Source organism: Vibrio sp. M260112 (assembly GCF_036533775.1).
In the GTDB taxonomy this organism is placed as follows: Bacteria; Pseudomonadota; Gammaproteobacteria; order Enterobacterales; family Vibrionaceae; genus Vibrio.
The window spans coordinates 1-57,671 of sequence record NZ_JATABH010000012.1; the positions used below are offsets into that span (position 1 = coordinate 1).

The window sequence follows — 57,671 nt, forward strand, 5'->3', positions numbered from 1 at the left end:
AGTAAAATCCTTAGAGGTTGTGTGTAATAACACTTACTCTTAGTCAAAAAGCGTGCCAAAATGAAAATGTATATATTTCAACAATTTAAGCATTTGTTAATATACAAGCTGAGCAACTTTTTGCTCGAATCGAGCAAGATCTTGCTCAGATCGAGCAAAAAGTTGCCCGGAAGCAAAAAATGCACCGAGGAGACTGTGAACAATCACAAATGATGAAAAATCAGAAAATACCCCACTGCTACAGAGGGGTCGATGGAAGGCTCGATACCTCTGTACTTTAACCTCAACCGCCGTCCGATACATCAATGAGCGGGTATTGGCTGTAACACGATAGAACGAAAAACGGCCCCAATTGAGGGCCGTTTGTAAGCGTATGGTTCGCTATCCAGTGCGTTCAAACCACTGTAAGTGATAGGAGTTGTGTTTTAAAATCTCAACGTTCAATTAACGCTGTTTATTACGAACACCTTGCTGACCTGAGCTTTTCTTCGGTTTACGACGTGATGGGTTGTTGCTACGCCCACCAGTACTGTTCACGCGCTCTTCGTGACGTTTAACCGCACGACGGATTTTTTGGCTGCGTGAACGCTCACGTTTACGTGATGAGTTTGATTTGCTCTCATCAAGAAGCGTTTGACGTTCAGGACGAAGTTCTACCAATTCACGTAGGTAGTTTACTTCTTTAAGATCCAGTTCCATCCAGCCGCCACGAGGCAATTTCTTATCTAGGTAGATATCACCGTAGCGTACACGTTTAAGGCGGCTAACCGTGGTATCTTGAGATTCCCACAAACGACGAACCTCACGGTTACGACCTTCGTTGATGGCTACGTAGAAAGTGTAATTCATACCATCACCACCCGCGTAAACAACGTCTTCGAAACGCGCCATACCATCTTCTAGTTCAACACCGCGAACTAGATTCTTCACTTTTTGTTCCGTTACTTCGCCGAAGACACGTACTAAGTATTCACGCTCTACTTGACGACTTGGGTGCATCAAGCGGTTTGCCAATTCACCATCTGTTGTGAAAAGCAGAAGTCCTGATGTGTTGGCATCCAAACGGCCAACTGAAATCCAGCGAGAGCCACGGATTTTAGGCAAACGGTCAAATACAGTACGACGACCTTCTGGGTCATGACGAGTACACAGTTCACCTTCTGGCTTGTAATATGCGAGTACTCGACAGATCACTTCTTCCTGCGCTTTAGCAGAAACAGTATGACCATCGATACGCACAACTGCGTTTTCATCTTCTAGTCGTTCACCAAGCTTAGCAACGACACCGTTCACACTCACGCGACCTGCTTTAATCAAAGCTTCTAGTTCGCGACGAGAGCCATGACCAGCTCGGGCTAATACTTTCTGTAGTTTTTCGTTCATTTATCTACCTATGTGTCGTCTTCTCAGACGTCGAATAAACAAGTGCGACCAAAAATCGCGGTCGCACATTATCGCAAAAAGTGTGCTAAAAATCACGTACTTTTGATTACTCGAACGGTGCAGGATCTCCAGCACCCACACGGGCAATCACAGGTTCGTCTTCACTAAAATCAACCACAGTGGTTGGTTGTTCACCCAAATAACCACCATTAAGGATGCAGTCAACCGCATGTTCCAACTTATCGCGGATATCTTCTGGATCAGATTCCGTCACTTCGTTACCCGGTAGGATAAGAGAAGTCGACATCAATGGTTCACCTAACGCTTCAAGTAGATCAAGCGCAATGCGGTTGTCTGGAATACGAATACCGATCGTCTTACGCTTTGCATTCATTAGGCGACGTGGTACTTCCTTAGTCCCTTTAAAAATAAAAGTATAAGGCCCCGGTGTATTATTCTTGAGTAGACGAAATGCCGTGTTGTCTACTCGAGCGTATAAAGAGATCTCTGACAGGTCACGACATAATAGAGTAAAGTTGTGCTTGTCGTTCAAGCGACGTATCTGACAGATACGCTCCAATGCTTGTTTATTTTCAAGCTGACAACCAAGTGCGTAGCCTGAATCGGTCGGGTAAACCACTACCCCACCGTTACGAATGATTGCTACAGCCTGATTGATCAAGCGAGCCTGTGGGTTTTCTGGATGAACGTAAAAAAACTGGCTCATTGTAATTCCTCATTATCGAGTCTCTCGACTCTATAGTTATTCAATATGGGCTGAATCTGTTGCCGAAGGTTCAATGCCCCAATCCTTCCATACGGGTTCAACACCCGATGGCAACCATAAATTTCGACCTAGCTCCATCCAAGGAGATGGATAATGGAAGTCGCTACCTTGCGAAGCTAATAGTTTGTATTGTATAGCATAATCTGCCAAGTTGCGCCTTTCTTGTTGAGCTTGTTGCGGCTGTGCGACTTCCATCGCGTCACCACCGGCTTCAGTAAAGGCTGTTAACAGACGCTTGATCCATTTTGCCGTTAGATCATAGCGCCCCGGATGCGCGAGTACCGCATGCCCTCCAGCTTGATGAATCGCGTCAATCGCGTCTTTCATCGAGCACCATGTTGGGGGCACGTACCCTGGATTGTTACGAGTTAGGTACTTTTTAAAGACCTGCTGCATGGTCTTCGCATATTGGTTATCCACCAGCCATTTGGCAAAGTGCGCTCGGGTAATTGGTGCGTCGCCTGCAATAACCTTCACCTCTTCCAACACGCCCTCTCGAGTGGCTTTAGCCAACCTGCTGGCGATCAGTTCCGCACGACCTTCTCGATGCTTTTTTTGCTGCTCAATCAAGTCAGTGAGCGCTTGAGAGTGGGGATCGATGTTTAATCCAACAATATGGATATCTTTGTTTTGCCACACAGTGGAAATTTCAATCCCGTTGATCAGTGTCAGCGGTAAATTATTTTGCTTTATGTACTGATGCGCTGGCTCCAGTGCATCGACCGTGTCATGGTCAGTGATCGCTAAAACTTCAAGCTGAAAGCTCAATGCTCTATCGATTAATTCATTGGGAGGTAATCGTCCGTCTGAGGCTGTAGTGTGACTATGTAAATCAATTCGCATAATTTTAGTTTTTTTGGTTGACTTTTTACCTCTGCACTAGTTAACTAGTACACAAATACGAAGTACCTGATTTAAGGCTCACTATGTTACAAGACATCCAACAAAAGCAAAAAGCAAAAGTTACTGCTCACTCTATTAATAATAGAGCAGCAGATCTTGCTTGGTGGCGCACTTGGACAAGTTCTTGGTGGGCTAACGTGTACTTTTAATAAGTGAAAAGCATGTTCAAAAGCCCGCTGCCGAAGCGGGCTTTTTTGTTTTGTAATCTGTCTCACATCTAACTGCTCAAACAATGGACAAATTTAACCGAAACTTGATTGGGCGACTGTGCGCTTTATGCGACTATGTAGGCAGGAAACTATTTTTAGAGATAAGGAGGTCTGGTGAACAAGGCCATTGAAATCAAAAAGCTAGGCGCTATCGAACTGCTTCGAACCACCGCACCTTATGCCGAAGATCCAACACAGTTGTTTCACACCTTATGTGAACACAAAAGTGATAGCTTACTGTTAGAGTCGGCGGAAATTGATTCGAAACAGGATCTGCAAAGTCTGCTTATCGTAGATTCAGCTGTTCGCATTGTCTGTTTTGGCCATACCGTGACCATGACAGCCTTAACGGAGAACGGTAAAAACCTACTTACTCACCTCACCAACAATATCCAAGCGAATATCGAACACTCGTTTGATGGCAATCAGTTGGTCCTCCATTTTACAACGCCTTGTGACACGATTGACGAGGATTCTCGTCTGCGTGAGGCCTCATCATTTGATGCCTTACGTTTGATTCAACATAGCTTTGATATCGACTCGCTACACAAACACGCCATTTTTATCGGCGGTCTGTTTGCCTATGATCTTGTGGCGAATTTCGAACCCTTAGGCGATGCAGAAGCGACAAACCAATGCCCAGATTATGTGTTCTATGTGGCCGAAACCCTGCTCGTGGTCGATCATCAGAAGCAATCTTGTGAACTGCAAGCGACACTATTTGCGGACACTTCAAATCCAACTCAACTAGAGCAACGCCTTGACTCTATCCGCCAACAGTGTGCAGAGCTCAAGCCATTACCAAAAGCGACATTGGTCAGCGATACCACAGCGACACCAAGTATATCTGATCAAGACTTCTGCCAGATTGTTCGCGACCTCAAAGAATATGTCGTCAAGGGAGATGTGTTTCAGGTTGTACCTTCTCGCCGCTTCACATTACCTTGCCCGTCGCCTCTTGCCGCTTACAAAGCACTGAAGCAAAGCAACCCAAGTCCTTACATGTTCTACATGCAAGATGAGTTGTTTACTCTGTTCGGCGCGTCACCAGAAAGCGCACTTAAATACGAAACTCATACCAATCAAATCGAGATATACCCTATTGCCGGTACTCGTCGCCGTGGCAAACGCGAAAACGGAGAGATTGATTTCGATCTCGATAGTCGAATTGAACTTGAGCTGCGTACCGATAAAAAAGAGAACGCTGAGCATATGATGCTAGTCGACTTAGCACGAAACGACGTAGCACGTATCTCTCAACCAGGTACACGTCACGTTGCCGATCTGTTGAAAGTTGATCGCTATAGCCATGTCATGCACTTAGTGTCTCGCGTGGTTGGGCAACTTCGCGATGACTTGGATGCCCTACACGCTTACCAGGCTTGCATGAATATGGGAACACTAACCGGCGCTCCTAAAATTCGCGCAATGCAGTTAATCCGCGATGTCGAACAAGCCCGACGTGGCAGTTACGGTGGTGCGGTGGGCTATCTAACGGGCGAAGGTACGCTGGATACTTGTATCGTTATTCGTTCTGCGTATGTTGAAAATGGCATTGCACAGGTTCAGGCTGGCGCAGGGGTGGTATTTGATTCTGACCCACAAAGCGAAGCCGATGAAACGCGCGGCAAGGCACAAGCAGTAATCTCTGCTATTCAAGCAGCACACAAGGAGTAGCATCGAGATGGCAAATATTATATTCATCGACAACTTTGATTCGTTCACTTACAACTTGGTTGACCAATTTCGCTCTCTTGGTCATCAGGTCACGGTATACCGCAATAGCATTTCTGCCCAAGCGATTGAAAGCGCCGTTGCCGAACTCGAGAATCCCGTCGTACTCTTATCTCCCGGGCCGGGCGCACCCTCTGAAGCTGGCTCGATGCCTGAGATTCTTCAGCGCTTAAAAGGTAAGGTGCCAATGATTGGCATCTGTCTCGGGCACCAAGCCATTGTGGAAGCCTACGGCGGCATTGTCGCGGGCGCTGGCGAAATCATCCACGGTAAAGTTTCGATGATGGAGCACGAAAACCATGCGACTTACCAAGGACTGCCATCACCGTTGGCGATTGCACGCTACCATTCACTTGTCGCAACCAAGGTGCCTGAAACGCTGACTATTACCGCAGAGGTTGATGGTTTGGTTATGTCTGTAGTACAAGAACAAGACAAGGTATGTGGATTCCAGTTCCACCCTGAGTCAATCATGACAACATATGGCGCAACATTGCTTGCGAATGCCATTGAATGGGCTCTAGAAAAGAACAATAAATAAGGAAGAGAATCATGGAACAGATTATTAATAAGCTCTACGAACAGCAGTCGTTAACTCAGCAAGAGAGCCAGCAGTTATTTGACGTGATTATTCGCGGCGAATTAGACCCTATTTTAATGGCGGCAGCATTGACCGCTCTGAAAATCAAAGGTGAAACACCCGACGAGATCGCTGGCGCTGCTAAGGCTTTGCTCGCTAACGCCAATCCATTTCCACGCCCAGACTACGACTTTGCTGACATCGTCGGCACAGGGGGAGACGGTCACGACACAATCAACATTTCTACCACAGCGGCATTTGTGGCAGCGGCATGTGGATTAAAAGTGGCAAAGCACGGCAACCGCAGTGTCTCTAGTAAATCAGGCAGTTCAGATCTGCTTGATTCATTCGGTATCAACTTAGCAATGAGCGCCGAAGACACGCGAGCTGCGGTCGATACTCTAGGCGTAGCATTTTTATTTGCGCCGCAATACCACCTTGGTGTTCGCCACGCAATGCCTGTTCGCCAAACCATGAAAACTCGAACCATCTTTAACATTTTGGGCCCGTTGATTAACCCTGCTCGCCCTAACATTGAGCTGATGGGCGTCTATAGTGAGGAGCTGGTTCGCCCTATCGCAGAAACCATGTTGCAGATGGGGATGAAACGCGCCGCGGTTGTCCACGGTAGCGGCTTAGATGAAGTGGCGATTCATGGCAAAACCACCGTCGCTGAGATTAAAGATGGTCAGATCCATGAGTACAGCCTGACACCAGCTGACTTTGGTCTTGAGGCGCACCCTCTTGAAGCGATCAAGGGGGGATCTCCTGAAGAAAACCGTGCGATCATTACCAATATGCTGACTGGTAAAGGAACCGACGCTCAGTTAGGTGCTGTAGCCGTCAACGTGGCGCTTTTGATGCGTTTATTTGGTCATGAAGATCTCAAAACAAACACACAACAAGCCATCGAAGCGATGAACTCCGGTAAGGCGTATCAGTTAGTTCAGCAACTCGCAGCACATGCATAACAACGGCAGTACAAGGTAAGCACAATGACTCAGGTGAAAGATAAATTATCCGAGCACGTTTCAGTGAAAGAAGCTGAGATGGCAGAAGTATTGGCAAAAATTGTTAGAGACAAGCATCAATGGGTCGCTGAACGTAAGCAAGCCCAACCCTTAGCCTCCTTCAAAGATACACTGGTTGCATCTGATCGCAGTTTCTATCAGGCGCTCAATCAACAAAAAACCGTCTTTATTACGGAATGTAAGAAGGCATCTCCGTCTAAAGGCTTAATCCGTGCAGAGTTCGACCTAGATTACATTGCTAATGTTTATAACAACCATGCGAATGCAATCTCAGTACTGACTGATGAGAAGTACTTCCAAGGTAACTTTGAGTTTTTGCCTCAGGTGAGGAAGCAAGCCAAGCAGCCTATTCTGTGCAAAGACTTCATGATTGATCGCTATCAGGTTTACCTTGCACGCCACTACTTCGCTGATGCCATCCTGCTGATGTTATCGGTATTGGATGACAACGAATATGTTGAGTTAGCTGAAGTCGCTCACTCTCTTGATATGGGTGTCCTGACCGAAGTTAGCAATGAGGAAGAGTTGCAACGTGCTGTCGCATTAGGCGCAAAAGTGATTGGCATTAACAACCGTAACCTACGCGACCTTACAACGGATTTGAACCGTACCAAACAACTTGCTCCAACCATCCGTGAGCTCGCACCTGATGCCGTTATTATCTCTGAATCAGGAATTTATACTCATCAACAAGTTCGTGACCTTAGCCAATATGCCGATGGTTTCTTGATTGGCAGTTCATTAATGGCTGAAGATGACTTAGAACTTGCAGTTCGTAAAGTGACCATGGGCGAGAACAAAGTCTGTGGGCTCACCCACCCTAACGATGCCGCGAAAGCCTATCAATCTGGTGCCGTTTTTGGCGGACTAATTTTTGTTGAACAGTCTCCACGCTACGTCGATCAGGAAAGCGCACGTCTGACAATGAGCGGAGCCCCGCTCAATTATGTCGGCGTGTTCCAAAATCATCGTCTAGAAACCATAGTCGACACCGTGTGTGAACTGGGTTTAGCCGCTGTTCAATTGCATGGTAGTGAAGACCAAGCATTTGTAAATCAACTGAAGTCCGCACTGCCACCACAAGTAGAAATTTGGAAAGCGTATGGTGTGAGTCAATCCGTTCCTGTCCTACTGAGTGAAAACATCGACCGCCATTTACTCGATACCAAAGTCGGTGCGCAAGTTGGCGGGACTGGCCTAGTGTTCGACTGGTCGTTAATTGGCGACCCATCCAAAGTCATGCTCGCGGGCGGTATCACTCCTTTCAACGCTCAAAAAGCGGCCGAGCAAGGATGCCTTGGACTCGACCTTAACTCAGGCGTGGAACACTCTCCGGGCAAAAAAGACGCAGACAAACTCGAACAAGCTTTTATTGCGATTAGAAACTACTAAATTATCAGCGACGTGAGTTGCTTCACGTTGGACAAAATTAAAGGAATTAAACACCATGGCAAAACTTGATGCCTACTTTGGCGAATATGGTGGTCAGTATGTACCACAAATTCTCGTTCCAGCTCTGGATCAGCTTGAACAAGCATTTATCGACGCACAACAAGACCCTGAGTTCCAAAGCGAATTCATGTCTCTGCTCCAAGAGTATGCAGGCCGTCCGACTGCCTTGACCTTGACGCGTAACTTAACCAAAGGCACCAAAACCAAACTTTACTTAAAACGTGAAGATCTACTGCACGGTGGTGCACACAAAACTAACCAAGTGTTAGGACAAGCCCTGCTGGCAAAACGCATGGGTAAGCACGAAATCATCGCGGAAACCGGTGCAGGTCAACACGGTGTTGCTACCGCTCTTGCATGTGCATTGCTTGGTCTCAAGTGCCGTGTTTACATGGGTGCGAAAGACGTCGAACGTCAAAGCCCTAACGTATTCCGCATGAAACTTATGGGTGCAGAAGTCATTCCAGTTCACTCTGGCTCAGCGACGCTCAAAGACGCTTGTAACGAAGCATTGCGTGACTGGTCTGCCAGTTATGAAGAAGCACACTACCTCCTTGGCACTGCGGCAGGCCCTCACCCATTCCCAACCATAGTTCGCGAGTTCCAACATATGATCGGTGAAGAGACCAAAAACCAGATTTTGGCTCGTGAAGGACGTCTCCCAGATGCGGTCATCGCCTGTGTCGGAGGCGGTTCAAACGCTATTGGGATGTTTGCCGATTTCATTGAAGAAGAGAGTGTTCGCCTGATCGGTGTTGAACCTGCTGGTAAGGGTATCGATACTGACCAACATGGCGCACCACTGAAACATGGTAAAACAGGTATCTTCTTTGGTATGAAAGCCCCCTTGATGCAGGATGAGCATGGCCAAGTTGAAGAGTCGTACTCTGTCTCTGCCGGCCTAGACTTCCCTTCTGTAGGTCCACAGCATGCTTACTTGAACGCTATTGGTCGAGCTGAATACGATAACGTAACGGATGATGAAGCGCTGGAAGCATTTCAAGAGCTAGCACGTAACGAAGGGATTATTCCGGCGTTAGAATCATCTCACGCATTAGCTCACGCGTTACGAATGGCACATGAAAACCCTGAAAAAGAACAATTACTTGTGGTAAACCTTTCTGGTCGTGGCGATAAAGATATTTTCACTGTCCATGACATTCTGCAACAAAAAGGAGCGATCTAATGAACCGTTATGAAAAGCTATTCACGCGCTTAAACGATGCCAATCAAGGTGCTTTCGTTCCGTTCGTAACGGTTTGCGATCCTAATCCTGAGCAGTCATTCAAAATCATGGAAACCTTGATTGAGTCTGGTGCAGATGCCCTTGAGTTAGGTATTCCATTCTCAGATCCTCTGGCAGACGGCCCTACCATTCAAGGGGCGAACATTCGTGCTCTTGAGGCGAGTGCAACACCTGATATCTGCTTTGATATGATCGCGAAGATTCGTAGCAAATATCCAGATCTACCAATTGGTCTGCTTATGTACGCGAACCTAGTTTACTCACGTGGAATAGATAACTTTTACCAACGCTGCGCGAATGCAGGTATTGACTCTGTGCTTATCGCAGACGTTCCGACCAACGAAAGTAGCGAGTTTGTCGCTGCGGCTGAAAAGTTTGGCATTCATCCAATTTTTATCGCACCGCCAACAGCGAGTGACGAGACGCTTAAGCAAGTTTCTCAATTGGGTGGTGGCTATACCTATCTACTTTCTCGAGCTGGTGTTACTGGTGCAGAAACCAAAGCCAACATGCCCGTTGGTGACATGCTAGAGAAACTAAAACGCTTTGATGCGCCACCCGCGTTGCTAGGATTTGGTATTTCAGAACCCGCTCAGGTAAAGCAGGCGATTGAATCTGGTGCTGCGGGGGCAATTTCGGGCTCTGCGGTGGTCAAAATCATCGAAAATAACCTTGATGATCCACAACAAATGTTAAATCAACTGGCAAACTTTGTTTCTTCAATGAAGTCAGCAACACATAAGTAACGTGGCAGCTATCTAAACTTCTATGAGATCAGCTTTTTATCAAGCATAAAAAGCTGATCTTTTTTTAACAAATCCCCCCCTTTCTTGCCACTGCTAAACAGCCGAAATAAGCAATCATTTCACCCTAAACCATCACTGTATCAAATAGCAAACGGTTGCCATTGAGCAAAAAATTAGCACTCGTCAATAAATCATCGAGTAATCCGTTGAACATGCCCTGTTCGATATTGCTAAATGTAAAATTTAAGTGTACAACTCAAGACGAAATTATTATCCAATTACAAGTTTTCTCTTGGTGGGTAATTCTAGGAATTTAAATTTTCTTAGCACAGAGGTTATGGAAGTGTTAAAACAAAAGAATTTACTAAGCAACATTGGCGTACAAGTCGTTATTGCCATGATCCTGGGTACTGCCGTTGGTGCCTTCATGGGTGACAGCGCTACCATGTTCGCTCCACTTGGTGCGATTTTTATTAACCTAATCAAAATGCTGGTTATTCCTTTAGTTGCGGTTGCCCTGATCTCAGGTGCGGCAGGCCTAGGTAACAGCCAGTCTGCTGGTAAAGTGGGTCTAGTAACTTTAGGTTACTTCGGTCTAACTTCAGCATTAGCCGTTGCACTTGCGCTGTTTATGGGTGAAGTATTCAAACCTGGACTTGGCATCGACGTATCAGGCGTTGAAGGCATGTTCTCAGCAGAATACGCTTCTAAAGGTGAGCTACCTACTTTCTGGGCAACCATTACTGGTATGATCCCAACTAACGTTTTCCAATCACTTAACGAAGCAAACATCCTTCAGATTCTGGTTTTCTGTATGTTCTTTGGTATTGCAATTTCTAAGCAGTCAAAAGAGCGTCGCGAACCAATCATGAATGGCGTGAACTGTATTGTTGATGCAATGGTATGGATGATCAACAAAGTCATGATCATTGCTCCAATTGGTGTATTCGGTCTGATGGCTGAAGCGGTCGGTACGTTTGGTTTTGGCGCGCTAATGGTCGTCTTCAAACTATTCGTTGTTTACGTTGCCGCTATCATGATCTTCGGCTTCATCGCTTACCCATTAATGGTGCATATCTTCACTAAGACTTCAGCGAAAAAATTCCTTGTTGCTATGAAGAAACCACAAGCGGTTGCACTATCAACAGCGTCATCTATGGCAACGCTTCCTGTAACAATGGATACCGTTGAAAATGAACTAGGCGTAAGAAACTCTACCGCGTCGTTTGTTCTGCCTCTAGGTGCAACCATCAACATGTCTGGTAACGCAATTTACTACGGTCTAGTGGCAATCTTCTTTGCTCAGCTATTCAATATCGACCTAGGTATCGGCGCTTACATCGCGATCATTGTGACCTCTACACTGGGTGCGGTTGGCCAAGCGGGTGTTCCAGGTCCTTCTTTCCTTGTTGTCGCTGTTCTTCTGGCTGCTGGTATTCCAATTGAAGGTCTACCGCTACTGTTCGCTCTAGACCGTATCTTCGATATGATTCGTACAGCACTTAACATCACTGGTGATGCAGCGTGTGCGGTTATCGTCGACGCGCTTATTGAAGAAGAAGCACAACAAGAGTTGAAACAACAACAAGCTTAATGCTTCTCGATATTCAGTTAATAGAAAGCCACTCAAAAAGAGTGGCTTTTTTGTATCGGTAATACTTTGAGAACCTGCGAAGCTATGACCAGAACACTATGATTTCATGCTCACTTAGAGTGTCAGATATGGCGTGACAAGACGATGAATATTCACTTTGGCTTCAAGGCGAGCGGCTAGCAGATACATCCCCGCTATTTTCCGGTGCAAGAAAATTGCGTCAGCAGGCGGTGTATGCCAATAGTCTTGCTCCATGCTCAATATCGTGCCCGCTTCTCGTAACCTCTGCGCTAAACCACTCGCTTTAAAGTCATACTCTTGGTCGACCAACATAGGCTCACACGCGAGAGTAACTAACTGCCAAATGGCCGTTCGCTGACTCGGTAATATGTCTTGGCTAAAAAAGCCGATTTGCTCCAATGCGTTGTTTAGACCTTGCTCGTCACCTTGCAACACAGCAGCTAATGCGTTTCGGTAACCATCGCTAAACCTAGGTTGATACTCTCGCGTGGCGCCAAAATCGAGCAATCCAATCTGTTTGCTGTCTGGTAAATAGATATAGTTGGCGAAATTGGGATCTGTCTGAACCATTTTGAACTCGAATAGTTCTCTAAACATTAGCTCTAATAACCGATGCATCACTAAGCTGCGTTCTGGCTGCGCAAAACTGGCGACCTCTTCAATGGCAATGCCATCAATAAAGTCCATCGTCAGGACAGACTGAGAAGTGATGGTCGAATGAATGTTTGGCACAACAAAGTGCGCAACATCCTGCAAAGCTAGCGCATAACGCTCGGCAAACAACGCCTCTCGCTGGTAGTCAGCCTCATCATGAAGTTGTTTTTTGGCTTCATCCAGCAGTCCCTTGTAATCCACCGATTTCGGGATTAGACCGATGATATTGAGCAAGGTGCCGACATTGTCGACGTCGCTATCAATACTCTTTTTTATCCCTGGGTACTGAACTTTGACAGCGACCTTTTCTCCACTGTCACTATAGGCGAGATGCACCTGACCGATAGAAGCACTCGCGATGGGCTTAAAATTAAAAGCGGTGAACTTTTCTTTCCAATCGCGACCCAGCGATTGCTCTAGTACAGTATTGAGTTGCTTTGCCGGCAATGGTTCTGCGTTGGAACGTAATCTTGCCATAATATCTGCCAACTCGGGTTCAAGAACATCCCCTGCATCCATCGACAACATTTGGCCAAGCTTCATTGCAGCTCCCCGTAAATGGGCGAGTTGCTCAGTGACCTTGGTGATATTAGCGGGCGTAAGAATGAGATCTTTCGCTTTAGGTCGATGCCCTTTTGCAAGTTGTTTGGTGCCTTCGCTCAGCACGTTGCCGGCGACACGCGTGGCTAAAGAGGCAAGCTTGCCAAAGCGCGATATTCTGTGTGTAGGTATGTTTCTCTGTTTTGTCGCCATAATACTTCTCTGCGGGTTTTACCCTTGTATACGTGCAAACTCAATCAACAGGCTTAAACCAAGCATAACTATTGTCAGTGAAGGTGTTTGAATTGCAGCTCAACCAAACGCTGGTAAAGCTCACAACTCTTCATCAGTGAGTCGTGGTTGCCAACATCAACCAATTTGCCTTGATCAAGTACCGCAATCTTATCTGCGTGTTTGATTGTCGAGAGACGGTGAGCAATGATGATGGTTGTGCGCCCTTGCATTAGTTCTTCCAATGCGCGTTGAACGTGATGTTCACTCTCGCTATCTAGTGCACTGGTCGCTTCATCTAACAGCAAAATGTTGGGATCTTTTAGAATCGCTCGCGCGATTGCAATTCGTTGTCGTTGCCCGCCCGAAAGGCGTACGCCCCGCTCGCCCAAAAAGCTGTTATAGCCCTGTGGCAAATCGACAATAAATTCATGAGCGTGCGCCTGTTTAGCGGCAGCGATGACTTGCTCATCCGTCGCTTGAGGATTGCCGTAGCGGATATTGTGAAAAACATCATGACTAAAAAGGGCTGGCTGCTGCGGTACCAACGCCATTCTTTGGCGCAAATCGCTCGGCGTGAAATCACGCACATCGACTCCCCCTAACGTTACTCGTCCACTCTGAGGGTCATAGAATCGCTGGAGAAGTTCGAACAGCGTCGTTTTGCCAGCGCCAGAAGGCCCGACCAAAGCGAGTACTTTCCCTTCTTCTACGGCTAAATTGAGCTGGCTCAGTGCCGCTTGATCCGGTCTTGAAGGGTAATGAAAGTTAACTGCCTCGAAGGTCACATCGGCGCTGAGTTTGACGGGGATCAGCTTAGTTTCAGCAGGCGCGGTAATGTGGCTTTCTACCTGAAGAATCTCTATCAAACGTTCCGTTGCACCTGCGGCGCGTTGTAGCTCCCCCATCACTTCTGAAATCGTGGCAAGTGAAGATGCCACCATGATGGCATAGAAGACAAATGCAGCGAGATCGCCAGCACTCATTGCCCCGTTAATCACATCGCTACCGCCAACCCACAACATGCCCGATATCGCGCTGAAAACGATGACGATAACGCCAGAAATGAGTATCGCTCGCTGCTTTACCCGTTTACGACCAATGGAGTAAGCACGTTCAACTTGATTGGCAAAAAATGCTGTCTCTTGGGATTCTCGGCTGTAGCTTTGTACGGTTTTTATTTGTTCAATCGCTTCTCCAGCGTAGCTGCCTACGTCGGCCATCGAGTCCTGACTCTGACGAGATAATGTACGAACTTTGCGCCCATAAAATAGGATTGGCACCAGTATAAAAGGCACGCTGGCAAGCACGATCAAAGTCAGTTTGATGTTGGTGGCAAACAGCATGATGATTGCCCCCACACACATTAACGCACTGCGCATTGCCATAGAGAAGGAGGATCCGATGATACTTTGCAGCAAGGTAGTATCGGTGGTGATACGAGACATGATGTCACCACTGCCATTGGTCTCGAAATAGCTCGGGTGTAGCGTGATAACATGATTAAACACCGCGAGGCGGATGTCGGCGCTGACGCGCTCACCCACTGATGACACAAGATAAAAACGGAAAAATGTCCCCACGGAAATGAGCAGTGTGATAAGTAAGATAAAAACGATCGCGCTATTGAGCTCTTCAATCGACTGCTGAGCAAATCCTTGGTCGATTAATACTCTTACCCCTTGGCCGACTGCCAGTGTCAACGAGGCGGTAAAAACGAGAGCAATCAGCGCCGCCACCACTTTGAGCTTATATGGTCTGATAAAGGTCATTAACTCTAGCAATATGCTGAGATTCTTGTTGTCAGGTTTTGAAAACGTCGCTGTCGATGCTGAATCGTTACGAGCTGGGATTTGCGATTGCATAACACGGCCTTGTGATTATCAAATTGCAGCGGGGTTCGCTTAACAATGCCTCACTAGACTATCGCTAGTTGGTAAAGATAGAAACCGTTTCCCTATCGAGTTGGCAAAAAAAAGCCTGACCGGAGTCAGGCTTTAAGTCATTCTATCCTATTGATTATAGGAAGTGGAAAGTCGCGTTAAGAGAGAAGTTCTTAACGTCTTCTTCTTTCATTGAGAATACGTTGTAGCTTGCGCCTAGTGAAATTGGCCCCATTACAAAGTACTCAGCGCCAACACCGTACATCATGTCAATTTCGTCTTCTTTGAAATCGCTATTGCGGCCAGTCAGTTCGTAAGAGTGAATACCCGCTTTTGCGTAAATGTGAAGCGGACCAAAATCGATGCTTGGTTTTGCTGCGAAGTAAACAGCTGAACCTTCTAGGTTTAGTGTTCTGTTACCGTAAGTAACATTGTCGAAATCACCAAAGTTTTGGTAACCCGCTTCCAAGCCGATGAATGGAAGAATGCCTGTACCAACGTGAACGTTGTACGAGGTTGATGATTCATTGCCCAGATCCGCTTGACCCACACTTGCGCTGCCGTAAATCCAAGAGTCCGCAGAAGCTGTAGCTGATGCGCCAATCAGAGCTAGCGCGAGTAGTGTCTTTTTCATAATAAACCTTCTCTAGTTATAAGTTGCAGAAGCTTAGGCTGGCAAGCTTCTGCCGTATTTGTCAAAATTCCGAACTGTATATTTACTGATGCAATTTGCATACCTAACAGGCATCAATTGCCATTTTAACTCGTTTGTCCGATACCGGATATGGCGTACCAAGTTGTTGAGCAAAGAAACTCACCCTCAATTCCTCTAACATCCAACGCACTTCTTTGACGTTATCAGGCACGGCAACACCCTTAGGTATCTTGTTAAGCAGCTCTTTGTAATCATTGCTGACCGACTCAATCTTGAGCATGTGCAAACGATCTTTGTTAGGGTCGATCGGCAGTTTTTCCATCCGACGCTCAATGGCCTTCATATAGCGAAGAATATCAGGTAGACGTTTCCAACCACACTCTGTCGCAAAACCTTTGAAAATCAACCCTTCAATTTGCGCTTTAATGTCAGACAGGGCAAAAGCCATCGTAAAGTCAATCTTGCCTTTCAGCTTCTTATTGATATTAAAAGCCGTTGTTAAAATTGTCTCAACTTGTTGAGCAATTTCTACCACAGTGTCACCTAATTCAGCGCGTACGTGCTCTTTAAGCTGTTCGAACTGTTCTGGCTCCCACACCAAACCACCTTTCTCTTCTATCAATTTATCAACACCACAAGCGATACAGTCATCGATGAGATCGAGAACTTTACCGTAAGGGTTGAAGTACAAACCGAGCTTCGATTTGTTTGGCAAGTTGGTGTGCAGATACTTAATCGGTGACGGTACGTTTAACAATATCAAACGGCGCTGACCGGCTTTCATTGCTGAAATTTGCTCATACTCGGTTTCGTATAGCTTGATTTCGACGCTGTCTTTGCTGTCAACGATCGCTGGATACGCTTTAACGTCATAACCACCGCGTTTCTGCTGATAAACTTTCGGTAGCTCGCCAAAGCTCCAAGTGTGCAAACCCTGCTGCTCAATATCATCGTCAGCAACTTTTGACAGGGTTTCCTGCACCTTATCTTTTAAGCTCTCTTTGAGTTCATGAAGGTTACGATGCTCTCTGAGCTTGCGGTTGCGATGATCAACGGCACGGAAAGTCACCTTCAAGTGGTCGGGAACTTGCTCTAGATTCCAATCTTCGCGAAGTACTTCTACCCCCGTCATTCGACGTAGCTCTTTCTCCAATGAATCCAGCAATGGCGACTCAAAAGGCGTCGAGCGTGCTAAAAATGCATCAGCGTAGTTAGGGGCTGGCACAAAATTCTTACGGATAGTCTTTGGTAACGACTTGATAAGGCTGACCACCAACTCATGACGTAAACCAGGAATTTGCCAATCAAAACCAGCGGGTTCTACTTGGTTTAATATTGGCAGCGGCAGATGAACCGTTACACCGTCGTTATCTTCACCAGGCTCAAACTGATAACTTAGTTTGAGTTTTAACCCATTCTGGTGCCAGAAGTTAGGGTAATCCAGATCGGTGACATGACTGGCATCGCCTTTAAATAGCATCTCTTTTTCAAAATTCAGTAGCTCTGAGTTTTGTTTTGATGCGTTCTTCCACCAAGTATCAAAATGTTTGCCAGACACAACTTCGGTGCCCACGCGCTGATCGTAGAAATCAAACAGTTCATCATCGTCAACCAGAATGTCACGGCGACGAGATTTGTGTTCGAGTTCTTCAACTTCTTGCAATAACTTACGGTTTTGCTTAAAGAAAGCATGTTTGGTTTCCCACTCTCCTTCCACTAAAGCACTGCGAATAAAGAGTTCACGGCTGACGACTGGGTCAATGTTGCCGTAGTTAACCAAACGCTTTGGTACAATAGGCACGCCGTAAAGCATCACTTTTTCGTGAGCCATAACCGCAGCACGTTTTTTCGACCAATGTGGTTCGCTGTAACTGCGTTTAATCAGATGCTTCGCTAAAGGCTCAATCCACTCTGGCTGAATCTTGGCGATAATACGACCCCATAGCTTGGAGGTCTCCACCAACTCTGCCGACATGATCCACTTCGGCTGTTTTTTGAACAGACCTGAGGCTGGAAAAATATGAAAACGAGCATTACGTGCGCCTTGATAATCATTTTTCTCTTGGTCTTTCATACCAATATGAGAAAGCAAACCAACTAAAATCGCACTGTGCACACCTTGGTAGCTCGCCGGTTCGTCATTGAGTTTAAAGTCCATTTCACGCATTGATTGATGGACTTGGAAGTAGACATCCTGCCATTCACGAACACGCAAGTAGTTCAAATAATCTTGCTTGCACTGTTTGCGGAACTGGTTGCCCGTCAATGCCTTTTGTTGCTTCTGAATGTAATCCCAAAGGTTTACCAAAGTCATGAAATCTGAATCTTCATGGAAGAAGCGACGGTGCTTGTCATCCGAAGATTGCTGCTTGTCACTTGGACGCTCACGAGGATCTTGGATCGAAAGCGCAGACGCTATGATCATTAGCTCCTTCAGTGCACCATATTTAGGCGCTTCAAGTACCATGCGTGCCAAGCGCGGATCGATAGGCAATCTTGCTAATTGGCGTCCAATCGGCGTCAGGCGTTTTTTCGGGTCTTTCGCTTTTTCATTGATCGCACCCAACTCTTCCAGCAAACGAACACCATCTTGGACATTTCGCTTATCTGGCGCTTCGACAAATGGGAAAGCTTCAATATCACCCAGTCCCAATGCCGTCATCTGCAAGATAACTGAAGCTAGGTTGGTACGCAGGATTTCTGGATCAGTAAACTCTGGACGAGCATTAAAATCCTCTTCTGAATACAAACGGATACAGATCCCTTCCTCAACACGACCACATCGACCTTTACGCTGATTTGCACTTGCTTGAGAAACTGGCTCAATGGGAAGACGCTGTACTTTAGTTCGGTAACTGTAACGACTGATACGCGCGGTACCAGGGTCAATCACGTATTTAATACCTGGTACCGTCAATGATGTTTCGGCTACGTTAGTTGCCAGCACAATTCGACGTCCGGCATGTGGCTGAAAGATCTTGTTCTGTTCGCCAGCTGACAATCTCGCATACAGAGGCACAATTTCTGTGCTCTTTAGATTGCGTTTTGCTAACGCATCAGCGGTATCACGGATTTCACGCTCACCGTTCATAAAGATCAGGATATCACCCAGACCCTCTTCACAAAGCTCGTCAACCGCATCGAAAATGCCCTGCAGTTGGTCACGGTCAACATCGTCATCACCAAAAAGTGGACGGTAGCGTGTTTCAACAGGGTAAGTACGCCCCGACACTTCGATGATCGGTGCGTTACCAAAATGCTTAGAGAATCGCTCCGGATCGATCGTTGCAGACGTGATAATAATCTTTAAATCCGGACGACGCGGTAACAGCTCTTTGAGGTAGCCGAGAATAAAATCGATGTTTAGGCTACGTTCATGCGCTTCATCGATAATGATGGTGTCATACTGGTTCAGAAAACGGTCATGCTGAATTTCAGCCAGTAGAATACCGTCCGTCATTAACTTGATCTGTGTATTGTCAGAGATTTGGTCGTTAAAACGAACTTTATAACCCACAAACTCACCGAGCTGTGTTTCCATCTCTTGTGCAATACGACTAGCGACAGAGCGCGCCGCAAGACGTCGAGGCTGGGTATGACCAATCAGACCATATTTTCCACGCCCGAGTTCGGCACAAATTTTTGGCAGCTGCGTCGTTTTTCCTGAACCGGTCTCACCTGCAACGATCACGACCTGATTCTCTGCTATCGCTTTCGCAATATCGTCTTTTTTCTGGCTGACGGGGAGGATTTCAGGGTATTCGATTGTTGGTGAGCTATGCCCTCGCTGCTCTGCTTCCATCATAGACTTGGCAATATCAAGCGCAATCTCATCAAACACGGCAGAGCGTGAGGCGTCATTCTTAATTTTACTGGCACCCGAAATACGCTTACTCAAACGGAAGCGGTCGCGCAGCATGCACTCATTTAGGGCTTTACGTAACGTGGCTGCGCTATTTGTTGATGCAGTCATGTTGGTCTCTTTTTTAGGCTGTGACGAAGTCAAAGCATTTCCTATTTTTTATTTCTCATTCAAAAGCGTGCGAATTGTATCACACAACTTACCGTCAGGCTTACACCACTCTGTTCTGCAAACATATTAGCGTCTAAACAAAGCTAGTGTTATACGAGTAAACCGTTCCAAGGAAGCACTATCATGGGCTCGTTAGAGTTTTTATGGCGATGAAAACCGAGCGGCATCACTGCCGCTCGGTTTTAAGAGTTTGGCCCAGCTAATCGGCTCGGATCAAAAATCGATCTGGACGTAGATGGAATTGTAGTTACTGCCACCCTTAATGCGTCCGTATTGAGAGGCTTTTTCAAAAATCGCGCTGCGATGATGCAAAGAGTATCCGACCCAGACTTTATCGAAATCGCGGCTATTGAACAGATCCCCGACATTGACATCAAAAGAAAAATCAAGATAGTTCAAATAGTTACTAGGTGTGTAGTCTTTCGATTTCATCTCTTCATGTTCGATGTAAGTAAAACTGTCGATATAAGAGACACCCTCTGCGAAACCAAAACGCCATTTGGTCGGCCAATCAACGGTGTAATACGCCTTAATCGCCGCAACATATTCAGTGGCTGACGACTGAACGTCTGATGACCAATGGTGAACAATACCCGGCGTGAAATAGATATCAAGCGGAACGCCAAAGATCTCATCGGTTAATGGGTGTCCATAAAACGACGAAGTCAGTTGGTTATTATAGGGATCTTTCTCGGTGTTAAATTTCATAATCTCACCGAGATTGGATGGCGTAGCCCAACCGTGTGCAACCCTGAAATAACGCTTGTTGGTTAGCTCGGATTTTGGCGCTTTGCTCTTGTCATTAAAGAATCCAAAGCCAAGATAAACTTCACCTTGATATCGGTCGTTAATTGCAGAAGCGTTATAAGCATTATTATCGAGACGAGTGACACTGGTCGCGCCAAGCAAGTACAAGTTGGAGTAAACATGGTAGCGTGCACTTACCCCTAGCTTAACATCCACCCCTGCGCCAATTTGTTCATTGGTCTGCCTCGCAAAGGCGTAATACTCGCTATTAAAATCAGCACCTTTATAGCGTACAGTCAGATGAGGTTCCAACTCCCAATCGCCAAATTCATAATATCCTGAGGCCGTGAGGTTGGCATGAATACGAGAATCTGAATCAGACATCAGTTCGCTATCAAGATGCCACTGCTGGTCAATTTGGTATCTAAGTTGAGCACCAAAATCGAAGGTATCGCCTTGAAGGGCATTTTGTGCCGACGCAGGAATATCGACAAAACGTAAGCGCATTAAACCATTCAACTGGTAACGCTCGTCGCCCGATGTGTAAAGATAAGCGCCACCTTCAAGTCCATTGACGAAAAAGTGGTCATTATTAAAGTACATCAGGGGAACAAACGTGCTGACGGTCTGATCCTCACTCTGAGTATTAAAAGGAATCGACGCCATTCGATACACTGCTGCTATACCCCAATCTTGTTCTCCGATTGAAGTGTCTTGACTTGCGAGCAGTTGCATTGATGTCATGCTGCTAGCCATGGCGGCTAAGGCAATGAGACGTTTATTAAATGTCATTATTGGTCCAAAAGTGACGAAGAGAGCCAAAATCTAGCTAAACATCGCAGTTAATACTTATGTTTCTTGGTCATTCGTCGTTAAAATATATATATGATCCACTAAATCAAAATATTGTGAAAGCATCTGAACTAAAAAGTTTATTAAATTCACTGCCAGAAGGGAGTGATCCAGACATCGTAACAGGTGAAGCCTGGCTACCAGAGCGCCTGATTGATACGTCACAAGATGGCGAAATGATGTTTTTGCATTTCGACTCAGCACCAGAAGAGACTCAGGGAGAAGAGGAAGGTCGCGGTTTTGTCGAACATGAAGTCGCCATGATCCGCCATCGCTTTGAACAGATTCTTGAAGAAAGTTCGGACACGAAAACGAAAGCAGATGCCATGCTGGCTCTTTTTCTCATGGGTCATGAACTTTCCAGCTCAGACATCATCGAAATACTGGAAGACCCTGAAGTCCCTGAGCCACCCACTGAGTAGTCAATGAATAGTAAGTTACCCTTTGTTATCGCAGGCCCTATATTAAGAAAAACAACCGCCAACGACTTGGTATTTTGGCTGGTTACCAGTGAACCACTGCAAGGCAAATTTGAACTCAATCTAGAACCGAACCAAGGTCAAATTTTCAGCCAAGACCTCGAACAGTGTAACCAGTTACCGCTTGGCGCTCACTGCTATCTCACCTTGGCACACTTCCGAGGTCAATTTCCGACCGATGTCGCCCTCAGCTACCAGTTTGTGACGCAGCATGGCGCAATAACGGAACTTTGCCCCTACCTGCTGTACGAGGATGAAATCTCACTAACATTTCGTATCTCAACCAAAGCTGACTATATACTTCATGGCTCTTGCCGTAATCCTCACCATCCAAGCAAAGATGCACTGGTTGCGGCGGATAGAAAAGTCGCGATGCAAGAGTTGCAGCAACGTCCTGACTTGCTAATGATGAGTGGTGATCAAATCTATGCAGACCATGTCGCTGGCCCGATGCTGGATGCCATTATTCAAACCATTCAACTTCTTGGATTACCAGACGAGCGCTTCGAAGGCGCGCCTTTCTCCTCGAGCGAGCAGCTGTTTGCACACCCACACTGCTATTATTCGAGAGATAAACTCCTCCCGCACTATGTTGACGACGGTCATTGGTTAACCAAACTGTTGCCACATCGAAACGCGCCAATATTCAGTTCTCGCGAAGCAGAGAATCATCTGGTTACCTTCTCAGAGTTCTTCGCGATGTATCTGCTGGTTTGGTCACCCGCTCTTTGGCATTGCGTCAATATGGATCGCTTGCTCGACGCGGGCTTTACACATGGTGGCCAATCGATATCACCAAAATTTCAACACAAGTGGCGCGAGGAAAAAGCAATCATAAGCCAGTTTGTCACTGGCTTACCTATGGTACAAAGATTGTTCGCCCACATCCCTACCTACATGATTTTCGACGACCACGATGTCACCGATGACTGGAACCTCACTATCGGATGGGAAAAGGCGGCGTACAGCCACCCTCTTTCAAACCGAATCATTGGGAATGGGTTAATTGCGTACTGGCTCTGTCAAGGCTGGGGAAACGAGCCTGACAACTTCAACCAAGAGTTTCTCGATGTAGCGAATCGCTTTATCCAACAACCTAGTTGCCACGCACAAGACGATTTTATCCGCTACCTATATACTTTTGAACGCTGGCACTACACCATTCACAGCTCCCCAAAAGTTGTCGTGTTGGATACCAGAACACGACGCTGGCGGTCTGAATCTCGCATGAACAAACCTTCCGGTTTGATGGATTGGGAAGCCTTGATCGAGTTTCAACATGAGCTAATGCATCAAGATAAGGTCGTAGTGGTGTCGGCGGCGCCAATGTTTGGCGTTAAGGTGATCGAAGCTTTGCAGAAAGCGGCCACCGTGATTGGACAACCTTTGGTGATTGATGCTGAAAACTGGATGGCGCACCCAGGAAGCGCGAACACACTACTAAGTATCTTTACCCATACCAAAACACCGACCAATTTTGTGATTCTGTCGGGCGATGTTCACTACTCATTTGCTTACGACATCAAACTGAGGTTCCGACGTAACAGTCCAAACATATACCAAATCACCTGCAGCGGTTTTAAAAATCATTTTCCAGAACCTCTGCTGGCAATCTGCGATCATGCCGACCGTTTACTATATTCCCCCCGCTCTCCGCTAAACTTTCTCACCAAACGTAAGCGGCTAAAAATCAAGAAGCGCGATCCAGAGACACCAGGAACACGTAGATTAGTTAACACCAGCGCAATCGGTGAGTTGAAACTGGATCAACATGGCAAACCATCGCGAGTTTCGATTTTGACCGCAGAGGGCGTTGAATGGGACTTTCCTCCGATAAAGGAAAAGTAAGGTTTATGTAAAGTGACTTGTTATTGCAGCTATTCATCACTATCTATAGCTGTAGAGACGAATTTGAGGCAACAACTATGTTGAATTCCATTACCCAACTCTTTAAGCAACTCCTTGATGGGCAAGATCTGGGACACGCTAACATAGGCGAGCCAAATCTGGCTATCGCTTCCCTTCTGTGCGAGGTTGCCGGTGCCGATCATCAGGTCAGTGAACAAGAAAAAATAGCCAAGAGACATCTGCTCGAAAAACTTCTCGCGATTGATGAAAATCAGGCAATAAGTCTGCTCGCGAGAGCGGAACAAAACAGCAAAGAGGCTTCATCACTCTATGAATTCACCTCTCAACTTAGAGAACTGAGCCAAGAAAAACGTTTTGATTTGATACAAGCGATGTGGCAAGTGGCGAACGCCGATGGACAAATCGACCCATTAGAAGACTCTGTGATTCGAAAAACTGCCGAGTTACTCTACGTTGACCACAGTGAGTTTATTCGCGCCAAGTTGTCGGTCACTGACCAAAAATAGAAAAGGGAGCGTGAGCTCCCTTCGTTTTTATCACAGCATTGTCAGTGCCAGCTTAGCTAAGTTGTACGCGTCTACGTAACCAGAGTGCTGGCGACCTTCCCACTCAATACCTTTACTTTCTTGAGCGGCTTTATGACCTATTCGCTTGTCTTTCAAGCGGTTTTGAATCCGATACAAAGTGGCAAGGTTGATGAATTCATTGAAGGGCATATCAATCCCTTTTGCTTTGCACTCCGTACGCAGCACGCGATCATCTCGCCCCCAAGCGGCGTATATCTTATTTGTGCCACCAAAGTTTTTCACCATCGACTTAATCACTTCGCTAAGCGGACGCCCTTGCTTTTCTATTTTTCGCGGTGTAATTCCGGTCAATTGAGAACAGAACAGTGACACTTCATCGTGCTCAGGTTTAACGTAGTACTGAGCTCTCTTAACAATTTCACCGCTAGCGAGATCAATTTCCGCAAGCCCGACTTCAATAATTTCGCCAGTGGTACCGACACCGTTTTCATTCCAACAGCACATTTCCAAATCGAAACAAACAACACGGTTATGGTTCATGGTTCGCCTTTGTTGACAATATTGTGAAAGCGCAAAATTCTACATCAGAAATTTGAAAAACTCGACTGCTTGGCCGTTGAGTGTTCAGTTATTCCGCGATTGATACACAATTACGGCCAGTCTGTTTACTCTTGTACAATTGTGCGTCAGAGACTTGCATTATGCTCTCCTCATCTTCGTGACGTCTAATTGCAGCGCCAATACTCAATGTACAACGAATCTTTTGTCCACCATGGGTATGCACAAGCTCAGCGACTGCACAACGAATTACATTCAGATAATCTCTTAACTGATCTTTGTTCGTGACTTTAGAAAGAATACAAAACTCATCGCCGCCCATACGCACAAAGATATCTTCTTTAACCAAATGTTGTTGAATAAGTTTCGCGACACACACAAGCATTTCGTCACCTGCAACATGACCAAAGTGATCATTGATTAACTTAAATCTATCAATGTCAAAGGTGATCAGGGCAAAGCTCTGATTGGTTTTGACCAGCTCACGTAAATACTGGTTAAACGCTCTACGGTTATAAATACCCGTTAAAGAGTCATGCACAACTAGGAACTGTAGCTCCTGAGTACGCTCATCGAGAAGTACCGCTAAGTGCTCTTTGTCTCTCACTAGCAAATAGACAATAAAACTCAACAGACAAGCGATCGTTAGGCCAGAGAGAAAGATAGCTGCGAGCACCAAAGAGTCATTGCGGGTAACCTGCCTGTCGAGTTTAAAATCGACTAGCCATTCACGATTGGGCAACACCACGCGTTTAGTAATCTCGATACCTTGGGTGTAGTTCCAGTTTGGGCTGCGGTAGAGGATAGGATCATCTTCGGCATCAAACCCCATGTCCGTAACTTGTACTAATAAGTCCTGTTCCGTTGTGGTTCTTACCACAATCGATTCAAAGTATTTGGTTGAACGTATAACACCAATTACCACACCAATCAGTTGATCTTCGTTTTCTAAATCGAACACTGGGTGATAAACAAGAAGACCCGATTTCGCAATACTTCTGTCAAGACCATCTTGTAGCAAACGAACTTTATCCGATACGCTTGGCTCGCCTTTCATCGTAATGTTATTCAGTACTCGTTGAAAGCGCTCGCGCGACGAGTAGTAACCCAATACGCTGATGTTTTCTAGGCTGCGAGGGTAAACATCAGAAGCGGTGTAGACAGGTTGGTTATCCGTCATGATATAGCCGGTCGTTTTCTCACCATCTTTGGGTACTGTGTAAATATTGAAATCAGGAAATGTTTTCCGAACCTGTTCAATATGACTGGGAATATCCTGCTTCTCGACACGTTGCATCCATTGTAAAGCGATCAGCGTTGGTGAAGACGAAACCACTTGTTCAGCAAAAACCGGAAATCTGTCCCAATCCTGTGATTGCGTAGAATGAAAAAAGTTCGCCCCTGCACCGATAAAATGGAGATCACTCTGAACGATTTGTTGGAGATTTTCTGCTTGCTGATCAGCCAGTTTATCGACTAACGAGATGGTATATTTCAGCTGTGACTGATACGCAAAGTAAACCGCATAAAATGCAACGAACAGAGAAAAGAGAAATGTTAAGAAGGGATAAAGGAAGTGCTTTTTATTAAGTCGTTGCATAACGCATTTTATGTTTACAGCTTTGTCGAAATATCGGTCACATTGTAGCCCTATCCAATTGATGACTTAAAGCGCAAACAACAATTTGATATGAAACAATTTACGTTTCGTGGCGCATGCCTCTTTTTGCGGCAAAATTCGGTCAAAAACAGACCAAACGGTGACGAAAATTCCTGATAAGACTTGTTTTACTAGCCGAATGGCGACTTGATTATGTTACTATCTGCCCCAATTTATCAGAATAACGTGGTTCTCGTTCCAAGCTGAGAACCAAAGCAGAGATTGAGCCAATCTCTCCTTTCATTAAATAGTTAAGAGAAATGTCATGACGTTCGATTTACAAATGATCCCTCAAACGTTCGATATGCTTCACGCAGGCCTCGCTGCATCAAGCGTTTTGCTTCTTCTTATTTCGGTGTCTCGCAAATCTAAAGTGATCGAGAAAGTGGTTGAGAAGCCAGTTGAAAAAATCGTCGAAGTCGAAAAACCTGTCGAAAAGATCGTTGAAGTTGAAAAAGTCGTTGAAGTCGAAAAAATCGTCGAGAAAGTCGTCGAAGTAGAATCAAAACTTGCAACCGCTTCAACCGACTCGGCGATGCAACTCCTTGCGCTAATGCAGCAAGAAGCACGATTGATTGATTTCCTCAAAGAAGACCTGACTTCATTCTCAGATGAAGAAGTCGGTGCAGCCGCTCGTGTGATCCACACCGGTGGTCAGAAAGTGCTTAGTGACTACGTCACACTAGAACATATTCGCAATGAAGACGAAGAGACACGAATCACTATTGAACAAGGTTTCAACCCACAACAAGTTCGCCTTACAGGTAACGTAACGGGCAGTGCACCATTCCATGGCACACTCGTTCACAAAGGCTGGAAAGCAAGTTCGATGAATCTGCCAAAGCTGGCTGAGAACTATGACGCAACAGTTATTGCTCCTGCAGAGGTAGAGCTGTAATGGAAACGCAAAACATTGCTCAACAACCGACTCAAGAGCCGCTTGCTAAATTTAGTGTGGGTATCGACTTAGGCACCACTCACTGTGTGCTTTCTTACGTCGATACAACCGATGAAAACGCGCGTGTTGAAGTCATGGCGATTCCACAACTAACCGCACCTGGCACCGTGGAGAATCGGAATCAGTTGGGCTCGTTCCTATACCAGCCTCATGAGCACGAGATGAACCCTGTGTCTCGAGTCCTTCCATGGACATCAGAGCCAACCGCGCTCGTTGGTGCAATTGCGCGAAATCTAGGCTCAAAAACACCGATTCGTTTGATTGCTAGTGCAAAATCTTGGCTGTGTCACGGTGGTGTAAACCGCCGTGACGCTTTCCTACCCGCAGGCAGCCCAGAAGAGGTTGAAAAAGTGTCACCTCTGCGAGCGACTGAGCTCTATTTAGAGCATCTAAAACAAGCGTGGGATTACAGAAATCCGAATCATCTACTTGCCGATCAGGACGTGACCATCACCGTACCGGCATCGTTTGACCCTGCGGCACGTGATTTGACCGCAGAAGCCGCTCGCAACGTGGGTTTTGTCCACCTTACTTTACTTGAAGAGCCTCAGGCAGCGTTGTACAACTGGATTGATAACAGCAATGACAAGTGGCGCGATGAGGTTTCTGTTGGCGATATCGTACTGGTTGTCGATATCGGTGGTGGTACAACCGACCTTTCTTTGGTTGAAGTGACTGAGGATGAAGGCAATCTCACCCTAAATCGTATCGCGGTTGGTGAACATATACTCCTTGGCGGTGACAACATGGATCTCGCCCTCGCCTATCGCTTGAAAATGAAACTAGCTCAAGAAGGGAAAGAACTTCAGCCGTGGCAAGTTCAAGCCATGACACACGCTTGTCGCGACGCGAAAGAGGCCCTTCTCAACGATAGCGAGCTACAGTCGGTTCCTATTGTGGTACCTAGTCGCGGCTCTAAGCTGCTAGGCGCAACTTTAAAAACTGAGCTAACACAGCAGGAAGTTCAACAGACTCTTGTTGATGGATTTTTCCCTAAAGTGGCGGTCACTGAACAACCTGTGCAGCGTAACCGTGGTGCTCTAACTCAGATGGGTCTGCCTTACGCTCAGGATGCAGGCATCACACGCCACATCGCCGCCTTTTTAACTAAACAGGCCAATGCTCAAAACGGCGAGAATCCGGCTCAAGACTTCAATCCTTTTGCCAATATGCCTGGCATGGGTGGCAGTGCTCAACCATCGAGTGATTTTATTAAGCCTACTGCTATCTTGTTTAATGGTGGTGTACTTAAATCTAACTTGCTCGCTCACCGTCTTGAAGAGACCATCAATGAGTGGTTGATTGATGCTGACTGTGAAATGGCAAAACGACTCACTGGCGTTGACCTAGATCTTGCAGTCGCAAGTGGTGCCTCTTACTATGGCGCTGTTCGTCGTGGTCAGGGCGTACGTATCCGCGGTGGTATTGCTTCAAGCTATTATGTGGGGATCGAAAGTGCGATGCCAGCCATTCCTGGTATGGCTCCACCAATGGAAGCATTATGTGTTGCACCATTTGGCATGGAAGAAGGTTCTCAAGTTAATGTACCAAGTCAGGAATTTGGTCTGATCATTGGTCAGCCTGTCAACTTCCAGTTCTTTGGTTCTACGGTTCGCCGTGACGATGAGGCTGGGACACATCTTGACCACTGGGCACCAGAAGAGCTAGACGAGCTACCAGAAATTCAGGTAACACTACCCGTCACCGAAGGTCGCCGTGAAGGCGAAGTCGTGCCGGTTACCCTAGCCTCACGCGTTACTGAGCTCGGCACGCTATACCTAGAAGCTATCGCTGCCGACAATGGCCAAAAATGGCATGTAGAGTTTGACGTGCGCGAAGACGCAAGCTCGAATACACAATCACTATAAAAATTTAAGCGGCACCTTTTGGTGCCGCTTTTCCTTATCTCGTAAACAAGGGTTTTGTTCTATGGCATCGCCTCGTTTTTTAGTCGGTATCGATTTAGGTACAACCAATACGGTTGTCGCATTCTGTGAAATTACTGACGACCTACAACATTCCAACGTGTCCCTGTTCGACATTGACCAGCTTATCGGACCTGGCGAAGTGGTTAGAAAGCCGCTTCTTCCCTCTTTTCGCTACCATCCCGCACAAGGTCAGATATCTCCGCTTGATTTGACATTACCTTGGGACGAGCAGCCCGTTGCTGGCGATATTCCCCATGTCATTATCGGCGAATGGGCTCGTGAACTGGGCGCCAAAGTAGAAGGCCGTCAGGTATCAAGTGCTAAAAGCTGGTTATCACACCAAGCGGTCGATCGCCGCTCTGATATTCTTCCTTGGGCAGGAGCAACAGATGTCGACAAAGTATCGCCGGTCATTGCCAGTGCCAGCTATCTCAACCATATTCGACAAGCATGGAACTACCGTCATCCTAGTAATAAGCTGGAAGACCAAGATGTCGTCGTAACCGTTCCTGCATCATTTGACGAAACCGCGCGTAAGTTGACCCTAGAAGCCGCTCAACTGGCCGGACTGGACAAGATCGTCTTACTCGAAGAGCCTCAAGCCGTTTGCTACGATTGGTATGCACGCCACCAGCACAGTGCTGCCGATGAATTGAAACAACTGCCCTTAATATTGGTGTGTGATGTGGGTGGTGGTACTACCGATTTGAGTTTAATCGAAGCTCGCTTCAACCCCGATGCCAACCATGACGAAGCACTCAATCTCGATCGTATAGGCGTTGGTGAACATCTAATGCTGGGGGGGGATAACCTCGATCTCGCCCTAGCTCACTTAGCAGAACAGCGATTCAGCCAAAGTAAAAAACTCAATGCAGCTAGCTTAACCAAGCTTATTCAGCAAACACGCAAAGCAAAAGAAAACCTGCTTTCTTCTGACGCGCCTGAAGAAGTTAAAATTACTATGTTGGGTAGCGGTTCCAAGCTGCTTGGTGGCACCAAAAGTATTGCACTCAGCAAACAGGAAGTTCACCAAATCGCACTCGATGGTTTCTTCCCTCTCTCCGACTTTAACCACACACCCGATAAGAGACGAAGCGCCGTTGTCGAGTTTGGCCTGCCTTATGTCGCCGATCCTGCTGTTAGTAAGCACATCGCTGAATTCCTAAATCAACACCAGCAAGTTTCCTATGCCGCACTTAACCAGCAAGATGAATCCCAACCGGCTATCCCTGTAGGGCTTCTACTCAACGGGGGCGTGTTCAACAGTGAACTCGTGACTGAACGTGTGACTAGGCTTCTCAACAACTGGCGAGGTTCGGCAGTTACTGTACTCGACAACCCTCATCCTGACTGGTCTGTCGCACTGGGTGCTGTCGCCTTTGGCAAAGCACGCCGTGGCGCTCAGTTAAAGATTGGTGGTGGTGCAGCCCGTTCTTACTTTTTGCATCTGCAAGAAAAGAACAAAATGGGCAAAGCATTATGTCTTTTAGCCAAAGGAACGGAAGAAGGGCATGAAATCCGCTTAAGCGGACGTCGCTTCTCTCTCACTTTGGGTGAGCCTGTTCGTTTCAATCTTCTCACCACGACTCACGATACACTTGCTAACAAGACGGCCATCCAGAACGGTGTTATGGTCGATGTCGATCCTGACCTATTTGCTCCTCTTCCCCCTTACATCTCTACTTTGCAAGGCGAAGGGGTTGAGCTGCAAGCTAACCAAAAAGAGCGTGTTGAAGTGCAATTGGCTTGCCAGTTGACGGAAGTAGGCACACTTAAAATGGAGTGTGTTCATACTGAAGATGACACCAAGCGCTGGGCTGTGGAATTCGAAGTCCGTAATCAAAAAGCCGAACAAGACCAACAGCAAGCACTGCATCCTCGATTGAATGAATGCAAAGAGCTGATTGCTCGTATCTACAGTGGCAATAAAAAAAGCGCTGAATCGAATGAAATTAAGACACTCGCGAAAGATTTAGAGAAAAAACTGGGTAAGCGCGACGATTGGGACTTCACGACGCTGCGTCAGTTGTTTGATTCCTTTGCACTCGGCCGCAAACGTCGACGTCGCTCAGAGCAACACGAGAAAAACTGGCTTCGTCTCGCGGGTTTTGCGATGCGACCTGGCTTTGGCGATGCCACTGACTCTTGGCGGATCGAGCAAGTGTGGGGACTCTACCAGCAAGGTATTCAATTCAAAAACCATCAGGGATGGACTGACTGGTGGGTATTCTGGCGTCGCATCGCTGGTGGATTAAACCAAGAACAGCAGGAAACGATTTTAGCAGACATTGCAAAATACCTTCATCCAGGCGCGATGAAGAACCCTCAATCAGCGAAAGCAGCGCAAGATATGGGCTATGAGTCCATGGTTCGCTTGGCAGCCTCTCTTGAGCATCTTGAGGTCGAAGATAAGGTTTTACTTGCGTCATGGTTTTTAAGCAAGGCCATCAACTTTAACCAGTTTGAACAGGCCCACTGGTGGGCGCTAGGTCGACTCGCATCACGTACTCCCCTTTATGGCAGCCAACACGCCGTCATTTCTCGCGAGCAAGTGGAACAGTGGTTACCTAAATTACTTGAACAAAACTGGCAAAAAGAACCAATGATCGCTTTTGCTGCGGTGATGATTTGCCGCAAGACGGGCGATCGCCTATTCGATATTAGCGACGATGTCCGAGCTCAAGTCGTAGCGAAGCTAAAACAGAGTAAGGTTCACGGCTCATGGCTCCTTCTGGTTGAACAGGTCAAGGCGTTGTCCGACAGTGAATCCAAACGAGTATTCGGTGACGCACTTCCAAGTGGTCTGACACTGGTTCACCACTAACCAGATTGCAGACAGCCTTATGCATGGCTGTCTGCATCAAACATTCCTCTAGCCAGCTACTGAAATTACTCGTAATATCTTCTTTTTACGACGTAAACAGCGCATGAAAAAAGAGAACTTAACCGGCTTACTCACTGCCTCAGTTAGTCTGCTGGCACTTATCTACCTGCTTGCGGGCGATTCTCACTTTCCGATCATTCAATGGCCTTATCAAGCGCTTCAGGGACTAGTCTTCTCCTTTGTATGGGGATTCGGTGTTTCCGCCAGTGTTGGTTACGCTTATTCCATATTGCTCACACTCGGTGTGTGCATCATTTTTTTCGCTATCGGGCATAAGTTGACGCGAGTCCTCACAAGCAGTAGGAAGTAGACGCTTGTTACATTTTAACTAAGGAGAGTAATATCGTTATTCGATCAGCCGCATGGATGCTTGGCACCTTGTTCTCTTTCTGCTTGATGGCCGTTGGTGCTAGAGAGTTAAGTGGGCAACTCGGCACTTTTCAGGTTTTGTTTTTCCGTGGTTTGATAGCCTTAACGATCATATCCATCGTCATCCTAGTCACTCAGCAACAGCACTTAATTTATACCAAGCGACTAAAGCTTCATACAGTACGCAATCTCTTTCACTTCGCAGGTCAATACGGGTGGTTTATTGGTATTGGCTTGCTTCCTCTTGCTCAAGTATTTGCCATTGAATTTACCGTCCCCCTGTGGACAGCGATTATTGCCGCCCTATTTTTAGCAGAGCAACTCACCAAGCGTAAGCTAGTCGCTATGACTTTGGGGTTTGTTGGCGTGCTTTTCATAGTCAAACCAGGATTCGAAATCGTGACTCCCGCAGCCTTAATCGTGCTCGCGTCAGCCGTTTGCTACGCCGTATCTCACTCATCAACAAAATCCCTTGCTCGCACAGAGCACCCACTAACGATATTGTTTTTGATGTGTTTAATTCAGTTGCCAGTGAGTTTCTCACTCGCCGTCCCTGATTGGCAATTTCCCGCAGGCAGTCAATGGCTTTGGCTCGCCAATATTGGGGTGACAGCCCTCTCCGCCCACTACTGTATGACTAAAGCACTTCAATTAGCCGATGTTTCCATCGTAGTGACGATGGATTTTTTGCGTTTACCTGTTATCGCTCTGGTGGGCGTTGTTCTCTATGCAGAAGAATTCCAAATCTCACTTCTGGCTGGCGCATTACTGATGTTAGCGGGCAATCTGATCAACCTATACCAAGCAAAAAGCCCCTCTCATGTACCAAGAGTGTCCCTCAGAGAGCGTTTGCGTAACAGAATTTAACCTATTGAGTAAGTTCCGTATTTTTTGCCGAAATGTTAACTCATCCCCAACCTAGGTCAACGGAGATTTATATTGATGAAAAAATCCGTTAAGCTCCACACCATAAGTTAGTTAGGATCAAATTGTTGTTGGTTAGTCGCTCTATCATGATCGCATTCATCGTTACATTGGCTCTGCTCTTCGGCAGCGCTATCGTGAGCGTGCAAGCTAGCGAACCTAACGCTGAGTCAACATTTTTATCCTTAGACAGCAGTAAAAACCACTACCAGATCCACCCTGTTCAATGCCCTAAACTAGTGAGCTATAGCCAAGCTTCCGGTCATCATTGTTGTGCTTCAATCTGCCTGCTCAAGTTATCAACGACGCAGTCTATTTCTATCGGTGTTCAAGAAATACCGACACTGACCCCTCGCTATCTTGATGATATTGGCAAGGCTATCACACGTTCAAAAACCTTATTTCGTCCTCCTATCACTTAAACCTAGATTCAATTTTCCTGCCTCCCACTGTAAGGCAATCTATCTATTTACTTATTGAATTCATTAGGAATAAGCAATGAAAAAAATAATATTATTCTTCACTACTATGATGTTTTCGCTTGCTGTAAACGCTGCGCAATTTGAACAAGGCACTCACTACAAAGTGTTGGAAGAACCAAAATCATCAACCTCGAAAGTAACCGAGTTCTTTTCCTTCTACTGCCCGCATTGTTACAACTTCGAGCCAGTGATTAATCAGTTGAAAGCGAGCCTTCCCGAGGGCACAAAGCTAGAAAAAGTACACGTTGCCTTCATGGGGAACGACATGGCTGTGCCTATGGCAAAATCATACGCCACCATGGTTGCACTAGACGCTGAGGAAACTATGGTCCCCGCTATGTTTAAACAAATCCATGAACTGAAAGCTCCTCCTAAAGATGAGCAGGCTCTTCGCCAAGTGTTTGTTGACAATGGTATCGATGGTAAAAAATTCGATTCTGCGTATAACAGTTTCGTCGTTAATTCAATGCAACGTGGTTTTGACAAACAGTTCAACAAGAGCACGCTAACTGGCGTGCCAGGGGTTGTGGTCAACAATAAGTATCTCGTTAAAACAGAACAGATCGGCAGCTTCGAAGAATACAGCCAGTTGGTCAACTACCTACTCACACTTTAAACTTGAAAATATACGCGAAAGCCAGAGCGACACTGCTCTGGCTTTTTCACTTTCGACGCCCCGCTAGCAGCGTCCTTTTTTGGCTTGACCTGGCGGACAGAAGGTTGAGTTTGAGTCGGAGCTTGACGATGACTCTTTATTCGAAACCTTAACTTCAACATCGCGATACTCACCTTCGACACGGTTAATTTGGCAACCAGAAACAAAAATACTCACCGCAAGCGTTAACCATAAATTTTTCATTCTTTGAACTCCTATTTTTCGCGCAGACTTTAATGCCTTGTGGCGCTACTATGTCATTGAGCGGTTAACTTGTGTTTTGCTCTGGTCAGAAGCGCAATTATTAAAGGAGACGATCACATTGGCTTTGGAAAAATTTGATGACATTTACCATCGAGCGGCTCAGCGTAAAGGTGGTGAACAGCAGTTGGAATCCTTGCTATCTCGCCCGTTATCTGCCGAGCAACTGCGGAAAATCGGTGATGACTGTTGGTTGTCTGCATTAAGTATGAAGGTGTTTCAGAGTGGCATATCTTGGAAAGTAGTTCGCAATAAATGGCCCAATTTCGAGCAAGCATTCGCCATCACGCTAAAATCAGGTCAATACAGGCCAATGCGCTAATGATTCATGAGGCGGCATTGGAGCATGGTACGTTCGCAAACATGGTCGCTGACTGGCCGAGATCAGTCAGACCATCGCCTACAGTACTGGTGACAATCGAATCAGTTAGTCGCCACTGTTCACGCGTCATTCTATATAGACAATGGCGCTTAAGCTCATGACCAGTCGGCAATTTCGGGTGGTCAAAATCTTGCCCAGTGTTGAGCATGCCTATTTTTTCCATCACTCTTTGCGAAGGAACATTGGTCAAAGCTGTAAATGAATAAACCTGTTCAAGGTTAAGTTGCCTAAACGCATAATCTAACGCCGCACAAGCCGCTTCAGGGGCGTAGCCTTTCCCCCAGTGATGAACATCAAGTCGCCAGCCAATCTCAACCAATGGTGCATTAGGGATCCCACTGTCTTCTGCTTGCTGATGCAAGCCAACGAAGCCGATAAACTCTTGAGTCTGTTTGATCTCCAGCGCCCAAAATCCCCACCCGTTTAGATTGATAAGTTGACGCAAAACGTCTAGCTGCGAATCACTTTGCTCGCTAGTGAGGCGTGAGGGGAAATAGCGCATCACTTGTGGATCTGCATTCAATCGGCGATAGGGTTCTCTATCAGACTCACGCCACTGGCGAAGGATCAGTCGTGATGTTTCTATCATATATTCCTCTTACCTGCTGACTATCTTTATCCTTGCCTAAATCACTGAGGAAGCCTAATCCTCTAGAGTTTTCAGTACCTTTTGACACAGGTTTTTTAGGACGATGAGCTCTTCAAGTTCTAATGGGATTTTGCACTTCATTTCTGCTGGAATCTGTAATGCTTGCTGCTGTAATTTGGCTCCAGAGTCAGTCAGTTTTAGTACTCGTACTCGTTCATCTTGCTCGCTACGTCCACGTATAACAAACCCTTTGCTTTCTAAGCGTTTCAGAAGCGGCGTTAAGGTGCCTGAATCTAGGTGTAATCGACTACCGAGATCCTTAACATTGATACCATCACTCTCCCACAACACCATCATCACCAGGTACTGCGAATAGGTAAGATCTAAGTTCTCAAGCAATGGCCTATAGGTACGGATCACCGCATTGGCGGCGCTATAAAGTGGAAAACAGATTTGATTGTCGAGTAAAAGACTCTGTTCCGCACTGAATGAATTGTTACTTTCGCAATAAGACATGATACACCCAAAAAAATAAATTGCGCACAATATACTTGCATTCAACATAATTTTCGATATAAGATTGCTAACAATTAGATTGCACACAACTTAAATTAAGGATTTTCAGCATGACGACGTTATACCAAACTCAAGCAACAGCATTGGCAGGCCGTAATGGTCAAGTTAAAACAGACGATGGATTACTGGATTTAGAGCTTTCTTACCCTAAAGAGATGGGTGGCTCTGGTCTTGCCACTAATCCAGAACAATTATTCGCAGCCGGGTACTCTGCCTGTTTTTCTAACGCCATTCTTCACGTTGCACGAGAAGCAAAAGTTGCCTTGAAATCCGCCCCAGTGACAGCTCAAGTGGGTATTGGCCCGAACCAACAAGGTGGTTTCGCATTAACGGTAAGTTTAGCGGCAACGTTAGCGCTACCTCAGGAGCAAGCACTTGAGTTAGTGAAAGTGGCTCATCAAGTCTGCCCATATTCAAATGCTGTTCGTGGTAATATTGATGTTGCGGTTACAGTCAATGGCGAAGCGATTTAAACATGTTAAAACAATAATGCCGACCTGAGGTCGGCATTATTAGTTTTTCAGGGTAATTCTATGACTGGTAGGTTTTTCGCAGCTCCTTAGCAGCAAGAACCATGTTCGTGAGTGACGCTTCCGTCTCTTTCCAGTTACGCGTTTTGAGACCGCAATCTGGATTTACCCATAGACGTTGAGCCGGAATTTTCTCAGCGGCCTTGTTAATCAACCCCTCAATCCACTCTTTACTCGGAATGTTAGGCGAGTGAATGTCATACACGCCAGGGCCAATCTCATTCGGGTAGTTAAACTCTTCAAATGCTTTGAGAAGCTCCATATTTGAGCGCGACGTTTCAATAGTGATCACGTCAGCATCCAGCGCTGCGACAGAATCAATGATTTCGTTAAACTCTGAGTAACACATGTGGGTGTGGATCTGAGTCTCTGGTTTGGCACTAGCCGCTGAAATCTTAAACGCATCGACCGCCCATTCAAGATACGCTTTATGGTCACGCTTTTTAAGCGGTAAGCCTTCACGAATTGCAGGTTCATCGATCTGAATAATGTTAATACCCGCCTCCTGTAGGTCAGAAACTTCATCACGCAGCGCAAGTGCCAATTGCTCAGCAATCTGTTTCCGCGAGATGTCCTCACGCGGAAACGTCCAACATAGAATTGTCACTGGCCCCGTTAACATCCCTTTCATCTGTTTCGATGTTAATGATTGTGCATAGGTCGACCATTCAACGGTAATTGGTTTTTCGCGCTCAATATCGGCAACAACAATGGCTGGCTTAACACAACGTGAACCATAGCTTTGTACCCAACCAAATTGGGTGGTCTGGAAACCCGCTAGATTCTCAGCAAAGTACTCAACCATGTCATTACGCTCCGCTTCACCGTGTACCAGTACGTCAAGATCTAGCGCTTCTTGTCGCTTCACTGCATCAGCGATATGACCTTTGAGCGCTTGGTGGTACTCAGGCTCAGACAGTTTCCCCGTTCGATAAGCACTGCGTTGTACTCGAATTTCGCTCGTTTGTGGAAATGAGCCTATTGTGGTCGTAGGGAAAAGCGGCAAACCCAAGACTTCACTCTGATGCGCGGCGCGCTCCACATAGGGTGCACTGCGCTCTGCCAGAGACTTTGTAATCTTGTTGAGGCGGGATTGCACCTGTGGTTTGTTAACGTGCGTTGCGGTCTTACGCGCTTGAATTGGCGCACTGTAAGTATCACACGCTAAGATCGCCTCATGATCACCATCTAAAGCTTTACCCAACAACGCCACTTCCGTCACCTTCTGTTTGGCAAAGGCAAACCAACTAGCGACCTCCTCACTCAGGTTTGACTCTAGTTCTAAGTCAACAGGGCTGTGTAACAGTGAGCACGACGTTGCCACCCAAAGTCTCTCTCCGAGCGTCTCTTTCACTGGTTGCAATAACGCAAGCTGTGTACTGAGATCGGCACGCCATACATTACGACCGTTGACCACACCCGCAGATAAAATCCAGTTTTGTGGTAGATTTTTTGCCACAACATCTAGCTGTTCTGGAGCCGCAGATAAATCGATATGTAAGCCGTCCACTTGCAGTTCAACAATCTTATCAAGCGTATCAACGACCGAATCAAAATAGGTAGTAAGCAACACTTTAACGTCACTACGAATCACCTGATAGGCAAGTTTGAACGAGTCTTGCCATGCTTTATCCAGTTCAAGAGCTAAGATTGGCTCATCTATCTGTACCCACTCAACACCTTGCTTTGCAAGTTTTGCCAAGATAGCTTGATAAGCCGTTAACAGGCGAGGAAGCAGTGACAAACGGTCAAAGCCTTCGTCCACTTCTTTGCCTAAGTACAAGTAGCTTAATGGGCCAAGCAGCACAGGTTTAACGTTGTGACCCGCTTTAATCGCTTCATTAACTTCTTCAAACAGCTGGGGCCAGCTTACTTCAAAACTGTCATCCTTGCTGAACTCAGGTACGATGTAGTGGTAGTTAGTGTTGAACCATTTAGTCATATCTGACGCCGCATGACCACTACATCCGCAACTTGCCTGAGATTGACCTCGTCCGACCTTAAAAAGCGTATCAAGATCAGGGAATCCATCTCGATGACGCTTAGGTACATGACCAAGGAGCAAAGTGGTCGTCAGAACGTGGTCATACCAAGCAAAATCCCCTGCTGATACAAAATCCAACCCCGCCTCTGCTTGTGTCGCCCAGTTATTATGACGCAGTGTTGAACCCACTTGTTTCAGTTCAGCCTGATCAATTTCTCCGCGCCAGTATTTTTCGAGCGCGAATTTCAGTTCGCGTTTTTCACCAATTCGCGGGTAGCCAAGAATGTGTGTCGTTGTTGTCATGTCGTGATTCCTTTTGATTCTGTTTCTAGCGTCTGTTTGTGCATTTACAACATCATTAAGATGTCTGGATGGCTAAACTATCTCGCCAAATCTTCACGACAACAATCTCCAAATATTCAACATGTTTATTAGATTTCTTCATAGTGGCGTTTGGCTTAGCTCAATGGGCTCATAGAGATTGGAATTCTATTTTTAGCCATCTAGATGTTTACACACCCAAAAAAACAAGCTAGGTTAATATAATTCATGCGAATGACATCTATCTGAAGGGAATTCATGGTCGAGCTAAAACACCTCCGTACGCTAACAACACTGCGAGACACTGGTTCGCTGACCGCGACAGCCACGACTCTCCATTTAACTCAGTCCGCACTGTCTCATCAGATAAAAGATCTTGAAGCGAGGATTGGGGGTCAACTCTTTCTGCGTAAAACGCGTCCAGTTAAGTTCACCTCCGAAGGCGAGATTTTTTTAAAGCTCGCCGATGAGGTGTTACCTCGCGTTGCCAAAGCTGAGAATGAGATTGCCAGTCTCAAAGAGGACGTAAATGGTCGGCTACACATGGCGATTGAGTGTCACTCTTGCTTTCAGTGGCTGATGCCTGCGCTCAAGGAGTATCAACTTGCTTGGCCAAGCGTGACGCTCGATTTTTCGTCAGGATTTGGCTTCGAACCATTACCTGCGCTACTTGCAGGCGAGTTGGATTTGGTGATTACCTCCGACATTCAGCCAAGATCCGAAGTCCATTACGAGCCTCTATTTGACTTCGAAATGCGATTGGTGACATCGATTTCCCATCCCCTGGCACAAAAACCTGCCATTGAGCCACAGGATTTAGCCGATCAGACAATGCTCTCTTATCCGGTTCAGAAGAATCGATTGGATGTCGTTAAACACTTTTTGCAACCCGCCAACATAGAACCAGCAAAATGGAAGCAGGCTGACAATACTCTGATGCTGATCCAGATGGTCTCTGCTGGTCTTGGGGTTGCCGCATTGCCTAACTGGGCCATCAGTGAATTTTCGAGACAGGGACTGATTGCCAGCATCCCACTGGGGAATGGTTTATGGAGACGGCTATTCGCCGCCATACGCCATTCAGATAGGGACAAGCGTTACCTACAGGCATTTTTTAATACTGCCCGTCTACAATCTCAAAGCCATTTAGACGGTATAAAAACGGTTTAGCGGAAACAAAAAAGGAGGCATACACCTCCTTTATCGTTATCTTTGGTACGCTTTAAACTGGTTCGTCAATGGGTCATAGTTGTAACCTAGCATATCCAGTTTACCTATCACCGCTTCGACATCCATTTCATACATGCTGACTAACTCTTCAAAAGAGTCACATTCCAAGCGCAGCTTTTCGTTGACAATACCTAGTAGAATTATGCTGTCAAAGCTGCCGGCATTACTAAGATCCATCACCCTCTCCTTTTGCACACTCGCCTTCTAAGCCTAGACCTAAACGGAGGAAATTGAAGTGATTCAGCTCTAATCTTTGTAGAAGCAGGCTAACAAACTTACAGCATTAACAGTGCTTGGTTTGAGGTCGCTGAAAGGAGTAAAAATGCCAGTGCCATCGCCAGTTGCAGTTTATTTATCTCTTTTGAGGTCAACATGTGCCAACACCAAATGACCACCGCGGTAATAAGTAGTGCCAAACCAACCAGTAACGGCTGAGTAATGTTGGTTAATGCCTCAGCAGACAAACCAGAAGCTTTGAGCAGTATGGCTAAACTCATCAGCATTGCCGCAACAACACCTGTCACAGGCAATATTCTATGAAACGCCTGTAAGCGAGTACGAGCAATGGTCAGCAGCAGATGAGCCAAGATTGCCCCTAAAAGGAAAACTTGGATCAGAACACTCAGGCTGGCAGCGAGAGAACTTTGCGTCGTCACTTCTATACCGACATAGGCTAACGCCAAGCCATTGGCAAGGTACATCACCCAAAGCGGACCTTGATCGCGGGTTTTCTTGGTTTGAACTTGGGTATAAAAGTAAGCAATTGCGAACACAACCATCATGGCTTCAATACGCAATGAAGAGACCGCAAGCCAAAGAATCGCCAAGGTTGGAAGCATTTTATGAATACGACCTCTTTGACCTGGACAGATATCGCCTTTAACTAAGATCAGAGTGAGAATAAGCTGCGCCCCTAACAACATAGGCGCGAAAACGGCAAGAAGTTGCTGAACCATAGTGAAATTAAATTAAGTGAGTATTTGGTTGCGGATAATAGCAGACTGAACAATTTTAGCCATTGGCGAAGTGTTTTAAAATGTCTTGATTGGTGACAATGCCCAAATACTCTCCCGAATCATTCACCACCAGCCAAGGGGGTTTTATGCCCGATTTGATGATGTTAGAAATCTCGCTAAGTGGTGTATGATGTCGAATAGTATGGAGGTTGGTTCGCATCACTCGGTTGAGTGTTTTTTTGCAAATCGACAAATCTTTACTGGTTTCAAGTTTTGTCCCTAATGTCGGTGACAAATGGTAATTGAGCTCTTCTCGTCCAACGACCCCAACGCACATTTTCCGATTTAGAATAGGAATGAAATCGATTCGGTATTGATCAGAGTTCAACAGTGCTCTCGCCCTTTCGATATTGTCATTGGGAGCAAGACTCGGAATGTGAATCTGAGTGATACTCAATATCCCAGACTGCCTTGCGTGCTCTGAGCTTGATAGGAACGATTCCAGTTTATCGTAATAACCCCATGCATTTTCTAATTGCTCTAAAGGCAATGGTTTAGAGAAAAAGTACCCCTGGATATAGTCCACGCCTAAACCGCACACCACTTTCAGCTCATCAAGCGTCTCAACGCCCTCCGCTACCACTTTTACATTCAGCGTATGTGCCAGTTGGGTGATCATTTTTACAATAAAGAATTTTTGTCCCATGTTTAAGGTCCTTAACAAACTCACGGTCAATCTTGAGAATATCGAAGTTGCAATCACTGAGGTAAGCAAAAGAACTGTAACCGGTACCGAAGTCATCGATCGCAACACTCACCCCTCTCTGACGTATATTTCTAATTAACGATGACTGTCGAGATTCACTATCGAAATAAGCACTTTCCGTTAATTCTATGGTGACCGTCTCTGGTCGATTCGCATATTGATGAATGAGAGAATCAGCACTGCGTAGTACTTCATCCACTGCTAGCTTAGTGTTTAACGAACGATTAATGGTTACACCTAGCTGGTGACCAAAACGTTCCTGAATAATATTCAAATCATGCAGTGCTTTCTTACCTACGCACCAATCTAGATCCGAAACCAAATCAAGGTCTTCCGCTATCATCACCATTTCTTGCGTATTGAGAATCTTACCGTTGTTCGCTTTAAAACGACTAAGCGCCTCAAACTTCACAATATCCCAATTTTTTACATCTATGATTGGCTGATAATAGACTTCTATATTTTGCGTACGGATCAGTTTCTCGGCCCACTCTTCCAGTTCTTTGCGGCGTAAAACCTCTTTGTGTAAAGCTCCATGGTAGAAGGTAATCTGTCCGCGCTGCTCTGAGGTTTGGTCCAACATCGCCTGTACGGCATGAGAGACCAGCAACTTGGGGTTATGGGTATCGTGGCCCAATACGGAAACCCCGACACTACCGTTAATGATAGCACTGTGTATGGTTCTCCCTGCCGACTGATTGAGAGAGGCAAAGAAGCGGCGTATGGCCTGATGAATCAACCGTATCTGAGCTGGACCCGTGACCTTGTCACACTCTAAGCAAGCGACGAAATGGTTACTACCTAAATAGCCAACAAACTTAGCAACCTTATTGTTGGTAAGATGTTCAGACAACATCGACTTGAGTTCAAAATCATCAACCGGTCCAAAACTTGGGCGAAAGGCGACCACCATATGGATATTGGGTTCAGCACTTTCCATCCATTGCTGGGTAATGGCGCGAACAAACTGCTTTTCAGTTGGCAATTGAGTGAGCAACTCAACGCCACCTAGTTCAACGTCGGCAATCCGGTAAAGATTGTTGGAAAGGTCAAGGTATACGCCAAGATAGAATATTCCCTCGACAAGGATAATTTTCTGTAAAGTTAAGTCTTGAGGGTAGGTTTTACCATGAGATGATTGAATAAGAACGACACCAGACCAACTGCCCTCCTTGTCAACTTGCTGCCATATCTTCTGATAAAAGCTACCGCTGTGCTTGTCCGAATTTAGCAGATCCATTGGTCGACCAACCAATTGTTGGTTACTGTAACTGGCATGTTCTAGGAAGTAATCATTGCACACCACGATGTTGCGCTGTTCGTCTGCCAAAACGACACCGTGATGAGGGTTATTAAACAGTTGTTCAAATAGAGCACTTAACGTTGATGTCGTCGCATGAACAAACAGTAACGGAGTCAGGGTTCCAGTTACAAGCCTGTGGCTTTCACCACGAAAACTTAACTCCGCATAGCAACACTGGTCATCACTAAGTTGTAAACAACAACAAAAACGATGTTTGCTCTGGTATTTACATGCCTGAGCCAATAGCTCTAACAGCTCCGTTTGATCGTGATAGCTCATGCACGGCAGTAGTACGTTGCCCGTTAAAGTAGGAAGGTCTGAATTCAGCAGTTGGCGACACAAATCTTCATCAATTTGCAGTTGATGATGCTCAGTATCCCACTGCCATTCTAGTTGCGTACTCGTTGTCTGCTCGTTTGCCTTAAAATCACGTACGGAGCCTAACTCCCTGTACATAGACTCATCCTATCGTTGAGCAATCCCTAATATTAAAGTTAGAACAAACTCAACTAAGTGACAGATTTATTATTAGCAAGGCAACTAAGCGCGGCTAGCGGGCCAACTAAACCTTTAAAATGACCATACTCATCAACTAAACACCAAGGGAACGGCCTGTTTTGTTTGACGAGACTCGCTACCTTGGATTGTGGGGTATGCCAATCAATTTCGCTGATAACGGGCAACATAATTCGGTTAGCAGGTTTGTTCCAGTATGCATGCTCCTTAGTAGACTCATGGTCGGTACCCATGTTTGATGTCAAATGCAGATTCATGCTTGGCCGGTCGATATACCCGACACAAATCTTGTTGGGCTTCTACACCCTCTGCTATCACTTTTAAGTTAAGGCGTTTCGCGAGCTGAATGAAAGCGACAACAATGAGATACCAACTGGTTCGGCTGAGTTGTATAAACAATACGTTGATGAGATAACACTTTAGTCAATCAGTTCCCGATCAAGAAAATCCTCGTCCGCGGTAGCTAAATAGACTTAGTTATAATGAGGTAGATAGTCGCCCTTCAAGTCGCTATAATTCGCGCTCCTTGGCACTGAGAGCAAAATATGTACAGCAATATCACTCCTATTCACGAGCACAAAAAATATTGGGCAGAATGCTTTGGCACTGCGCCATTTCTGCCGACCAATCGTAAGGAAATGGATGCCCTAGGATGGGACAGCTGTGACATTATCATCGTAACGGGTGATGCGTACGTCGACCACCCAAGCTTTGGTATGGCGATTATTGGCCGTCTTCTTGAAGCCCAAGGGTTTCGAGTCGGTATTATCGCTCAACCAGAGTGGCACAATAAAGATGCCTTCACTGCTCTTGGTAAACCAAATCTATTTTTTGGTATCACTGCTGGCAACATGGATTCGATGATCAACCGTTATACTGCTGATCGTAAGCTGCGCCATGATGACGCCTACACACCAAACAACGAAGGTGGCAAACGCCCAGACCGCGCGACACTCGTCTACTCGCAGCGCTGTCGTGAGGCCTACAAAGGGGTACCTATCGTACTGGGCGGAATCGAAGCCAGTCTGCGTCGCCTCGCGCATTATGATTACTGGTCTGACAAAGTACGCCGTTCTGTCCTATTTGACGCTAAAGCAGACATCCTGTTGTTTGGTAACGCAGAACGTGCTTTGGTCGAAGTCGCACATCGACTAGCGGATGGTGAAGAGATCACCAGCATGACCAACATTCGTGGTACTGCCGTCAGCCTTCCTGCAGAGCCAGAAGGTTACACAGTGATCGACTCTTCGCGTATCGAGAAGCCGCGCAAAGAAGCCTTTATTCCGCCTAACCCTTATGCGGTTGAGGAACAATGTGATACTAAGGCAAAGGCGCAAGAGTCTGAAGCCAAGCCGATTACGATCCGACCATCTCGTCACGATGCAGCTACGACAGCGGTACGTATCCCACCGTTCGAGAAACTCAACAATGACCGTATTCTTTACGCTCATGCCAGTCGAATCATGCACCTTGAAACCAACCCGTATTCGGGTCGTGCATTGATTCAACGCCATGGTGATCGCGAACTTTGGGTCAACCAGGCGCCAATTCCACTTACAACGGAAGAAATGGATTACGTGTTTGGGCTGCCTTACGCACGCGTTCCGCACCCAATGTACGGCAAAGCGAAGATTCCAGCCTACGATATGATTAAAACCTCGGTAAACATCATGCGAGGCTGTTTTGGCGGCTGTTCATTCTGTTCTATCACCGAACACGAAGGTCGAATTATTCAGAACCGTTCACAAGAATCGATTCTTAACGAGTTAGAGGAAATTCGCGACAAAGTTCCTGGATTTACTGGCACAATCTCCGACCTTGGCGGGCCAACGGCCAACATGTATCGCCTAGGTTGTAGTGATCCGAAAGCGGAAGCGAATTGTCGTCGCCCGTCATGTGTTTTCCCTGGTATCTGTAACAAACTGAATACCGACCATAAACACACGATTGATCTCTACCGTGCTGCCCGCAAAGTTCAAGGCATCAACAAGGTCATGATCGCGTCGGGCGTTCGTTATGATCTTGCGATTGAATCGCCTGAATATGTGCGTGAGCTGGTGACCCATCACGTCGGTGGTTATCTGAAAATCGCTCCAGAACACACCGAAAAAGGTCCGCTGGATTTGATGATGAAGCCAGGCATGGGAGCCTATGACCGTTTCAAAGAGATGTTTGAGAAATACAGTGCAGAAGCAGGTAAAAAACAATACCTTATCCCGTACTTTATTTCTGCACACCCTGGCACGGAAGACGAAGACATGCTGAATCTCGCGCTATGGCTGAAAAAGAACAACTTTGAATGTGATCAAGTACAAAACTTCTATCCATCGCCGATGTGTAATGCGACGTCTATGTACTACTCAGAGACCAACCCACTAAAACGCGTTAAATACAAAAAGCGTGAAGAGGTTCCTGTCGCTAAAGGTGAACGTCAACGTCGTCTCCACAAAGCATTGCTACGCTATCATGATCCAGCAAACTGGCCATTGATTCGTGAAGCACTCGTCAACATGGGTAAAAAGCACCTGATTGGTGACAAACCAGGTTGTCTGGTACCAGAGGAAGATATCGAGGCTAAAACCCCAGCTCAGCGCCGTAAGTCAGGTCGACACGGTTCACAACGTTTTGCCACTAAGCATACCAAGAGCCAACCTGGCTTTGAAAAACTGCAAGGCGAGCAACGTGGACAAGGCAAAGGCCAATCAGCGAATCATAAAGGTGGTTCCGCGCCAAAACGCAATGGTAAACCGGATAGCAAACCGAATAGCAACCGCGGCGGTAAGCCTGCGGCAAGTCACGCGGGTAAGCCACCAGCAGGACGTAAGCCAAAACGCCGCTAACAGCAGTTTCCAGATACAAAAAGGGCCTAACGTCGATTCGTTAGGCCCTTTATTTATTTTCGATTAAGCGTTTTCAGCTTCAAACTCTTGCATAAAGTCTACCAATGCCTGGACACCTTCTAATGGCATAGCATTGTAGATAGAAGCACGCATTCCACCCGCAACTCGGTGACCTTTGAGTGCCACCATTCCGCGCTCGGCTGCCTGCTGCAAAAACAGCCCGTCAAGCTCTGGCTTAGCTAGCTGGAAAGGAACATTCATACGCGAGCGGTTGTTCGGATGCACATTGTTAATGTAGAAATCTGAACCATCGATTTGATTGTAAAGCAGCGCCGCCTTCTCTTGGTTTACTTTTTCGACTTCAGCCACACCGCCCTGCTCTTTCAGCCATTTGAAAACCAAGCCAGACAAGTACCAAGCATAGGTTGGAGGCGTATTAAACATCGAATCTTTTTCCGCCAATACTTTGTAATTCATAAAGCTCGGAACGACGTTGCTCGCTAGCTCTAACAAGTCATCACGAACGATGGCAATACAGATACCAGCAGGGCCGATGTTTTTCTGTGCGCCTGCATAGATAACCCCATACTTAGAGACATCGATTTGGCGCGAAAGAATATTCGATGACATATCGGCAACAATTGGCTTGTCTGTTGTTGGTAAGTCACTGATTTCTATACCATCGATAGTTTCATTTGGACAGAAATGAACATATGCTGCATCAGGAGCGATTTGCCATTCAGAAGCAGGCAACACCGCCGTTTTACCGTCAATGTCTGTTTTCGCCACAAAAGTATCAACTTGGCAGTACTTTTGCGCTTCATCGATAGCGCTCTCAGCCCAGTAACCAGCATCAATGTAGGTCGCTTTGTTGGCTTCACCTAGCAAGTTCAGTGGTACGGCAGCAAACTGCGCTCGTGCTCCACCTTGGCAGAAAAGAACTTTGTAGTTGTTAGGAATGTTTAGCAAATCGCGGAGATCCTGTTCGGCCTCTTCCGCAACCTTGATGAACTCTTTACTACGGTGACTGATTTCCATCACCGACGTACCTAGGTCATTCCAATCGACAAATTCTTGTTGTGCTTTTTCCATCACCTCTTTAGGCAGTGCTGCGGGGCCTGCGCTAAAGTTGAAAACCTTGCTCATCTATACTTTCCTTGCATATGCTTCTATAAGAGATTGATCGATTAATACCATGTTTTTTGCTTGATAAAAAGCAAGAAAAGAGGTCTTAAGACCTCTTTTCTCTCTAAGCAATTAAATTTTGCAATTACGGCGTCATCAATGCGGGTAGAAGCAACGCCATTAGAGGAATTTGCTGCCCGTTAGCGAACACTAAATTACCTTCTTTCAGCTCCGCTTTAATCTGGTAGCCCTGGTCGGTTTCTTTAATCAGTTCCATCACCATCGCTTCATCAATGCCTTGCTGTATAAATGGGTATTGAGTAACTAAACCATTAGAAAAGAAGGTGTCTAGATCGCCAGTTAGCGCAGGCAAAATCATGGCTGGATTCTGTGTAACCTTGTCAGTCCCTTGAGGAACAGTTATCTGCCATTTAGACTCAAATTCACTCTCATCGCCTAACTTAACTGCCATTTTGTTCATTGCAAGGTAAAAACCTTTTGAGAATAAACTTTCCACATATGGTACCGCGGCATCAATGTCCTCATTGGTTGGCATTGGGTTGTTCTGATAGAGATTGATCAAATGCTCAAAAGCAACGCTATCTAAGCCGCCAAACGCTAGGTCAATTGACACGCTATCCACATCACCATCGACAGTCACTAGATCTCTTAAATCGACAACATGTTGGCTGCTGACCGTTTTTTTCACGTCGTCAAATGAGCTTGTGAAAGTATACTGGCTGTCGCTAAGGCTAAATAGCGGCGACTGATCCACATCTAGGATAGACGCTGCTGCCACTTTTAGCGTCTGTTCGCCAATCCAAAAGCTGTTAATTTTCTTTCCTTCACCTTGACCCGATAATCCAGAAAACAGCACTTTTTCACCGGAATTGAAGTCAACCTCTACCGACGGAACACTTAACTGATAGGTTAAATCACCCAATACGCTGATATGCCCTTTCAGCGTTGATGCGGTCACAGAAACAATAACCCCATCCGGACCCTCAGAAACCTGATTCCAGTTGGCCATTGATAAGACGTAATCGGTATTGCCGTTGAGTTGAGTGACTGTGTTTAAAGTCAATGGCAGTTCCGGCTGGTTATCTATGACCGATTCCGCTTTAAGATTAAATAAACCATGGCTTACATGACTAGTGAGCACAACCTCGATTGGCAAACCATCGACGGCAAGCTGCTCAGCCAACGTTGGATCAAAAACCGTATAGCGAGTTTTTACCGTAGATGACAAGTAGCCTCTGTCATACTCTACGATTTCTGCTTTTATGGAATCACTATTAAGGTGAGCGATACCATCACTAATAACGGCTTGTCCAATCTGACCGACAGCAAGTGGCCAACATAATCCAAGTACAACAGCACCGCCTATGGCAGCAATTTTTTTAAGTTCCATGGTATAAATTTCTTAAACTTCGATTTCATCCAGTCTACACGAAAAAACATTGAGATAAATCAGAGTATTGGCTTTCTATTAAAAACATCAGAAATTCTCATACCTAGCTCTCAATACATTTTTTTCAACCTTGATACAGTTATCTCTGTGGATTTTCAAATTGTAGCTTACTCGTGAATCATTTTGCCGTACTGTGTTTAGATAACAACCCAATTAGTATCGAGCAGTTGAGGCGTGAACTCAGCCCTCTTTCTGCCAAATTCGACCTGCATACCGCCGACTCACTCGACGAGGCTCACGCAGCGCTTGAGTATTGCCTAGAGCAGAACCAAACCGTCGCACTTGTCATTGCTAGCCACCATGAAAACTTCAACGGCGCTGACTTTCTTATCCAGCTCGACAAAAACAGTCACACCCAACGAGCACGTAAAATCTTAATCAGTTGCGGACAGGATATACAGGCTATCTTGTCAGCGGTGAATGATGGTCGGTTAGACCACTGCTTAACCAAACCGTTGCAAGACAATCTCGTTCACCAAATCGCGCAGAAAGAACTGACGACCTTTATTCTACAAAACGATAAAGATAACTTACTCGCGTATAGTATGGTGCTCGATCAGCATCGACTGCTACGTGCCCACATCGAACAGAAGATGCGCAGCTATCGAGAAGGTTTTATTACCGATCATCATAGCCTTTCCGATCAACAATTAGCCCAACAGGTCACCACCGCACTGCTGGAATTCTTTGCCGATCAAGATGAAAGTCGGGCGATAAGAACCTATTCACCGGACCACTTACTGACCAAAGAAGGTGAAGAGAACCAGTTCCTATGGTTCATAACCAAAGGTCAAGTTGCCCTGTATAAAAAAGATGATATTGGCCGACAAAGAGAAGTGGTTAGACACTCACAGGGAAATATTGTCGGTGGTATGTCTTTTGTGACCGGAGAACCTTCATTCTCAACCGCAGTCACACTCTCACAGACTGAAGTTATTAAGTTAGATCGAGAAGTGTTTGGTAAGGTCATGCACTCCAATATGACGCTGTTACCACTCTTTACTAACTTGCTGCTTCGCCACTTTAACCGCCGACTACAGCGCAGCATTAACACTAAATTAGAGTTACAAAAAACGCTTGAATCCTTAGAGCTTGCCCACCAGCAACTCATTGAACGTGAGAAGATGGCAATGTTGGGGCAACTCGTCGCAGGCGTCGCCCACGAACTCAACAATCCAGTTGCAGCAATACTGCGCGGCACCGACCTATTGACCGAAAAGATGCAACATCTGGTCGACGTTCATTCGATTGATGACATTGGGCTCGAAGGTATCTCAGTCCTCAAACAAGGGCTGACTCAACGCCCGCGTTCAACCGCAACCGAACGAGCCATCGTTCGCGATGTTGAAGCTTTAGTCAACCACCGAAGAATCGCTAAAAAACTGGTCAAACTCGGTTTAGAGACACAAACCAATTGGCACGATCTTGCACAAAAGGATCCTGAACGAGCCTTAGAGCAACTAGAAAAGTTAGAAGATTACTATCTGGCGGGTTCGACGCTGCGCTCCATTAATGTTTGTGCTGGAAGAATCGCAGACATGGTTAAAAGCCTCAAAGGGTACGCGCGACCAGACGACGAGCGCTTTCATCTCGCTGATATTCGCGAAGGCATCGAAGACACACTGACCATTTTTGAGAACAAACTCAAATTTCATTCAGTTGAGCGTCATTATGCTGACATTCCGACCATTCAATGCCTACCGATTGCATTACAGCAAGTCTGGACCAACCTCATTTCCAATGCCATTGATGCTTTTCCCCAACAAGGTGTATTGAGGATTGAGACCCAAAATACCCACAACGCAGATCAAGACTGGGTTGTGGTGACATTTACCGATAACGGCTGTGGTATCCCCCACTCTGTTAAGAAACAAATGTTCGACCTCAACTTTACCACCAAGAAAGAAGGCAATTTTGGCTTGGGTATTGGATTATCTGTCTGCCAGCAAATTGTCCATCAGCACGGCGGTAGAATTGAGGTCGAGTCTGTTGAAAACCAATTTACGTCAATGTCAGTTTGGCTACCCTGCCGTCAACTGGCTATTTCGCCAAGGAGTCCCGAATGAACAAATACCTAATCTTATGTGTCGATGATGAACGAGAAGTATTGGACAGCGTCATTCAAGACTTAGACTGCTTCGAAGAGCACTTTATACTCGAACCGGCTGAGTCGGTAAAAGAGGCTAAGGATATCATCCATGAAGCACAGCAAGAAGACGTAAAACTGGCGCTGATCTTGTGTGACCACATCATGCCTGAGCAAACGGGCATCCAATTTCTTATCGAGTTGAATGATGACCCTCAAACCAAGGCCACGCGCAAGTTGCTCCTAACCGGACAAGCGGGTTTGGAAGACACCGTTGAAGCAATCAATCACTCCTGCCTAGATTTTTACATTGCTAAACCTTGGCGTGGTGATGAGCTACGCAAAGTGATTAAAGACCAGTTGACTACCTATATCATCGACAACGAATCTAACTTGATGCCTTGGGCGTCGGCTTTAGATACTGAAAGAGTGTTTGAAGCTATGGCTAAAAATCGCCTCGAATTTGGTGAATAAATAATCATTTATGGCACACAGATTGCTTATAGGTATAAATAACGACAAAACAATGACATTTTTATAGTGACCATTGCTATGATGCATTATCATGTCGTAATTAATGTCATAGCGCTTGTGTCGCTAAAGGCCAAGGAAATTAACAAGATATAGGTTTATCGTCCATATGCGTAAAACAATCTTAGCTGCAGCTTTAGTGCTTGCATCCGGTCAATCATTTGCTCAAACCGATCCAAATAGCCCTGCGGTCATGAGTAACTTCAGTTATGACTACTTAGAAGCTCGTATCGGTGCTAGTCCTGTAACTTTCGGTACGGCAATGAGTAAGTCAATCCACCCTAACGCTCACGTTTTAGGTCGAGTGGACTCTGAGTTCGAAGGTGACTACGACGCAGCAGCAGGCTTCGGTTTCCATGCTCCAATCAATAACTGGGCCGACTTTACTGGTGAAATGCTTCTTCGCCTTGTTGACACAGGTGATCAGGGCCGTAACGGTTACAGTCGCGGAACCAACACAGGTATGGAACTGAATTTAGGTATCCGCCAGTGGTTAGGTCCACAACTAGAAGTAGGTGGTAAAGGTGGCTATGTCTCAATTGATAATGACGACAAGTGGATTGGTTCAGCCTACGCACGATTCCACTCTACAGAGCTATTCTCTCTAGGTGCTGAAGCGCGTATCAATGACTTCTACGGTGATCAGCTAATGTTCACTACACGTTTTAAATTCTAATAGAACGTAATTGTTAAAAAACCGAGGCACTGCCTCGGTTTTTTATGCAAATCCATTTGCTTTGAGCGAACACTTAAAGTGACGATTAATCTAGTGGCAGTTAGCCAATAATTGACGCTTGCGTGGTTCCTGAATCAGTTTCCAATGAACCCCTTCGACTGCACCGGCAAACTTCCACAGTAGCTTGACATCTACATCACTGCCATAAGCTTCTTTGACACGGCTAAATACTGCTGCTGCACCGAGTTCTAGGAAGGTATCAACATCTTCCACGCCGGCTTTTTTAACCATGCGCTCTAGCGTCAACTGCATATTAGGTAAATCTCTAAGGCGACGATTAGCAGAAGAACGTTTGTATTTACGTTGTGATACAGAACACTTGATGGATTGCTCGACTAACTCTTCGACACGTTCAAAGTTATCAACAAAAAGTGAGGTAATGTCGTAGTAGTTAACGGTCGCTGTCGTCTGTTTTTTAACGTGGCGATACTTCTCGCAATTAAGAGCTCTTAACTCTTCGTCGAGTGCTTCAGCACCACGGATGAAAATTTTATTCGCGCTAAGAAGAGCGAACATTGCGTCGTCTTTGAATAACCCAGTACCACCAAACATTGATCGCTTCTGGAAGTCACCAAATTTCTTAACATATTGAATAAATTGTTGCTCTGTCATATCCATTGATCCTCAATCAAAAACCCCGATTAGTAGTAATCACCAGATAGCAGCAGTTATAAGCGAAAGATAAAAACACACTCGAGCAGTTAATTTTTTTGTTTGAGCTAGAGTGATAACAACAAGAATGATAGTTAACGAAACGAAATAAGTCTGGGCATGCGTCACATCAATTGCATGAGAAAGGGTTAATTCTGGATTAAGTGTCACAATTTAGTACTTTACGTCCTTTGAGTAGCATAGATTTCACAATATCCAGTGTCACAAAACCTATCAATATAAGTAATCTATTGTTTGCCAAAGTGCGTAGGAAAAAGCTACACTGCGTAGGACAAACCAACCTTCTAGCACTTATGAATCACCTATCATTTTATTGGCTACCGCAGAATAATGAGCTTTTAATTAAAGGCATCGAATCTGAGTTTTCAGTTCTTATTGAACACTCAATCAAATCGCGGAAGATATCACTGCCTCCTATCCCTGATGTCGTATTAAAGATCCAGCAATTATGTTCGCAAGACTCCACAGGTATTGCTGACGTCGCTGATAGTTTGTTGGAAGATCCTGGCCTCGCAGCCATCGTTATTCGCGTCGCTAACTCAGTCATTTTTAATCGCCGCAATATCACTTGCACCGACTTAGTTACCGCGGTATCTCGTTTGGGCATTTTACGCGTACGTGACATAGTGACTGCTCAGGCAATTGAGCAGCTAAAGCATTCGATCAACCTAAGCCCTTCATGCAACAGAATGCTGGTGCAGAGCGCTGCAAACTCACGAGAGCTTGCCGCCACTATGGTTCTCGTTGCTCGTGGATTTAAAGAATCAGAATCACCAAGATATCAACATATCGAAACTGACAAGGCACTTCTGGCAGGTTTGCTCGCCGATATCGGCTTATTCTGCATTATTAGCGAATATCATAGCTACCTAGAGCAAGGAAATTACCTTGACGAAGAGATTGCTTTTCAGGTGTTCGATCGTCAGTGTTCTAACGCAAGTTCGCTAGTTCTTGAAAGCTGGGGCTTTGACAATGACTTCCTAGAAGTTGCCTCAAACCAAACCAAAACAAAAACTGACCTAGCAGTGACTTACCTTGATATCGCTAGAATTGCTAATCATATACTAATGTTCCGTCGTCAAGACGAGCACATAGATGAACACACTGTAGAATTTGATGTAACAGGCGCGGATATACTGTACAAACTCAGTAATTTAAGTGATATTGAGTTCAATACTCAAATAGATGAACTTATTAGCGCAAGTGGTTTGTAACCACGAACAGGAAGTATCATGTTTTCAGGGATGTTATTTATCTTTGCCCCACTTGTGGTGGGGTACTTCATTTCTATATCTAAAAAGTCACTCCTAGATAAAATCAACGCCACAACATCAAACCTTATTTACGTCATTCTGGCGCTAATGGGCTTGAGTTTAGCGGCACTGGATAATCTCGGTCAGAACCTCCAATTGATTCTAAAGACGACGGCGGTGTTTTTTACCTGTCTAAGTTTAGCGAACTTGGCGGTACTGCCATTGTTCGACAAATGGCTACCCATTCATACCGATGCCAGTAATACCAAGTTGCCGCTTTCTGCTATGGCGATGGAATCTGCCAAACTGATTTTGGTTGTCGGCGGTGGACTGGTCATCGGCCTTATGCTGTCAATCGATCTTAGCTGGGTTGACACTGCAAGCGAATGGATTCTCTTTTTACTGCTATTTTTTATTGGCATCCAACTGCGAAATAGCGGCCTCACTCTGCGCCAAATTCTTCTTAACAAGCAGGGCATGGTCATCGCATTGACCATAGTCGCAAGCTCTATGATCGGCGGTGTTATTTCGGCTCTGATCCTCGATATCGACCTCTATCGTGGCCTCGCTATGGCATCTGGTTTTGGCTGGTACTCTTTAGCCGGTATTTTGATGGGTGATGCTTTTGGTCCAGTGTATGGTGGGGCGTCATTCATGATAGAGCTCTTACGTGAGCTGATTGCGTTAGTTCTGATCCCTTTGTTTATTAGAACCCGTCCGTGTACTTCGATTGGTTATGCCGGGGCAACCGCGATGGACTTTACGCTACCAGTGATTCAGACAACCGGTGGGATTCGCTGTGTACCCATTGCTATCGTAAGTGGATTTATTCTTAGCCTTCTCGTGCCCATTTTGATGCTTTTCTTTGTCTCACTTGCAGGCTAGATCGCAGGAATCGACAAGAAAGTTATTTATATTGGCCGCTTACAAGCCATTAATTTTAGAAAGCACTAAATTAGAAAATATTAGTATAATAATTATCTTCAAAAGGAATCATTATGAAACGTACGATTGCTGCACTGCTACTCGCCGCCACCTCAACAATAGCCGCAGCCGCAGACAACTCCTGCATGTCACAAAAATATGATGCGTACATTGACGCTTCTCTGCACTGGTATGAAGATTTATCTCAGCTTACCGCTGAGCAGTACCCAGAGTTGAAAGAAGTCAGCGAATGGTTCCTTAAAGGGCGTAAAAACCACTTCGAACTCAATCGAGCAGCAGTTCATTACTACCTTAAAGAAGATCCTACAAAAGTTGCAACCGCTCAACCTGTCGAAGCATGGTTACAGCTCGAACAGAAAGATATTAAGGTACTCGCCTCTCGCAGCGACGAACTTGGACAACTTGCTCAGATCACTTTCGCAGATCGCCAAGCGACGCCACATGAGAAAAACTACCAGCTTCGTTCTGCTTTCGCTGATCTACTCAGCCATCCAACCAAAATTGATTCAGCCCTTAAACGCTACAATGAATCAATCAAGAATCTAGAAGCCATCAATTGCCAATAGTCACAGCTATTGCAGGGGCTTTGGCATCATCTCAGTGCTTAGCCCCACCAAACACCAACAATCTTTAATTAAGACGGGACATTGTTCCCGTTTTCGTTTAGATTGTCCCGCTTGCAACAAGAACGATTAGAGCAATGAAGCTGTATGATACCGGAACAAAAAACGGCTGATGTGAGTTTCGAGAGCTTACTCCGAATTTTCACAGTACCTGAAGGGCCTGACTCAACGCTAACCAAAATCGACGAAGAGCTTTCACGCAACTTGAATAAGTTTCTGCGTGAACATATCGTAACAGAAGAAAAACCGCTGCGAGACATCGAAAAAGACTTCTCTCGAGCTTCTATACCTGAGCAACCTGAATTTGTCTCCGACCACACTCAGCACCTGCTGGATACGTTAGTTTCCCACTCTGTCCATACTTCGGCGCCTAGCTTTATCGGTCATATGACGTCGGCACTGCCCTACTTTCTCATGCCACTGTCGAAAATCATGATTGCTCTCAACCAAAACTTGGTAAAGATTGAGACTTCAAAAGCCTTCACGCCACTGGAACGTCAAGTCCTTGGCATGTTGCATCGTCTGATTTACGGGCAAGATGACCACTTCTACGCACAATGGATGCATAGCGCAAACCACTCTCTGGGCGCGTTTTGCTCAGGTGGTACAATAGCGAATATTACGGCTCTTTGGGTCGCACGTAACAACGCTCTAAGAGCGCAAGGCTCTTTCAAAGGCGTTGAGAAAGAAGGTCTATTCAAAGCCATGAAGCATTATGGCTACGAAGGGCTAGCTGTCTTGGTGTCTGAACGCGGTCACTACTCACTGAAAAAAGCGGCGGATGTATTGGGCATCGGTCAAGAGGGATTGGTTGCGGTTAAAACTGACAGCAACAACCGAATTTGCCCAGCGGCCTTACAACAGAAGATCATCGAACTTAAAGCGCAGAACATCAAACCGTTTGCGGTAATTGGGGTCGCAGGAACCACTGAAACTGGCAACATCGACCCGTTACGCGCCATCGCTGAGATCTGTAAAAAAGAAGAGTGTCACTTCCACGTTGATGCAGCGTGGGGGGGAGCGACATTGATGTCTAACAATTATAGACACTTATTGGATGGCGTTGAATTAGCAGACTCTGTCACCATCGACGCACACAAACAGCTATACATCCCAATGGGCGCCGGCATGGTTCTGTTCAAACAACCTGATGCGATGAAGTCTATTGAACACCACGCACAGTACATTTTGCGTAAAGGTTCCAAAGATCTTGGCAGCCATACATTGGAAGGCTCTCGCTCCGGAATGGCGATGCTGGTGTATGCCGCAATGCATATTATCAGCCGCCCAGGTTATGAGCTGCTCATTGACCAAAGTATCGAAAAAGCTCGCTACTTCGCCGATCTTATCCATCAGCAACAGGACTTCGAACTTGTTTCTGAGCCTGAACTATGTCTGCTT

48 protein-coding genes, 2 pseudogenes and 1 other annotated feature (1 of these 51 running past the window's edge) are annotated in these 57,671 nt (G+C 45.9%); of the genes and pseudogenes, 28 read left to right on the forward strand and 22 right to left on the reverse strand.

The annotated features are described in order from the left end of the window. Positions 1-444: 444 nt before the first annotated feature. From rluB to rnm, 3 genes are all read right to left on the reverse strand, one after another. Complete coding sequence (rluB, locus tag QTN95_RS07690) at positions 445-1,383, reverse strand: 23S rRNA pseudouridine(2605) synthase RluB (RefSeq protein ID WP_331417030.1); 939 nt, start codon at positions 1,381-1,383, stop codon at positions 445-447. A 106-nt stretch (positions 1,384-1,489) separates the two neighbouring features. Continuing rightward, a complete protein-coding gene (locus QTN95_RS07695) occupies positions 1,490-2,110 on the reverse strand; it encodes an L-threonylcarbamoyladenylate synthase (protein ID WP_269375897.1) in 621 nt (206 codons plus the stop codon). A gap of 36 nt (positions 2,111-2,146) precedes the next feature. Further along, positions 2,147-3,013 (reverse strand): RNase RNM, encoded by an 867-nt coding sequence (gene rnm, locus QTN95_RS07700; protein ID WP_331417031.1) that lies wholly within the window; start codon positions 3,011-3,013, stop codon positions 2,147-2,149. An 83-nt stretch (positions 3,014-3,096) separates the two neighbouring features. On the opposite strand from rnm, the gene QTN95_RS07705 reads away from it, so the two are divergent. From QTN95_RS07705 to QTN95_RS07740, 8 genes are all read left to right on the forward strand, one after another. Then, positions 3,097-3,222, forward strand: a complete 126-nt coding sequence (locus QTN95_RS07705) for a Trp operon leader peptide (RefSeq protein ID WP_269375899.1) — start codon at positions 3,097-3,099, stop codon at positions 3,220-3,222. Next, positions 3,169-3,271 (forward strand) — a sequence feature (Trp leader region). Its footprint overlaps the gene before it by 54 nt. A 125-nt stretch (positions 3,272-3,396) precedes the next feature. Next, the gene (locus QTN95_RS07710) at positions 3,397-4,959 is read left to right on the forward strand and encodes an anthranilate synthase component 1 (protein ID WP_331417032.1); all 1,563 of its coding nucleotides are present in this window, start codon (positions 3,397-3,399) and stop codon (positions 4,957-4,959) included. Between the two features lie 7 nt (positions 4,960-4,966). After that, complete coding sequence (locus tag QTN95_RS07715; RefSeq protein WP_138973257.1) at positions 4,967-5,557, forward strand: aminodeoxychorismate/anthranilate synthase component II; 591 nt, start codon at positions 4,967-4,969, stop codon at positions 5,555-5,557. 11 nt (positions 5,558-5,568) lie between these two features. Then, a complete protein-coding gene (gene trpD / locus QTN95_RS07720) occupies positions 5,569-6,567 on the forward strand; it encodes an anthranilate phosphoribosyltransferase (protein WP_331417033.1) in 999 nt (332 codons plus the stop codon). A gap of 24 nt (positions 6,568-6,591) precedes the next feature. Then, complete coding sequence (gene trpCF / locus QTN95_RS07725; protein ID WP_331417034.1) at positions 6,592-8,019, forward strand: bifunctional indole-3-glycerol-phosphate synthase TrpC/phosphoribosylanthranilate isomerase TrpF; 1,428 nt, start codon at positions 6,592-6,594, stop codon at positions 8,017-8,019. Between the two features lie 55 nt (positions 8,020-8,074). After that, a complete protein-coding gene (trpB, locus tag QTN95_RS07730; protein WP_331417035.1) occupies positions 8,075-9,265 on the forward strand; it encodes a tryptophan synthase subunit beta in 1,191 nt (396 codons plus the stop codon). Then, positions 9,265-10,071 (forward strand): tryptophan synthase subunit alpha, encoded by an 807-nt coding sequence (gene trpA, locus QTN95_RS07735; protein WP_331417036.1) that lies wholly within the window; start codon positions 9,265-9,267, stop codon positions 10,069-10,071. The genes trpB and trpA overlap by 1 nt, the downstream gene beginning before the upstream one ends. 337 nt (positions 10,072-10,408) lie before the next feature. Further along, positions 10,409-11,665, forward strand: coding sequence for a dicarboxylate/amino acid:cation symporter (locus tag QTN95_RS07740; protein ID WP_331417037.1), 1,257 nt, complete (start codon positions 10,409-10,411; stop codon positions 11,663-11,665). A 114-nt stretch (positions 11,666-11,779) separates the two neighbouring features. Here the strand turns inward: QTN95_RS07740 and QTN95_RS07745 are convergent, their stop codons facing one another. The 5 genes from QTN95_RS07745 to QTN95_RS07765 form a co-directional block, all read right to left on the reverse strand. Next, positions 11,780-13,093: an ABC1 kinase family protein gene (locus QTN95_RS07745; protein ID WP_331417038.1), complete on the reverse strand. Its 1,314-nt coding sequence runs from the start codon at positions 13,091-13,093 to the stop codon at positions 11,780-11,782. A gap of 74 nt (positions 13,094-13,167) precedes the next feature. Then, positions 13,168-14,976, reverse strand: coding sequence for an ABC transporter ATP-binding protein/permease (locus QTN95_RS07750; protein ID WP_331417039.1), 1,809 nt, complete (start codon positions 14,974-14,976; stop codon positions 13,168-13,170). Positions 14,977-15,130: 154 nt separating this feature from the next. After that, complete coding sequence (locus QTN95_RS07755) at positions 15,131-15,628, reverse strand: porin family protein (RefSeq protein ID WP_331417040.1); 498 nt, start codon at positions 15,626-15,628, stop codon at positions 15,131-15,133. 103 nt (positions 15,629-15,731) lie between these two features. Further along, positions 15,732-19,622 carry an ATP-dependent RNA helicase HrpA gene (hrpA, locus tag QTN95_RS07760; protein WP_331417041.1) on the reverse strand — a complete coding sequence of 1,297 codons (3,891 nt, stop codon included), beginning with the start codon at positions 19,620-19,622 and terminating at the stop codon, positions 15,732-15,734. Between the two features lie 273 nt (positions 19,623-19,895). Continuing rightward, positions 19,896-21,221, reverse strand: coding sequence for a MipA/OmpV family protein (locus QTN95_RS07765; protein ID WP_443088860.1), 1,326 nt, complete (start codon positions 21,219-21,221; stop codon positions 19,896-19,898). Between the two features lie 116 nt (positions 21,222-21,337). Between QTN95_RS07765 and QTN95_RS07770 the strand changes: the two genes are divergently transcribed. The 3 genes from QTN95_RS07770 to QTN95_RS07780 all read left to right on the forward strand — a co-directional run bounded on the left by QTN95_RS07770 (position 21,338) and on the right by QTN95_RS07780 (position 24,135). Then, positions 21,338-21,703 (forward strand): hypothetical protein, encoded by a 366-nt coding sequence (locus tag QTN95_RS07770; RefSeq protein WP_138973266.1) that lies wholly within the window; start codon positions 21,338-21,340, stop codon positions 21,701-21,703. Positions 21,704-21,706: 3 nt separating this feature from the next. Further along, on the forward strand, positions 21,707-23,608 hold the full coding sequence (locus tag QTN95_RS07775) for an alkaline phosphatase D family protein (protein WP_331417042.1): 1,902 nt from the start codon (positions 21,707-21,709) through the stop codon (positions 23,606-23,608). A gap of 77 nt (positions 23,609-23,685) precedes the next feature. Beyond that, positions 23,686-24,135: a tellurite resistance TerB family protein gene (locus tag QTN95_RS07780; RefSeq protein WP_331417043.1), complete on the forward strand. Its 450-nt coding sequence runs from the start codon at positions 23,686-23,688 to the stop codon at positions 24,133-24,135. 30 nt (positions 24,136-24,165) lie between these two features. On the opposite strand, the gene QTN95_RS07785 is transcribed toward QTN95_RS07780, so the two are convergent. Continuing rightward, a complete protein-coding gene (locus QTN95_RS07785; protein WP_331417044.1) occupies positions 24,166-24,696 on the reverse strand; it encodes a 3'-5' exonuclease in 531 nt (176 codons plus the stop codon). A gap of 88 nt (positions 24,697-24,784) precedes the next feature. Next, positions 24,785-26,314 (reverse strand): sensor domain-containing diguanylate cyclase, encoded by a 1,530-nt coding sequence (locus QTN95_RS07790; protein WP_331417045.1) that lies wholly within the window; start codon positions 26,312-26,314, stop codon positions 24,785-24,787. Between the two features lie 325 nt (positions 26,315-26,639). On the opposite strand from QTN95_RS07790, the gene QTN95_RS07795 reads away from it, so the two are divergent. The 6 genes from QTN95_RS07795 (at position 26,640) to QTN95_RS07820 (ending at position 34,535) form a co-directional block, all read left to right on the forward strand. Further along, positions 26,640-27,272, forward strand: a complete 633-nt coding sequence (locus QTN95_RS07795) for a DUF2760 domain-containing protein (RefSeq protein WP_331417046.1) — start codon at positions 26,640-26,642, stop codon at positions 27,270-27,272. Further along, on the forward strand, positions 27,272-29,200 hold the full coding sequence (locus QTN95_RS07800; RefSeq protein WP_331417047.1) for an Hsp70 family protein: 1,929 nt from the start codon (positions 27,272-27,274) through the stop codon (positions 29,198-29,200). The genes QTN95_RS07795 and QTN95_RS07800 overlap by 1 nt, the downstream gene beginning before the upstream one ends. Before the next feature lie 61 nt (positions 29,201-29,261). Next, positions 29,262-32,084, forward strand: coding sequence for an Hsp70 family protein (locus QTN95_RS07805; protein WP_331417048.1), 2,823 nt, complete (start codon positions 29,262-29,264; stop codon positions 32,082-32,084). Between the two features lie 426 nt (positions 32,085-32,510). After that, positions 32,511-33,380, forward strand: a complete 870-nt coding sequence (locus QTN95_RS07810) for a DMT family transporter (protein WP_331417049.1) — start codon at positions 32,511-32,513, stop codon at positions 33,378-33,380. A 125-nt stretch (positions 33,381-33,505) separates the two neighbouring features. Then, positions 33,506-33,859 carry a hypothetical protein gene (locus tag QTN95_RS07815; RefSeq protein ID WP_331417050.1) on the forward strand — a complete coding sequence of 118 codons (354 nt, stop codon included), beginning with the start codon at positions 33,506-33,508 and terminating at the stop codon, positions 33,857-33,859. A gap of 76 nt (positions 33,860-33,935) precedes the next feature. Beyond that, complete coding sequence (locus tag QTN95_RS07820; protein ID WP_331417051.1) at positions 33,936-34,535, forward strand: thiol:disulfide interchange protein DsbA/DsbL; 600 nt, start codon at positions 33,936-33,938, stop codon at positions 34,533-34,535. A gap of 63 nt (positions 34,536-34,598) precedes the next feature. Here QTN95_RS07820 and QTN95_RS07825 read toward each other — a convergent pair whose 3' ends face one another. Beyond that, positions 34,599-34,778 (reverse strand): hypothetical protein, encoded by a 180-nt coding sequence (locus QTN95_RS07825; RefSeq protein ID WP_138973277.1) that lies wholly within the window; start codon positions 34,776-34,778, stop codon positions 34,599-34,601. A gap of 118 nt (positions 34,779-34,896) precedes the next feature. On the opposite strand from QTN95_RS07825, the pseudogene QTN95_RS07830 reads away from it, so the two are divergent. Continuing rightward, a pseudogene (locus QTN95_RS07830) lies at positions 34,897-35,219 on the forward strand (DNA-3-methyladenine glycosylase I); the annotation flags it as partial. A gap of 50 nt (positions 35,220-35,269) precedes the next feature. Here QTN95_RS07830 and QTN95_RS07835 read toward each other — a convergent pair. Together QTN95_RS07835 and QTN95_RS07840 are read right to left on the reverse strand one after the other, a co-directional pair. Next, positions 35,270-35,806, reverse strand: a pseudogene (locus QTN95_RS07835) (GNAT family N-acetyltransferase); the annotation flags it as partial. Positions 35,807-35,860: 54 nt separating this feature from the next. After that, complete coding sequence (locus tag QTN95_RS07840; RefSeq protein WP_331417052.1) at positions 35,861-36,322, reverse strand: MarR family winged helix-turn-helix transcriptional regulator; 462 nt, start codon at positions 36,320-36,322, stop codon at positions 35,861-35,863. A gap of 110 nt (positions 36,323-36,432) precedes the next feature. Between QTN95_RS07840 and QTN95_RS07845 the strand changes: the two genes are divergently transcribed. Next, on the forward strand, positions 36,433-36,855 hold the full coding sequence (locus QTN95_RS07845; RefSeq protein WP_138973280.1) for an organic hydroperoxide resistance protein: 423 nt from the start codon (positions 36,433-36,435) through the stop codon (positions 36,853-36,855). 58 nt (positions 36,856-36,913) lie between these two features. Here QTN95_RS07845 and metE read toward each other — a convergent pair whose 3' ends face one another. After that, complete coding sequence (metE, locus tag QTN95_RS07850; protein WP_331417053.1) at positions 36,914-39,199, reverse strand: 5-methyltetrahydropteroyltriglutamate--homocysteine S-methyltransferase; 2,286 nt, start codon at positions 39,197-39,199, stop codon at positions 36,914-36,916. A gap of 276 nt (positions 39,200-39,475) precedes the next feature. Between metE and QTN95_RS07855 the strand changes: the two genes are divergently transcribed. Then, a complete protein-coding gene (locus QTN95_RS07855; protein ID WP_331417054.1) occupies positions 39,476-40,387 on the forward strand; it encodes a LysR substrate-binding domain-containing protein in 912 nt (303 codons plus the stop codon). A gap of 36 nt (positions 40,388-40,423) precedes the next feature. Here QTN95_RS07855 and QTN95_RS07860 read toward each other — a convergent pair whose 3' ends face one another. The 5 genes from QTN95_RS07860 to QTN95_RS07875 all read right to left on the reverse strand — a co-directional run bounded on the left by QTN95_RS07860 (position 40,424) and on the right by QTN95_RS07875 (position 44,245). Then, positions 40,424-40,624 (reverse strand): DUF4250 domain-containing protein, encoded by a 201-nt coding sequence (locus tag QTN95_RS07860; RefSeq protein ID WP_138973282.1) that lies wholly within the window; start codon positions 40,622-40,624, stop codon positions 40,424-40,426. 98 nt (positions 40,625-40,722) lie between these two features. Continuing rightward, positions 40,723-41,403, reverse strand: a complete 681-nt coding sequence (locus QTN95_RS07865; protein WP_138973283.1) for a hypothetical protein — start codon at positions 41,401-41,403, stop codon at positions 40,723-40,725. A 55-nt stretch (positions 41,404-41,458) separates the two neighbouring features. Next, positions 41,459-42,109 carry a CBS domain-containing protein gene (locus tag QTN95_RS21245; RefSeq protein ID WP_443088861.1) on the reverse strand — a complete coding sequence of 217 codons (651 nt, stop codon included), beginning with the start codon at positions 42,107-42,109 and terminating at the stop codon, positions 41,459-41,461. Then, on the reverse strand, positions 42,027-43,928 hold the full coding sequence (locus QTN95_RS07870) for an EAL domain-containing protein (RefSeq protein ID WP_443088862.1): 1,902 nt from the start codon (positions 43,926-43,928) through the stop codon (positions 42,027-42,029). The genes QTN95_RS21245 and QTN95_RS07870 overlap by 83 nt, the downstream gene beginning before the upstream one ends. Before the next feature lie 53 nt (positions 43,929-43,981). Next, positions 43,982-44,245: a hypothetical protein gene (locus QTN95_RS07875; RefSeq protein WP_331417055.1), complete on the reverse strand. Its 264-nt coding sequence runs from the start codon at positions 44,243-44,245 to the stop codon at positions 43,982-43,984. 288 nt (positions 44,246-44,533) lie between these two features. Between QTN95_RS07875 and QTN95_RS07880 the strand changes: the two genes are divergently transcribed. After that, positions 44,534-46,828 carry a YgiQ family radical SAM protein gene (locus QTN95_RS07880; protein WP_331417056.1) on the forward strand — a complete coding sequence of 765 codons (2,295 nt, stop codon included), beginning with the start codon at positions 44,534-44,536 and terminating at the stop codon, positions 46,826-46,828. 63 nt (positions 46,829-46,891) lie between these two features. Here QTN95_RS07880 and serC read toward each other — a convergent pair whose 3' ends face one another. Further along, on the reverse strand, positions 46,892-47,974 hold the full coding sequence (serC, locus tag QTN95_RS07885; protein WP_331417057.1) for a 3-phosphoserine/phosphohydroxythreonine transaminase: 1,083 nt from the start codon (positions 47,972-47,974) through the stop codon (positions 46,892-46,894). Between the two features lie 124 nt (positions 47,975-48,098). Then, on the reverse strand, positions 48,099-49,364 hold the full coding sequence (locus QTN95_RS07890; RefSeq protein WP_331417058.1) for a DUF945 family protein: 1,266 nt from the start codon (positions 49,362-49,364) through the stop codon (positions 48,099-48,101). A 173-nt stretch (positions 49,365-49,537) separates the two neighbouring features. Here QTN95_RS07890 and QTN95_RS07895 point away from each other — a divergent pair, with 173 nt between their 5' ends. From QTN95_RS07895 to QTN95_RS07905, 3 genes are all read left to right on the forward strand, one after another. Continuing rightward, a complete protein-coding gene (locus QTN95_RS07895; RefSeq protein WP_331417059.1) occupies positions 49,538-51,490 on the forward strand; it encodes an ATP-binding protein in 1,953 nt (650 codons plus the stop codon). Further along, positions 51,487-51,984, forward strand: a complete 498-nt coding sequence (locus tag QTN95_RS07900; RefSeq protein ID WP_331417060.1) for a response regulator — start codon at positions 51,487-51,489, stop codon at positions 51,982-51,984. The genes QTN95_RS07895 and QTN95_RS07900 overlap by 4 nt, the downstream gene beginning before the upstream one ends. 166 nt (positions 51,985-52,150) lie before the next feature. After that, on the forward strand, positions 52,151-52,717 hold the full coding sequence (locus tag QTN95_RS07905; RefSeq protein ID WP_331417061.1) for a hypothetical protein: 567 nt from the start codon (positions 52,151-52,153) through the stop codon (positions 52,715-52,717). A gap of 90 nt (positions 52,718-52,807) precedes the next feature. Here QTN95_RS07905 and QTN95_RS07910 read toward each other — a convergent pair whose 3' ends face one another. Then, positions 52,808-53,395, reverse strand: a complete 588-nt coding sequence (locus tag QTN95_RS07910) for a TfoX/Sxy family DNA transformation protein (protein WP_331417062.1) — start codon at positions 53,393-53,395, stop codon at positions 52,808-52,810. A gap of 347 nt (positions 53,396-53,742) precedes the next feature. Between QTN95_RS07910 and QTN95_RS07915 the strand changes: the two genes are divergently transcribed. From QTN95_RS07915 to panP, 4 genes are all read left to right on the forward strand, one after another. Next, the gene (locus QTN95_RS07915) at positions 53,743-54,663 is read left to right on the forward strand and encodes an HDOD domain-containing protein (protein ID WP_331417063.1); all 921 of its coding nucleotides are present in this window, start codon (positions 53,743-53,745) and stop codon (positions 54,661-54,663) included. 18 nt (positions 54,664-54,681) lie between these two features. Further along, entirely contained in the window at positions 54,682-55,587 is a 906-nt protein-coding gene (locus QTN95_RS07920) for a lysine exporter LysO family protein (RefSeq protein WP_331417064.1), read from the forward strand. A 113-nt stretch (positions 55,588-55,700) separates the two neighbouring features. After that, complete coding sequence (locus QTN95_RS07925) at positions 55,701-56,213, forward strand: hypothetical protein (protein WP_331417065.1); 513 nt, start codon at positions 55,701-55,703, stop codon at positions 56,211-56,213. A gap of 144 nt (positions 56,214-56,357) precedes the next feature. Continuing rightward, a protein-coding gene (panP, locus tag QTN95_RS07930) for a pyridoxal-dependent aspartate 1-decarboxylase PanP (RefSeq protein WP_331417066.1) crosses the window boundary here: on the forward strand, positions 56,358-57,671 show its 5' portion. Its footprint extends 333 nt past the window's final position; only the first 1,314 of its 1,647 coding nucleotides appear in the window; the start codon lies at positions 56,358-56,360; its stop codon lies beyond the right edge, outside the window.

Bases quoted from the DNA above. Each gene is read 5' to 3' on its own strand.
- QTN95_RS07915 (WP_331417063.1), top strand. From the start codon at position 53,743: ATGAATCACCTATCATTTTATTGGCTACCGCAGAATAATGAGCTTTTA.
- QTN95_RS07800 (WP_331417047.1), top strand. From the start codon at position 27,272: ATGGAAACGCAAAACATTGCTCAACAACCGACTCAAGAGCCGCTTGCT.
- QTN95_RS07840 (WP_331417052.1), bottom strand. From the start codon at position 36,322: ATGTCTTATTGCGAAAGTAACAATTCATTCAGTGCGGAACAGAGTCTT.
- rnm (WP_331417031.1), bottom strand. From the start codon at position 3,013: ATGCGAATTGATTTACATAGTCACACTACAGCCTCAGACGGACGATTA.
- QTN95_RS07890 (WP_331417058.1), bottom strand. From the start codon at position 49,364: ATGGAACTTAAAAAAATTGCTGCCATAGGCGGTGCTGTTGTACTTGGA.
- QTN95_RS07875 (WP_331417055.1), bottom strand. From the start codon at position 44,245: ATGAATCTGCATTTGACATCAAACATGGGTACCGACCATGAGTCTACT.
- QTN95_RS07695 (WP_269375897.1), bottom strand. From the start codon at position 2,110: ATGAGCCAGTTTTTTTACGTTCATCCAGAAAACCCACAGGCTCGCTTG.
- QTN95_RS07905 (WP_331417061.1), top strand. From the start codon at position 52,151: ATGCGTAAAACAATCTTAGCTGCAGCTTTAGTGCTTGCATCCGGTCAA.
- trpA (WP_331417036.1), top strand. From the start codon at position 9,265: ATGAACCGTTATGAAAAGCTATTCACGCGCTTAAACGATGCCAATCAA.
- QTN95_RS21245 (WP_443088861.1), bottom strand. From the start codon at position 42,109: ATGGGACAAAAATTCTTTATTGTAAAAATGATCACCCAACTGGCACAT.
- QTN95_RS07755 (WP_331417040.1), bottom strand. From the start codon at position 15,628: ATGAAAAAGACACTACTCGCGCTAGCTCTGATTGGCGCATCAGCTACA.
- QTN95_RS07855 (WP_331417054.1), top strand. From the start codon at position 39,476: ATGGTCGAGCTAAAACACCTCCGTACGCTAACAACACTGCGAGACACT.
- QTN95_RS07750 (WP_331417039.1), bottom strand. From the start codon at position 14,976: ATGCAATCGCAAATCCCAGCTCGTAACGATTCAGCATCGACAGCGACG.
- QTN95_RS07925 (WP_331417065.1), top strand. From the start codon at position 55,701: ATGAAACGTACGATTGCTGCACTGCTACTCGCCGCCACCTCAACAATA.
- QTN95_RS07910 (WP_331417062.1), bottom strand. From the start codon at position 53,395: ATGGATATGACAGAGCAACAATTTATTCAATATGTTAAGAAATTTGGT.
- hrpA (WP_331417041.1), bottom strand. From the start codon at position 19,622: ATGACTGCATCAACAAATAGCGCAGCCACGTTACGTAAAGCCCTAAAT.
- QTN95_RS07900 (WP_331417060.1), top strand. From the start codon at position 51,487: ATGAACAAATACCTAATCTTATGTGTCGATGATGAACGAGAAGTATTG.
- QTN95_RS07740 (WP_331417037.1), top strand. From the start codon at position 10,409: ATGGAAGTGTTAAAACAAAAGAATTTACTAAGCAACATTGGCGTACAA.
- QTN95_RS07775 (WP_331417042.1), top strand. From the start codon at position 21,707: ATGAATAGTAAGTTACCCTTTGTTATCGCAGGCCCTATATTAAGAAAA.
- rluB (WP_331417030.1), bottom strand. From the start codon at position 1,383: ATGAACGAAAAACTACAGAAAGTATTAGCCCGAGCTGGTCATGGCTCT.
- QTN95_RS07805 (WP_331417048.1), top strand. From the start codon at position 29,262: ATGGCATCGCCTCGTTTTTTAGTCGGTATCGATTTAGGTACAACCAAT.
- QTN95_RS07870 (WP_443088862.1), bottom strand. From the start codon at position 43,928: ATGTACAGGGAGTTAGGCTCCGTACGTGATTTTAAGGCAAACGAGCAG.
- QTN95_RS07820 (WP_331417051.1), top strand. From the start codon at position 33,936: ATGAAAAAAATAATATTATTCTTCACTACTATGATGTTTTCGCTTGCT.
- trpCF (WP_331417034.1), top strand. From the start codon at position 6,592: ATGACTCAGGTGAAAGATAAATTATCCGAGCACGTTTCAGTGAAAGAA.
- QTN95_RS07745 (WP_331417038.1), bottom strand. From the start codon at position 13,093: ATGGCGACAAAACAGAGAAACATACCTACACACAGAATATCGCGCTTT.
- QTN95_RS07790 (WP_331417045.1), bottom strand. From the start codon at position 26,314: ATGCAACGACTTAATAAAAAGCACTTCCTTTATCCCTTCTTAACATTT.
- QTN95_RS07865 (WP_138973283.1), bottom strand. From the start codon at position 41,403: ATGGTTCAGCAACTTCTTGCCGTTTTCGCGCCTATGTTGTTAGGGGCG.
- QTN95_RS07880 (WP_331417056.1), top strand. From the start codon at position 44,534: ATGTACAGCAATATCACTCCTATTCACGAGCACAAAAAATATTGGGCA.
- trpD (WP_331417033.1), top strand. From the start codon at position 5,569: ATGGAACAGATTATTAATAAGCTCTACGAACAGCAGTCGTTAACTCAG.
- QTN95_RS07845 (WP_138973280.1), top strand. From the start codon at position 36,433: ATGACGACGTTATACCAAACTCAAGCAACAGCATTGGCAGGCCGTAAT.
- trpB (WP_331417035.1), top strand. From the start codon at position 8,075: ATGGCAAAACTTGATGCCTACTTTGGCGAATATGGTGGTCAGTATGTA.
- QTN95_RS07705 (WP_269375899.1), top strand. From the start codon at position 3,097: ATGTTACAAGACATCCAACAAAAGCAAAAAGCAAAAGTTACTGCTCAC.
- QTN95_RS07825 (WP_138973277.1), bottom strand. From the start codon at position 34,778: ATGAAAAATTTATGGTTAACGCTTGCGGTGAGTATTTTTGTTTCTGGT.
- QTN95_RS07765 (WP_443088860.1), bottom strand. From the start codon at position 21,221: ATGACATTTAATAAACGTCTCATTGCCTTAGCCGCCATGGCTAGCAGC.
- QTN95_RS07920 (WP_331417064.1), top strand. From the start codon at position 54,682: ATGTTTTCAGGGATGTTATTTATCTTTGCCCCACTTGTGGTGGGGTAC.
- QTN95_RS07795 (WP_331417046.1), top strand. From the start codon at position 26,640: ATGACGTTCGATTTACAAATGATCCCTCAAACGTTCGATATGCTTCAC.
- QTN95_RS07860 (WP_138973282.1), bottom strand. From the start codon at position 40,624: ATGGATCTTAGTAATGCCGGCAGCTTTGACAGCATAATTCTACTAGGT.
- QTN95_RS07780 (WP_331417043.1), top strand. From the start codon at position 23,686: ATGTTGAATTCCATTACCCAACTCTTTAAGCAACTCCTTGATGGGCAA.
- QTN95_RS07715 (WP_138973257.1), top strand. From the start codon at position 4,967: ATGGCAAATATTATATTCATCGACAACTTTGATTCGTTCACTTACAAC.
- QTN95_RS07810 (WP_331417049.1), top strand. From the start codon at position 32,511: ATGCTTGGCACCTTGTTCTCTTTCTGCTTGATGGCCGTTGGTGCTAGA.
- metE (WP_331417053.1), bottom strand. From the start codon at position 39,199: ATGACAACAACGACACACATTCTTGGCTACCCGCGAATTGGTGAAAAA.
- serC (WP_331417057.1), bottom strand. From the start codon at position 47,974: ATGAGCAAGGTTTTCAACTTTAGCGCAGGCCCCGCAGCACTGCCTAAA.
- QTN95_RS07785 (WP_331417044.1), bottom strand. From the start codon at position 24,696: ATGAACCATAACCGTGTTGTTTGTTTCGATTTGGAAATGTGCTGTTGG.